General features: G+C 62.2%; 49 protein-coding genes (2 of these 49 running past the window's edge). 28 read left to right on the top strand and 21 right to left on the bottom strand.

The annotated features are described in order from the left end of the window. Positions 1-585 carry the 3' portion of a peptidoglycan DD-metalloendopeptidase family protein gene (locus ACF8E5_RS02940; protein WP_392474885.1) on the top strand. Its footprint begins 243 nt before the window's first position, so only the last 585 of its 828 coding nucleotides appear in the window; its start codon lies beyond the left edge, outside the window; the stop codon is at positions 583-585. Positions 586-989: 404 nt separating this feature from the next. Next, entirely contained in the window at positions 990-2,663 is a 1,674-nt protein-coding gene (leuA, locus tag ACF8E5_RS02935; RefSeq protein ID WP_058638595.1) for a 2-isopropylmalate synthase, read from the top strand. A 194-nt stretch (positions 2,664-2,857) separates the two neighbouring features. Here leuA and ACF8E5_RS02930 read toward each other — a convergent pair whose 3' ends face one another. From ACF8E5_RS02930 to zwf, 3 genes are read right to left on the bottom strand one after another with little or no spacing between them, the layout of a single operon-like run. Further along, positions 2,858-3,538, bottom strand: a complete 681-nt coding sequence (locus ACF8E5_RS02930; RefSeq protein ID WP_058637547.1) for a bifunctional 4-hydroxy-2-oxoglutarate aldolase/2-dehydro-3-deoxy-phosphogluconate aldolase — start codon at positions 3,536-3,538, stop codon at positions 2,858-2,860. A gap of 17 nt (positions 3,539-3,555) precedes the next feature. Further along, positions 3,556-4,296 (bottom strand): 6-phosphogluconolactonase, encoded by a 741-nt coding sequence (gene pgl / locus ACF8E5_RS02925; RefSeq protein ID WP_058637546.1) that lies wholly within the window; start codon positions 4,294-4,296, stop codon positions 3,556-3,558. Further along, positions 4,268-5,737 carry a glucose-6-phosphate dehydrogenase gene (gene zwf / locus ACF8E5_RS02920; protein ID WP_058637545.1) on the bottom strand — a complete coding sequence of 490 codons (1,470 nt, stop codon included), beginning with the start codon at positions 5,735-5,737 and terminating at the stop codon, positions 4,268-4,270. Before zwf ends, pgl begins: the two co-directional genes overlap by 29 nt. A 211-nt stretch (positions 5,738-5,948) precedes the next feature. Here zwf and hexR point away from each other — a divergent pair, with 211 nt between their 5' ends. Further along, positions 5,949-6,812, top strand: a complete 864-nt coding sequence (gene hexR / locus ACF8E5_RS02915; RefSeq protein ID WP_178091267.1) for a DNA-binding transcriptional regulator HexR — start codon at positions 5,949-5,951, stop codon at positions 6,810-6,812. Here the strand turns inward: hexR and ACF8E5_RS02910 are convergent. From ACF8E5_RS02910 to edd, 11 genes are all read right to left on the bottom strand, one after another. Beyond that, complete coding sequence (locus ACF8E5_RS02910; RefSeq protein WP_058637544.1) at positions 6,805-7,659, bottom strand: D-hexose-6-phosphate mutarotase; 855 nt, start codon at positions 7,657-7,659, stop codon at positions 6,805-6,807. The genes hexR and ACF8E5_RS02910 overlap by 8 nt on opposite strands. A 116-nt stretch (positions 7,660-7,775) precedes the next feature. Further along, on the bottom strand, positions 7,776-9,068 hold the full coding sequence (locus tag ACF8E5_RS02905; RefSeq protein WP_230375235.1) for a carbohydrate porin: 1,293 nt from the start codon (positions 9,066-9,068) through the stop codon (positions 7,776-7,778). Between the two features lie 100 nt (positions 9,069-9,168). Then, the gene (locus ACF8E5_RS02900) at positions 9,169-10,323 is read right to left on the bottom strand and encodes an ABC transporter ATP-binding protein (RefSeq protein ID WP_058604455.1); all 1,155 of its coding nucleotides are present in this window, start codon (positions 10,321-10,323) and stop codon (positions 9,169-9,171) included. Positions 10,324-10,326: 3 nt separating this feature from the next. Then, positions 10,327-11,172, bottom strand: coding sequence for a carbohydrate ABC transporter permease (locus tag ACF8E5_RS02895; protein ID WP_197843994.1), 846 nt, complete (start codon positions 11,170-11,172; stop codon positions 10,327-10,329). Continuing rightward, positions 11,165-12,073, bottom strand: coding sequence for a carbohydrate ABC transporter permease (locus ACF8E5_RS02890; protein ID WP_058637542.1), 909 nt, complete (start codon positions 12,071-12,073; stop codon positions 11,165-11,167). The genes ACF8E5_RS02895 and ACF8E5_RS02890 overlap by 8 nt, the downstream gene beginning before the upstream one ends. Positions 12,074-12,293: 220 nt before the next feature. Then, on the bottom strand, positions 12,294-13,580 hold the full coding sequence (locus tag ACF8E5_RS02885; protein ID WP_058637541.1) for an ABC transporter substrate-binding protein: 1,287 nt from the start codon (positions 13,578-13,580) through the stop codon (positions 12,294-12,296). Between the two features lie 103 nt (positions 13,581-13,683). Beyond that, entirely contained in the window at positions 13,684-14,934 is a 1,251-nt protein-coding gene (locus ACF8E5_RS02880; RefSeq protein WP_196127363.1) for an AGE family epimerase/isomerase, read from the bottom strand. A gap of 141 nt (positions 14,935-15,075) precedes the next feature. Next, positions 15,076-16,530: an ATP-binding protein gene (locus ACF8E5_RS02875; RefSeq protein WP_058637539.1), complete on the bottom strand. Its 1,455-nt coding sequence runs from the start codon at positions 16,528-16,530 to the stop codon at positions 15,076-15,078. After that, complete coding sequence (gltR, locus tag ACF8E5_RS02870; RefSeq protein WP_058604449.1) at positions 16,511-17,236, bottom strand: two-component system response regulator GltR; 726 nt, start codon at positions 17,234-17,236, stop codon at positions 16,511-16,513. Before gltR ends, ACF8E5_RS02875 begins: the two co-directional genes overlap by 20 nt. A 71-nt stretch (positions 17,237-17,307) precedes the next feature. Beyond that, positions 17,308-18,270, bottom strand: a complete 963-nt coding sequence (locus ACF8E5_RS02865; protein WP_058637538.1) for a glucokinase — start codon at positions 18,268-18,270, stop codon at positions 17,308-17,310. Then, positions 18,267-20,093: a phosphogluconate dehydratase gene (gene edd, locus ACF8E5_RS02860; protein ID WP_078479032.1), complete on the bottom strand. Its 1,827-nt coding sequence runs from the start codon at positions 20,091-20,093 to the stop codon at positions 18,267-18,269. Before edd ends, ACF8E5_RS02865 begins: the two co-directional genes overlap by 4 nt. Positions 20,094-20,356: 263 nt before the next feature. On the opposite strand from edd, the gene gap reads away from it, so the two are divergent. The 6 genes from gap (at position 20,357) to ACF8E5_RS02830 (ending at position 27,079) form a co-directional block, all read left to right on the top strand. Next, on the top strand, positions 20,357-21,358 hold the full coding sequence (gene gap, locus ACF8E5_RS02855; RefSeq protein WP_027913781.1) for a type I glyceraldehyde-3-phosphate dehydrogenase: 1,002 nt from the start codon (positions 20,357-20,359) through the stop codon (positions 21,356-21,358). 203 nt (positions 21,359-21,561) lie between these two features. Beyond that, the gene (locus ACF8E5_RS02850) at positions 21,562-22,077 is read left to right on the top strand and encodes an RNA polymerase sigma factor (RefSeq protein ID WP_058637535.1); all 516 of its coding nucleotides are present in this window, start codon (positions 21,562-21,564) and stop codon (positions 22,075-22,077) included. A gap of 79 nt (positions 22,078-22,156) precedes the next feature. Beyond that, positions 22,157-23,119 (top strand): FecR family protein, encoded by a 963-nt coding sequence (locus tag ACF8E5_RS02845; protein ID WP_392474883.1) that lies wholly within the window; start codon positions 22,157-22,159, stop codon positions 23,117-23,119. 168 nt (positions 23,120-23,287) lie between these two features. Beyond that, on the top strand, positions 23,288-25,876 hold the full coding sequence (locus tag ACF8E5_RS02840) for a TonB-dependent receptor (protein WP_392474882.1): 2,589 nt from the start codon (positions 23,288-23,290) through the stop codon (positions 25,874-25,876). Between the two features lie 144 nt (positions 25,877-26,020). After that, entirely contained in the window at positions 26,021-26,614 is a 594-nt protein-coding gene (locus ACF8E5_RS02835; RefSeq protein WP_058604442.1) for a biliverdin-producing heme oxygenase, read from the top strand. A 51-nt stretch (positions 26,615-26,665) separates the two neighbouring features. Continuing rightward, positions 26,666-27,079: a YbaN family protein gene (locus ACF8E5_RS02830; protein WP_058637531.1), complete on the top strand. Its 414-nt coding sequence runs from the start codon at positions 26,666-26,668 to the stop codon at positions 27,077-27,079. Here the strand turns inward: ACF8E5_RS02830 and arcD (ACF8E5_RS02825) are convergent. Beyond that, positions 27,059-28,486: an arginine-ornithine antiporter gene (gene arcD / locus ACF8E5_RS02825; RefSeq protein WP_058637530.1), complete on the bottom strand. Its 1,428-nt coding sequence runs from the start codon at positions 28,484-28,486 to the stop codon at positions 27,059-27,061. The two genes, ACF8E5_RS02830 and arcD (ACF8E5_RS02825), sit on opposite strands and share 21 nt — an antisense overlap. A 426-nt stretch (positions 28,487-28,912) precedes the next feature. Between arcD (ACF8E5_RS02825) and arcD (ACF8E5_RS02820) the strand changes: the two genes are divergently transcribed. From arcD (ACF8E5_RS02820) to gltS, 7 genes are all read left to right on the top strand, one after another. Beyond that, a complete protein-coding gene (arcD, locus tag ACF8E5_RS02820) occupies positions 28,913-30,340 on the top strand; it encodes an arginine-ornithine antiporter (protein WP_058637529.1) in 1,428 nt (475 codons plus the stop codon). Positions 30,341-30,371: 31 nt separating this feature from the next. Further along, positions 30,372-31,625 carry an arginine deiminase gene (gene arcA / locus ACF8E5_RS02815; RefSeq protein WP_058604438.1) on the top strand — a complete coding sequence of 418 codons (1,254 nt, stop codon included), beginning with the start codon at positions 30,372-30,374 and terminating at the stop codon, positions 31,623-31,625. Positions 31,626-31,691: 66 nt separating this feature from the next. Continuing rightward, on the top strand, positions 31,692-32,702 hold the full coding sequence (locus tag ACF8E5_RS02810) for an ornithine carbamoyltransferase (RefSeq protein ID WP_058604437.1): 1,011 nt from the start codon (positions 31,692-31,694) through the stop codon (positions 32,700-32,702). A gap of 88 nt (positions 32,703-32,790) precedes the next feature. Continuing rightward, on the top strand, positions 32,791-33,720 hold the full coding sequence (gene arcC / locus ACF8E5_RS02805) for a carbamate kinase (protein WP_078479035.1): 930 nt from the start codon (positions 32,791-32,793) through the stop codon (positions 33,718-33,720). A gap of 48 nt (positions 33,721-33,768) precedes the next feature. Continuing rightward, entirely contained in the window at positions 33,769-34,137 is a 369-nt protein-coding gene (locus ACF8E5_RS02800; RefSeq protein ID WP_078479036.1) for a DUF5064 family protein, read from the top strand. A gap of 71 nt (positions 34,138-34,208) precedes the next feature. After that, on the top strand, positions 34,209-35,717 hold the full coding sequence (locus tag ACF8E5_RS02795) for a sigma-54-dependent transcriptional regulator (RefSeq protein ID WP_058637527.1): 1,509 nt from the start codon (positions 34,209-34,211) through the stop codon (positions 35,715-35,717). Positions 35,718-35,881: 164 nt separating this feature from the next. Continuing rightward, positions 35,882-37,081: a sodium/glutamate symporter gene (gltS, locus tag ACF8E5_RS02790; RefSeq protein WP_078479037.1), complete on the top strand. Its 1,200-nt coding sequence runs from the start codon at positions 35,882-35,884 to the stop codon at positions 37,079-37,081. A gap of 79 nt (positions 37,082-37,160) precedes the next feature. Here the strand turns inward: gltS and ACF8E5_RS02785 are convergent, their stop codons facing one another. Together ACF8E5_RS02785 and ACF8E5_RS02780 are read right to left on the bottom strand one after the other, a co-directional pair. Beyond that, positions 37,161-37,427 (bottom strand): bacteriocin immunity protein, encoded by a 267-nt coding sequence (locus tag ACF8E5_RS02785; RefSeq protein ID WP_196126953.1) that lies wholly within the window; start codon positions 37,425-37,427, stop codon positions 37,161-37,163. A 5-nt stretch (positions 37,428-37,432) separates the two neighbouring features. After that, positions 37,433-39,172 carry an S-type pyocin domain-containing protein gene (locus ACF8E5_RS02780; protein WP_392474881.1) on the bottom strand — a complete coding sequence of 580 codons (1,740 nt, stop codon included), beginning with the start codon at positions 39,170-39,172 and terminating at the stop codon, positions 37,433-37,435. Between the two features lie 786 nt (positions 39,173-39,958). Here ACF8E5_RS02780 and gcvH point away from each other — a divergent pair. From gcvH to ACF8E5_RS02755, 5 genes are all read left to right on the top strand, one after another. Then, on the top strand, positions 39,959-40,342 hold the full coding sequence (gene gcvH / locus ACF8E5_RS02775; protein WP_058637524.1) for a glycine cleavage system protein GcvH: 384 nt from the start codon (positions 39,959-39,961) through the stop codon (positions 40,340-40,342). Positions 40,343-40,353: 11 nt separating this feature from the next. Further along, positions 40,354-43,209: an aminomethyl-transferring glycine dehydrogenase gene (gcvP, locus tag ACF8E5_RS02770; protein WP_196124868.1), complete on the top strand. Its 2,856-nt coding sequence runs from the start codon at positions 40,354-40,356 to the stop codon at positions 43,207-43,209. 81 nt (positions 43,210-43,290) lie between these two features. Beyond that, positions 43,291-44,412, top strand: a complete 1,122-nt coding sequence (gcvT, locus tag ACF8E5_RS02765) for a glycine cleavage system aminomethyltransferase GcvT (protein ID WP_392474880.1) — start codon at positions 43,291-43,293, stop codon at positions 44,410-44,412. A 358-nt stretch (positions 44,413-44,770) separates the two neighbouring features. Further along, positions 44,771-44,983 (top strand): cold-shock protein, encoded by a 213-nt coding sequence (locus ACF8E5_RS02760; protein ID WP_058637521.1) that lies wholly within the window; start codon positions 44,771-44,773, stop codon positions 44,981-44,983. Positions 44,984-45,072: 89 nt separating this feature from the next. Continuing rightward, complete coding sequence (locus ACF8E5_RS02755) at positions 45,073-45,561, top strand: RDD family protein (protein WP_058637520.1); 489 nt, start codon at positions 45,073-45,075, stop codon at positions 45,559-45,561. Between the two features lie 94 nt (positions 45,562-45,655). Here ACF8E5_RS02755 and lptG read toward each other — a convergent pair whose 3' ends face one another. Both lptG and lptF read right to left on the bottom strand, forming a co-directional pair. Beyond that, on the bottom strand, positions 45,656-46,717 hold the full coding sequence (gene lptG / locus ACF8E5_RS02750; RefSeq protein WP_023533306.1) for an LPS export ABC transporter permease LptG: 1,062 nt from the start codon (positions 46,715-46,717) through the stop codon (positions 45,656-45,658). Continuing rightward, positions 46,710-47,825 carry an LPS export ABC transporter permease LptF gene (gene lptF / locus ACF8E5_RS02745; RefSeq protein ID WP_058604428.1) on the bottom strand — a complete coding sequence of 372 codons (1,116 nt, stop codon included), beginning with the start codon at positions 47,823-47,825 and terminating at the stop codon, positions 46,710-46,712. The genes lptG and lptF overlap by 8 nt, the downstream gene beginning before the upstream one ends. Positions 47,826-48,126: 301 nt before the next feature. Between lptF and ACF8E5_RS02740 the strand changes: the two genes are divergently transcribed. The 5 genes from ACF8E5_RS02740 to rlmF all read left to right on the top strand — a co-directional run bounded on the left by ACF8E5_RS02740 (position 48,127) and on the right by rlmF (position 54,715). Further along, positions 48,127-49,620 (top strand): leucyl aminopeptidase, encoded by a 1,494-nt coding sequence (locus ACF8E5_RS02740; RefSeq protein WP_078479044.1) that lies wholly within the window; start codon positions 48,127-48,129, stop codon positions 49,618-49,620. Positions 49,621-49,668: 48 nt separating this feature from the next. Continuing rightward, positions 49,669-50,097 carry a DNA polymerase III subunit chi gene (locus ACF8E5_RS02735; RefSeq protein WP_058604426.1) on the top strand — a complete coding sequence of 143 codons (429 nt, stop codon included), beginning with the start codon at positions 49,669-49,671 and terminating at the stop codon, positions 50,095-50,097. 5 nt (positions 50,098-50,102) lie between these two features. Then, on the top strand, positions 50,103-50,450 hold the full coding sequence (locus ACF8E5_RS02730; RefSeq protein WP_078479045.1) for a DNA polymerase III subunit chi: 348 nt from the start codon (positions 50,103-50,105) through the stop codon (positions 50,448-50,450). A gap of 289 nt (positions 50,451-50,739) precedes the next feature. After that, complete coding sequence (locus ACF8E5_RS02725; RefSeq protein ID WP_078479046.1) at positions 50,740-53,586, top strand: valine--tRNA ligase; 2,847 nt, start codon at positions 50,740-50,742, stop codon at positions 53,584-53,586. Between the two features lie 175 nt (positions 53,587-53,761). After that, positions 53,762-54,715: a 23S rRNA (adenine(1618)-N(6))-methyltransferase RlmF gene (rlmF, locus tag ACF8E5_RS02720; protein WP_058637514.1), complete on the top strand. Its 954-nt coding sequence runs from the start codon at positions 53,762-53,764 to the stop codon at positions 54,713-54,715. A gap of 50 nt (positions 54,716-54,765) precedes the next feature. Here the strand turns inward: rlmF and ACF8E5_RS02715 are convergent, their stop codons facing one another. Next, positions 54,766-55,047 (bottom strand): HU family DNA-binding protein, encoded by a 282-nt coding sequence (locus ACF8E5_RS02715; RefSeq protein WP_003255106.1) that lies wholly within the window; start codon positions 55,045-55,047, stop codon positions 54,766-54,768. Positions 55,048-55,418: 371 nt separating this feature from the next. Here ACF8E5_RS02715 and yejK point away from each other — a divergent pair, with 371 nt between their 5' ends. Continuing rightward, complete coding sequence (gene yejK / locus ACF8E5_RS02710; RefSeq protein ID WP_023533422.1) at positions 55,419-56,426, top strand: nucleoid-associated protein YejK; 1,008 nt, start codon at positions 55,419-55,421, stop codon at positions 56,424-56,426. Here the strand turns inward: yejK and ACF8E5_RS02705 are convergent. Continuing rightward, positions 56,407-56,742, bottom strand: coding sequence for a GIY-YIG nuclease family protein (locus ACF8E5_RS02705; protein WP_230375190.1), 336 nt, complete (start codon positions 56,740-56,742; stop codon positions 56,407-56,409). The genes yejK and ACF8E5_RS02705 overlap by 20 nt on opposite strands. Positions 56,743-56,778: 36 nt before the next feature. Between ACF8E5_RS02705 and ACF8E5_RS02700 the strand changes: the two genes are divergently transcribed. Further along, positions 56,779-57,393 carry the 5' portion of a hypothetical protein gene (locus ACF8E5_RS02700; protein WP_392474879.1) on the top strand. Its footprint extends 258 nt past the window's final position, so the window shows 615 of its 873 coding nt (coding positions 1-615); its start codon is at positions 56,779-56,781; the stop codon falls past the right edge of the window.

Genomic DNA, 57,393 nt, shown 5'->3' with positions numbered 1-57,393 from the left:
GCGGTGGTGCAACAAGGCAGCCGAAGCCTGCCTTTCACCGTGGGGCACAAGCAGTACCCCGAACAGCGCATCACCTTGAAGAACACCCGCCAGGTCAACCCCAATCCGGCCGACCTCAAGCGCATCGATCGCGAACTGGCCGAGCAGATCAAGGCCTACCGCAGCTTCAGCCCGGCATTGCCGAGCAACCTGATCCTCGACAAGCCGGTCAACGGGCCGCTGTCGAGCAAGTTCGGCGTGCGCCGGTTCTTCAATGGCGAGGAACGCAACCCCCATGCGGGGCTGGATTTTGCCGTACCGGCGGGGACGCCGATCAAGACGCCTGCCAACGGCAAGGTGATTCTGGTGGGCGATTACTTCTTCAATGGCCGCACGGTGTTCGTTGATCACGGGCAGGGCTTTATCAGCATGTTCTGCCATATGTCCCGTATCGACGTGCAGAACGGGCAGTCGCTGCGCCGTGGTGAAGTGGTCGGGCGCGTGGGCTCAACGGGGCGCGCTACCGGGCCGCACATGCACTGGAACGTCAGCTTGAACGATGCGCGTGTTGACCCGGCGATCTTCATCGGTGCCTTTCAGCCCTGAGGCAGGGTTGACACTTCGTTGAGTGACGTTTGAGCCGCCCCGCAATACGGGCGGCGCTTGCCACAACGCAGGGCCCAGGAGGTCCTCACGCGACTGACACACCATTGCGCCAAAGAAAAATACCGCGCAACAAAACCTAAGTATTTTACTGGTATCAACAAGCAGATCTCGCCATATCACTTTTTTTAAGCATTCCTCTCAATTTTTTTTCAACGCTTGCCAACCCACAGTCCACTGGTTAGGGTTGAGGCCATGAAAACCTTCAGCACCCTCATCTTGCTCCGACAACATCGCAGCCTCTGCCTGGTCAGCGCTCGACTACCAGGCTGAATCGCGTCGCCTCGCCCCTACCTCGTTACTGCTCGGCAGGCCCGATCTCGGCCGCACATAAAAGGATTGCTTCCATGACCATGCTCAAAGACCCGTCGAAGAAATACCGCGCCTTCCCTACCATCGATCTGCCTGACCGTACCTGGCCGTCCAAGACCATTACCGAGGCGCCGATCTGGTGCAGCTCGGACCTGCGTGACGGCAACCAGTCGCTGATTGAGCCGATGGATGCGCAGAAGAAGCTGCGGTTCTGGAAGACCTTGGTGCAAGTGGGCGTGAAGGAAATCGAAGCCTCCTTCCCTTCGGCCTCGCAAACCGACTTCGACTTTGTCCGCACCTTGATCGAAGACGGTCATATTCCAGAGGACACCACCATCCAGGTGCTGACCCAGGCGCGTGAAGACCTGATCGCCCGGACCTTCGAGTCCCTGCGCGGGGCCAAGAAGGCCATCGTTCACCTGTACAACGCCACCTGCCCGGCCTTCCGCCGCATCGTCTTCAACCAGGACAAGCAGGGCGTCAAGGACATCGCGGTCAATGCAGCCAAGCTGTTCGTCAAATACGCCGCACAGCAGCCCGATACGCACTGGACATTCCAGTACTCGCCCGAAACCTTCAGCGCTACCGAGATGGAATTCGCCAAGGAAGTGTGCGATGCGGTGATCGAGGTGTGGAACCCAACGCCCGAACACAAGATCATCCTCAACCTGCCGGCCACCGTCGAGGTCGCCACGCCCAACGTGTACGCCGACCAGATCGAATGGTTCTGCCGTAACATCAATCGCCGTGACAGCGTGATCATCAGCCTGCACTGCCACAACGACCGGGGAACCGGCATCGCCGCGACCGAGCTGGGCCTGATGGCCGGCGCCGACCGTGCAGAGGGCTGCCTGTTCGGCAATGGTGAGCGCACCGGCAACGTCGACCTGGTGACCCTGGCGCTGAACCTGTACACCCAGGGCATCGACCCGGGCCTGGATTTCTCCGACATAGACGGTGTGCGCAAGGTCGTCGAAGAATGCAATCAGCTGCCGGTGCACCCGCGCCACCCGTACGTAGGTGACTTGGTACACACAGCCTTCTCCGGCTCGCACCAGGATGCCATTCGTAAGGGCCTGGCCAAGCAGCAGGAAGGCGAGTTGTGGGAAGTGCCGTACCTGCCGATCGACCCGGCCGACATCGGCCGCAGCTACGAGGCCGTGATTCGCGTCAACAGCCAGTCCGGCAAAGGCGGCATCACCTACCTGCTCGAGCAGGAATACGGCATCAGCCTGCCGCGCCGCATGCAAATCGAATTCAGCCAGGTCGTACAGGGCGAAACCGACCGCCTGGGCCTGGAAATGACTGCCCAGCAGATCTACAGCTTGCTGCACAAGGAATACCTGCAAGCCAACGCACCGTACGCGCTGGTCAGCCATCGCCTGCAGGAAGAAAACGGTCACAGTGCCGTAGAAGTGGAAGTAGCCGGCGAAGGCGAGACCACGCTGCACTGGCGCGGCAAGGGCAATGGCGCCCTGGAAGCCCTGGTGGCCGGCCTGCCGATTGCCGTCGAAATCATGGACTACAACGAACACGCCATCGGCGCGGGCACCAACGCCAAGGCAGCGGCCTATATCGAACTGCGTGTAGCCGGCGGGCGTCCTGTGCATGGTGTGGGCATCGATGAAAACATCACCACAGCCAGCTTCAAGGCCCTGTTCAGTGCGCTGAACCGTTCGCTGAGCCAGCAAGAGGCCAAGGCGGCCTGAGTACCGTTAGGGAGAAAGCGGCCTCTTTAGCTGATGCTGTTGACTTGAGATTGTTGGGGCCGCCTTGCGGCCCCAACGACCTAAGGGCGCGCTTACCCTTCGTATACGCGCACATAACCCGCAAACGCCAATCACCAGGCAAAAAAATGGGCGCCGACCAAGCGCCCAAAAAGCCGTAAAGCACACAACGAAATTCAGTGACCGTCCACCAGCGCCATGGCCTCGGCACTGCAGGCCTCGATGCGGGCCCAGTCGCCATTCTTGATCCAGCTGCTGTCGAGCATCCAGGTGCCCCCTACACACATCACATTGGCCAGTGCCATGTAGTTGCGCACGTTGGCCGGGTTGACGCCGCCGGTTGGGCAGAAACGGATGTCGCCGAACGGGCCAGCAAACGCTTTGATCGCCGCCACGCCTCCGCTGATTTCGGCGGGGAACAGCTTGAAACGGCGGTAACCCAGCGCGTAGCCCATCATGATTTCGGATGGGGTGCTGATACCCGGCAGCAAGGGGATCTCGCTCTCCACGCCCGCTTGCAGCACATCCTGGGTAATGCCGGGTGTGACGACGAACTGGGCGCCTGCGGCCTCGACGGCTGCGAACATGGTGCGGTCGAGCACTGTCCCGGCGCCTACGCACAGCTCGGGGCGCTGCTCACGCAGCACTTCAATGGCCTTCAGGCCATGCTGTGAACGCAGGGTCACTTCCAGCGTGCGGATGCCGCCGGCCGCCAGGGCGTCGGCCAGGGGCAGGATGTCCTGTTCGCGGGCGATGGTGATCACCGGCAGGATGCGCGCCGCTTCGCAGATGGCGTCGACCCGGGCGGCCTTGTCGGCCATCGAGAGCTTGGGCTGTGGACGTTCGAGGGTGATCATTGCTGTGGATCCTTGGCTCATGGGCACCAGTAGATGTCCAGGGGTGCGTGAAGAAAAGCGCGAATGGGCATTTCGGCGAGGTCGTCATCCGCCAGCGCGGCGCGCAGAGTAGCGAGTTTGCCTGGCCCTTGCACGGACAATGCGGTGAACCCTGCGGTGGCCAGCAGCGCTCGGGTCATGGAAAGGCGCTGATGGGGAACGGTTGGCGCCATTAGCGGTAGGCAACGGCGAGGCGTGTTCGGATCCAGGCCCTCGGCCAGGTTAGGACTGGCTGGGAACAGTGAGGCCGTGTGGCCATCGTCACCCATGCCCAGTACCAGCACGTCGATGGGCGGCAGATCGGCCAGGGCGCGGTCAGCTTCTTCGGCGGCCTCTTTCAGCGAAGGCGCCTGCTGGTACAACCCGATGAAACGCGCCTTGGCGGCCTGCCCTTTGAGCAGATGCTGAGCCAACAGACCGGCATTGCTGTCGGCGTGCTCCACCGGCACCCAGCGCTCATCGGCAAGACTGACCGTCACCTTGCTCCAGTCCAGGTCCTGCTTGGCCAGTTGCTCGAGAAAAGGCACCGGGCTGCGCCCACCGGACAGCACGACGCAGGCCTGGCCTTTATCGTCGATGGCTGCACGCAGGCGCTCACTCACATCCTTGGCCAATGTGCCAGCCAACGTGCTGGCATCGGGCAGTTGATGCACCTCGGTGCTCGCCGGAAACTGCAATTCGGACAATGCTTCAGATGTCGCCATACCAGGCCCTCCCATCGCGGGTGATCAATGCAATCGAGCTCATTGGCCCCCAGCTGCCCGCAGCATAGGGCTTGGGGGCGTCGCCCGTGTTGCGCCAACCGGCAATCAGCTGGTCACACCACTTCCAGGCGTACTCGATTTCGTCCTTGCGCACGAACAGGTTCTGGTTGCCCCGCATCACTTCGAGCAGCAAGCGTTCATAGGCATCCGGAATCCGCGCGCTACGCCAGGCGTCGGAAAAATTCAGTTGCAGCGGGCCACTGCGCAGTTGCATGCCCTTGTCCAGGCCTTGCTCCTTGGTCATCACGCGCAAGGAGATACCTTCGTCCGGCTGCAGGCGAATGATCAGCTTGTTGCCCACTTGCAGACGCTGTTCCGGGGCAAAGATGTAATGCGGCGTTTCCTTGAAGTGAATGACGATCTGCGACAGCTTTTGCGGCATGCGCTTGCCGGTGCGCAAGTAGAAAGGCACACCCGACCAGCGCCAGTTGCGGATGTCGGCGCGCAGGGCGACGAAGGTCTCGGTGTCGCTCTGGCTATTGGCATTGTCTTCTTCAAGGTAACCCGGAACCGGCTTGCCATCGCTGTAGCCGGCAATGTACTGCCCGCGCACCACCCGCGTGCTCAGCCCGTCTCCGGTGATCGGGGCCAGCGCCTTGAGTACCTTGACCTTCTCGTCGCGGATGGCGTCGGCCGACAGCTCGCTCGGCGGGTCCATGGCAATCAGGCACAGCAACTGCAACAGGTGGTTCTGGATCATGTCGCGCAACTGACCGGCCTTGTCGAAGTAGCCCCAGCGACCCTCGATACCCACCTTCTCCGCCACCGTGATTTCCACGTGGGAGATGGAGTTCTGGTTCCATTGGGTTTCGAACAGGCTGTTGGCAAAGCGCAGGGCGATCAGGTTCTGCACCGTCTCCTTGCCCAGGTAGTGGTCGATGCGATAGACGCGGCTTTCGGGAAAGAATCGCGCCACGGCATCGTTGACCCGGCGTGAAGACTCAAGGTCATGACCGATCGGCTTTTCCAGCACTACACGGGTGCGCTCGCTCAGGCCCACCTTGTCGAGGTTTTCGCTGATGGCACCATACACGGCGGCGGCCGTGGCGAAATAGGCGATCAGGGGGTGCCCGTCGGGCACTTGCGCGGCCAGTGCCTGGTAGCCTTCTGGCTGCAGAAAATCCAAGTGCTGGTAATCGAGCCTTGCCAGGAAGCGCTCGAGGGCCGCAGCCTCGATGTCAGCCTCGGGCACATGCTTGCGCAAGTGGGCCTCGATGCTATTCAGGTGCTCCTGGGCACTGCCGGCCTCCCGCGCCAGCGCCAGCAGGCGCGTCTGTGCGTGCAATAGCCCGGCGCGGTCGAGCTGGTAGAGCGCAGGGAACAGCTTGCGCAAGGCCAAGTCGCCCAGGGCGCCAAACAGGGCAAATGTGCAAGGTTCGACACTGATTGCAGCCATGATGTTGGTTCTTTCCTAAAGTTGATTTAGAAATACCGTTTTCAGTTAGGGTTTTCAAGGACAAATGTAGTAAAAACCATAACATTAGTCGGATGTATGACAGACAAGTGGTGCGCAACCGGCGCCGCCAGTACGATAGACGACCCTGTAAACAGGCCTGCTGCTCCCTCAGCCGGCTGCCTTCCCGACCCAAGGACACCCCATGGACCGCGTGAGAAACCTCCTGGAACAAATCCAGGGACGCCTCGACGAGCTGAACAAGGCCGAACGCAAAGTCGCCGAAGTCATCCTGCTCAACCCGCAACAAGCCACACGCTTCAGCATCGCGGCGCTGGCCCAGGCGGCCAAGGTCAGCGAACCGACCGTCAACCGCTTCTGCCGCTCCTTCGGCGTGAGCGGTTACCCAGAGCTGAAACTGCAACTGGCGCAGAGCCTGGCCAGCGGCGCGGCCTACGTGAGCCGCGCGGTGGAGGCCGACGACGATCCGGCGGCCTACACCCAGAAGATCTTCGCCAGCGCCATCGCCTCGCTCGACAGTGCCTGCCAGCAGCTCGACCCCCAGCAGGTCAGCCGCGCGGTCGACATGATGATCCAGGCCCGCCAGATTCATTTCTTTGGCCTGGGCGCCTCTGCACCGGTAGCGCTGGATGCCCAGCACAAGTTCTTCCGCTTCAACCTGGCCGTGTCAGCGCACGCCGACGTACTGATGCAACGCATGCTGGCGTCGGTGGCCCATACCGGCGACCTGTTCGTGATCATTTCCTACACCGGGCGTACACGCGAGCTGGTGGAAGTGGCTCGCCTGGCCAGGGAAAACGGCGCCTCGGTGCTGGGTCTGACAGCGGCCGGGTCGCCGCTGGCCAACGCCTGCAGCCTTAGCCTGCACATTCCTCTGCCCGAAGACACCGATATCTACATGCCGATGACCTCGCGCATCATCCAGCTGACCGTGCTCGATGTGCTGGCGACCGGCATGACCCTGCGCCGGGGTGTGGATTTCCAGCCACACCTGCGCAAGATCAAGGAAAGCCTCAACGCCAGTCGCTACCCCATCGAGGACGACGAACTCAGCTGAGCCGGTGCGCCTGCAGACTCAGATGCGCGCGCTGCCCCGGTGCCAGGCTCAGGCCGTCGTCGCTGCCGCTGGCGGCCTCCACACACACGAAACGCTGGCATTCGCGCCCGGTAACCCCCAGTAGCGGTCGGCTGCCGGGGTGCCACACGACCGTGTCGTCGCTGTCGCCGGTGTCGATACATAGTTGGCGCTGCCAGGCCGGATCATGCAGTTGCACACCGGGAATGCCTGAATAGACCCGCTGACAGCCGCCCTTGGGCTTGAGCGCTCCTTCCTGGCGGCATGCCTGACGGTTGAGGTGGTCGTACCCCTCGATGTCTTCAAGGCCAGACAGCGCTACCTCCGAGACGTCACTGATGCGCCAGTAGGCCAACAAGGCGTGACTCAACTGGCACGGTTCGCTGTCCTGGTGCTCGGTGCTCAGGCTCAACTCCATGCGGCTGCCGAGCCGCGCCTCCAGGTCGACCTGCCAGTCGCACAGTTCCAGGCGCCACTTGAGCACCACGCCCTGCGCGTCTTCATGGCTGTCCATCAGCTTCCAGTCCAGCAGGCGGGCCCAACCATGGGCAGGCCACAGGTCTTCGCTGGGATGGCGCCCGTACCAGGGCCAGCAGACCGGCACGCCGCCGCGAATGGCGCCCACCTGTGGCCATTGTTCGGCGCACCACAGCCAGGGCCGCTCACCTGTGGGTTGGAAATGCAGCAACTGCGCGCCCTGGCGACTGAACGCCGCCTGGCACAGAGGGTGATCGATGATCAGCACATCGCGCTGCTGGTAGCGCTCCCATTCGAACGTCGGCCGGGGCCGCCGTGCGGCGAAGAAGCGATGGAGCGGATGCTCAGGCATGGTGCAGGGCTCTTGTTGTTTGAGATAGCGCTGTCTTGGCCTGTCCACGGCAACCACTGCAGGTCAGTGGTTGCCGGGCGCCAAACGGGATTGGCGTAAATTTACAACAAATGGGCTTAGAAAGACGACTGAATCTTCAAGCCCGCCACCAGGGCATTGTCCACTTCATCCACGCCGCCGGGGCTCTTGATGTACTGAAGGTTCGGCCGCACGGTCAGCCAATTGGTGACGTGGAAACCATAGTACAGCTCGGCGTTGTACTCAGTACGTTGCAGCGGGACGAAGCCTGGGTTGTCGTAGTCGTTGATCCCGCTCATGTCGTTGAGTTGGCGCGCACGCTTGCGCACATCGTCATTGACATGGATGCGGGCGATGCCGAAACCGATGTCATCCTTTGGCCGGGCGTCGAAGGCACCTTTGTAGACCATGCCCACCTGCTGGTAGTTGTCCACTACGTTGGTGGCCTTGTCGTGCACCGTGAAGTTGGCGAACAGGCTCAGCCCGCGGTTGACGTCGCCTGCCTGGGCCGTGACCTGCTGTTGCGCCACCACCCACCAGCCATGCTTGCTGGAGTGGGATTTGAAGCCCGAACCACTGAGCCCCTGGGCGTTGCCGTTGACGTCCTTGTATACATCCTCGGCATCGGCGGTGCTGTAGTAGTAGCCCAGGCGGTATTCGCCCGGCAGGCCATTGAGCTTCGGCGTCCAGACCATTTCCACCGGCAGGATCGCGCCCTTGGTGCCGCTGCCGCTCAGCTTGAAGCCATTGCCGGTTTCCAGGTTGGACGGGTTCTGCTCATAGGCACCGACTTGTACATAGAATTCGGGGGTGACGTTGTACTTGACCCGCGTTGCCCACTGGCTGACGGGCCAGTTGTACCAGATGCCACCCACCCAGTTACCTACTTGCGAGCCGCAGAACGCCAGGTTCTGGAAGTCACAGGGGAAACTGTTGAAGTCCTCGCCTGGCCCGAAGCGGCCGAATTTCACGTCCAGCGCGCCGTCGAAATACTTCTGCTTGAACCACATCTGGGTCAGGCGCCAGGTCTGGCCACGCCCCCACACTTCTTGCACCGAACTGAACTGCCCGGCGCGTGGGTCGCTGATGCGGTCGTTGGACAGGTTGCGACCGCTTCGCTCGGTGATGGCCAGCTTGAATTCGGCATCGTGCCAGCCGAAGATCTTCTGCAGGTCCAGGTGCGCGCCCAGGGCGAACTGGTCGCTGTAGCGGGCGGTCTTGTCGTGGTTATAGCCACCCTTAAGGTTGCCGGCCACTTCGCCGACATAATCGACGGTGAAGTCGTAGCCTTTTTCCAGCAGCTCGGTGCGGGTACCGCCCCAGTCACCGGTCATCCATTTCGACTCGCTGGAGAAAGCTTCGGCAGCCTGCAGGCCACTGCTGGCGGCCATCGCCAGCGGTGCAAGCAACGCCAGTGAGCCCCAGGTGGTAGTACGATTGCGCTGTTCCATTGCGTTGCGTCCTCTTTTTCTTATTGATGGTGTAGACGGTTCATCGGCCACCGAGGGCGGCCATGTTGTCCTTGACGGTAGAGGCAGTAGGGTTTGCATGCAGGCGCTCGCCGCTCTGGGCGTCGAACAGCAGCACCCGCGCCGGGTCCAATTGCAGGGCCAGGGTGTCACCCACCTGGCAGGCCACGTCAGGGGCCAGTCGGCAGCACACTTTGGTCTGGTTGAGGGTCACGAACACCAGCATGTCCGGACCAGTGGGCTCGGTGACCTGTACCTGGGCGCGAATGCTTGGCCCGCCGTTGCCGCCCTCAGCGCCCAGGGCAATCTGCTCGGGACGAATGCCCAGGACGATTTCGCGCCCTTCCAGGCCCAGGTCGGCGCCGGGCAGGGGGAGCTCGCAGCGTGCCTGGCCACTGTCGAGCACGGCATGCAGCTGACCGCCCTGGGCAACCAGCCGCGCCGGCACGAAGTTCATGGGCGGCGAGCCGATGAAGCTTGCGACGAACTGGTTGGCCGGGTCGTTGTAGATCTGCTGTGGCGTACCGAACTGCTGGATGATGCCGTCCTTCATGACCGCCACCTTGTCACCCAGGGTCATGGCCTCGATCTGGTCATGGGTGACGTAGACAGTGGTGGTTTTCAGGCGCTGGTGCATCAGTTTCATTTCGGTCCGCATCTCGACCCGCAGTTTGGCATCGAGGTTGGACAAGGGTTCATCGAACAGGTAGATCTTCGGCCGGCGCGCCAGCGCCCTGCCCATGGCCACGCGCTGCTGCTGACCGCCAGACAGCTGCGCCGGCTTGCGCGCCAGCAGGTGCTCGATCTGCAGCAGCTTGGCCACCCGCGCCACCTCCTCGTCGATGGCGGCCTGGGGCATCTTGCGGATTTTCAGGCCAAATTCGATGTTCTCGCGCACGGTCATGGTCGGGTACAACGCATAGGACTGGAACACCATGGCGATGTCACGGTCCTTGGGGCTCATGCCGCTGACGTCCTGCTGGTCGATCAGAATAGCGCCGCCGGTGATCTGCTCGAGGCCAGCGATGCAGTTCATCAATGTCGACTTGCCGCAGCCCGAAGGGCCGACCAGGATCAGGAACTCACCGTCCTTGATCGACAGCTGGATGTCCTTGAGGGTATCCGGCAGCCCGGCACCGTAGGTTTTGTTCACGTTGCGAAGTTCGAGCGTTGCCATGAGTTACCCCTTTACCGCGCCGGCCGTGAGCCCGCGCACGAAATATTTGCCTGCCACTACGTACACCAGCAGGGTCGGCAGGCCAGCGATCATCGCAGCGGCCATGTCGACGTTGTATTCCTTGGCCCCGGTGCTGGTATTGACCAGGTTGTTCAAGGCCACCGTGATCGGTTGCGAGTCGCCACTGGAGAACACCACGCCAAATAGGAAGTCGTTCCAGATCTGGGTGAACTGCCAGATCAGGCAGACCATGATGATCGGCGTGGACATCGGCAGGATGATGCGCCGGAAGATGGTGAAGAACCCTGCCCCGTCAAGCCGTGCAGCCTTGACCAGGGCATCGGGGATGCTGACGTAGAAGTTGCGAAAGAAAAGTGTGGTGAAGGCCAGGCCGTAGACCACATGCACCAGCACAAGGCCAGTGGTGGTACTGGCCAGCCCCAGCTTGCCCAGGGTGAACGAGGCCGGCAGCAGCACCGTCTGGAACGGCAGGAAGCAGCCGAACAACAGCAGACCGAAGAACAGCTGCGAGCCACGAAAGCGCCACATCGACAGCACGTAGCCATTGAGCGCGCCAATGGCCGTGGAAATCAGCACCGCAGGCACGGTGATCAGAATCGAGTTCCAGAAGTAGCCGCTGACGGTGCCCCAGGCCTTGACCCAGCCAATGGCGGTGATCGTTGTCGGCCAGCTGAGCAGGTTGCCGGTACTGATGTCCTCGGGGGTCTTGAAGCTGGTCAGCAGCATGACCACCAGTGGCACCAGGTACAGCACCACGGCGATCAGCAGCACGGCATGAATGGCAAGCCGGCTGGGGCTGAGCGCGGGTTTGTTGACAGGGCTATGCATGGCGTTTGCTCCGCAGCTCCGAATACAGGTAAGGCACCAGGATGGCCAGGATCGCCCCCAGCATGAGGATGGCACTGGCCGAGCCCATGCCCATTTGCCCTCGGCTGAAGGTAAAGGCATACATGAACATCGCCGGCAGGTCGGACGAGTAGCCAGGCCCGCCTGCCGTCATCGCGGCGACCAGGTCGAAGCTCTTGATGGCAATGTGCGAAAGGATCATCACCGAGCTGAAGAACACCGGGCGCAAGCTGGGCAGCACCACGCGCCAGTAGATGCGCGGCAGGCTGGCACCGTCGATCTGGGCGGCGCGGATGATCGATGGATCGACGCCCCGCAGGCCGGCGAGGAACATCGCCATGATGAACCCCGATGCTTGCCACACCGCCGCGATCACCAGGCAGTACACCACCCGGTCCGGGTCCAGCAGCCAGTCCAGGCGAAAGCCCTCCCAGCCCCAGTCACGCAGCAGTTTGTCCAGCCCCATGCCTGGGTTGAGCAGCCACTTCCAGGCCGTGCCGGTCACGATCATCGACAGGGCCATGGGATACAGATAGATGGTGCGGATGAACCCCTCGCGACGAATGCGCTGGTCCAGCAGCACCGCCAGCAACACGCCGATCGCCAGGCTGATGGCGATGAACAGCCCGCCGAACACCAGCAGGTTCTTGCTCGCCACCCACCAGCGGTCGTTGTCGAACAAACGCATGTACTGCGCCAGCCCCGCCCATTTGTAGGTGGGCAGGAATGTGGACGTGGTGAAGGACAGCACGAAGGTCCAGAGGATGTAGCCGTAGAAGCCCACCAGCACGATGAACATGCTCGGCGCCAGCACCAGCTTGGGCAGCCAGCGCTGTAGCGCATCCATGGGAGAGGCCCGCAGACGGGCGGTGGTAGTGGTCATGGTTCACCTCGAAGGCGCTGCTGCGCATGGCGCGGCAGCGACTGTCTTGCTCAGGTTTGAAGGTCGCCTCGGGCGCTGCGTGGTGCCGTGTCGCGTGGCTGCGCGAGTTTGACGCAGCCACAATTCGAAGGCCCCCGAAGCCTGCGTTTCACGCAGGGCCCGATGGCGCAGCGCCCCGTCAGGCACGCCCGGCACCGGGCCGCATTAGCCCGCCCGTGGGCTATTTGGCTGCTCGGATGGCGGCTGCCAGCTTCTTCGCAGCGTCAGCCGGATCGGCCTTGGGGTCATTGATGTAGTTGGTCACCACATCAAAGAAAGCGCCCTGCACGGCCAGCGTCGTGGCCATGTTGTGCGCCATGCTCGGTTGCAGCCCGCCGGTCTTGGCGTCGGCGAGGAAGTCCTTGGCCGAGGTCTGGGCACACGCATCGAACCCATACTTGCCCATGTCGGCGAGCATGTCGTTGCGCACCGGGATCGAGCCCTTGTTGGTGCTGAACACCTTTTGGAACTCCTCACCCAGCACCTTGCGGGCGATATCCTGCTGGCCGGCAGCAGTGCCCTCATTGCTCTGCTTGAACACCACCAGCGAATCGATGTTGTACAGGAAGGCCTTCTCGGTGCCGGGGAACGGCACGCACTGGTAGTCCTTGCCGGCGGTTTTCTTGGCCAAGGTCCATTCGCTCTTGGCCCAGTCGCCCATGATCTGCATGCCGGCCTTGCCGTTGATGACCTTGGCAGCTTCCAGGTTCCAGTCCTGGCCTTTGCCATCAGGGTCCATGTACGTGGCGACTCGCTTGAGTTCGGTCAGGGCCCTGATCATGTCGGGGCCGGTCAGGGCGTCGTTGTCCAGGTCGACCAGGGCTTTCTTGTAACCGTCGACACCCATCACCGACAGCACGACGCTTTCAAAGACCGTGCTGTCCTGCCACGGCTGGCCACCGTGGGCGAGCGGGATGATGCCTGCGGCCTTGAGCTTGTCGGCAGCGGCATAGAACTCATCGAGGGTGGCGGGCGCCTTGTCGATCCCGGCCTTCTTGAAGGCTTCCGGGTTGATCCACAGCCAGTTGGTACGGTGGATGTTGACGGGAACGGCTACATAGTCGCCGTCGTACTTCACGGTGTCGGCGACTTTCTTGTCCAGCAGTGCATCCCACTTTTCCTGCTTGGCCACCTCCTTGAGCACGTCGCTGTCGAGCAGGCCGGTCGCGGCCCAGTCCTGGATATCGGGGCCTTTGATCTGTGCGACGCCTGGCGGATTGCCAGCCACCGCTCGGCTTTTGAGCACGGTCATGGCGGTAGCGCCGCCACCGCCGGCCACGGCCCCGTCCTTCCAGGTGAAACCGTCTTTCTCGACCTGGGCCTTGAGCACATCGACGGCCGCTTTTTCACCACCGGACGTCCACCAGTGCACCACTTCGACGGTGCCCTTGGCATCGGCAGCGTGCGCAGTCAGGGGGAACAGGGAAGCCAGGGAGATCGCGGCAGCGAGACGAAGGTAGGAAGTCATTTCTACACCTTATTGTTGTTATGCCGTGCAAGTCGTGCGCTTGCGTTGCATGGAGTCTAAACAGCGTGCGCGCACCGCCAGGTAACGAAGCGATGCGCGAATGTCATCGTTTGGTTACATTCAAGGCCACACCGGTCGCCAGGCTGCGTGCCAAGGGCAGGCCGGGTAGCACCAGGGCCTGGTAGGCATGGTACAGGTCGGGCTTGCCGGGCCAGATCGTGCCGGCTGGACGGTTGTCGACATCGAGTTCGTGGTGCCAGCTGCCGCCTGCAAGGTCGATGAAATGCTCGGATATGAAGTCCCAGCAGCGCCGGTACCACTGCTCGAAGCGCGCCTGCCCCGTGCGCTGCAACAGGGCCGCTGCGCATGCGCAGGCTTCAGCGTGAACCCAGTGCAGCCGCGCGCGAACCCGCGGCCGGTCATCCCAGCCAAGGGTGTAGACGAGGCCAGGCTGGCCATCAACGCCCCACGCCTGTTCGCAGGCGGTGTCGAACAGGGTGCGGGCACTGTCGACCAGCCAGGGCGGGGGCGCGTGCCCGCAGTGGGCCAGGCTGGCCTCCAGGTGAAGCAAAAGCCTCGCCCACTCGAAAGCATGCCCTGGCGTCGTGCCATAGGGGCGAAAGTGGTCGGCCGGGTGTGCTTGGTTGTAATCCTTGAGCGGCTGCCAGGCAACGTCGAAGTGTTCCACCACTCGATAGCCGTTGGCAGCGGCGTGGGTATGGATGATGCGCTCGGCAATGCGCAGGGCGCGTTGCAGCCACACAGGGTTGCCGGTTACATCGGCCAGGGCCAGGAACGCCTCGGTCGCGTGCATGTTGCTGTTGGCGCCGCGGTAGGGCTCAGGCGTCTGCCAGACGCGATCATAGGCTTCGCGAAGCGCACCTTCCTCTTCGCTCCAGAAATGCCGCTCGATGACGCCGATGGCGTCGGTCAGCAATGCCTCGGCGCCCTCGACGCCCGCCACGACGGCGGAGCTGGCCGCCAAGGCGACGAAAGCATGCAGATACGCTGCCTTGCCGCTTCCCTCGCAGCCGCCCGCCTTGGCAAACCAGCCGCCGTAGCGCGCATCCCTCAGGGGGCCACGCAGGGCAGTCACACCGTGGGCAGCCAGCCCCAGACAGCCCGGTATGCCCTGAAGGTGAGCCAGGGCGAAACAGTGGGTCATCCGGGCAGTGGTCAGGGTCTGGGCGCTTGCATCATCGGCAAGCCTGCCTGCCGCATCCAGGTCACCAAACCCTTCTGCCAGCTTTGCAGCCCTGGCGAAGGCCAGTAACCGCTGCCCCTCGGCCAGGCGCCATGCAGTGTGCCCAGGCGCTTGGAGCCAGGACACCTGTGAAGAAAGATCATTGTTCATCGCCAGCGAGGTCCTTGCCAGTCGTGTGGCGATTCTAGCCAGCCAGGCCACGGGGGATGTCACGAACGCGGGTATGATTGTCACGTGCCTGTGACGTTCGACCATCTGCGCGCAGTTGCACGTTCAACGCGTGCAGGTGCGTCAATCCACGCCCCGTGGCAGGTACAAGGTCACCCGCAAGCCGCCTTCGCGCAGGTTGAGCAGGCTGACCTCGCCGCCGTGGCTGTGGGCGATATTGCGGGCAATGCCCAACCCCAGCCCGTAGCCTTGCTGATGACCAGCCAGCCGCACATGGGGCTCGAACACCTGCTCCATCTGCTGTTGCGGCACCCCCGGCCCTTGATCATCGACCTGCAGCACGAAGCCTGCCGCACCGTCGATGATGCGCAGCCGCGCCCGCTCGCCGTACTTGATGGCGTTGTCGATCAGGTTGCCGATGCAGCGCCGCAATGCCAGCGGCTTGCCTGGATACGGCGCCAGGGCATGCCCTTCGAGGGTGATTCGACCGTCTCGCAGGTACGGCTCAGCCAGCAGTTCGAGGACCTGATTGAGGTCCACCGGCTCGATGTTCTCGTGAATGTCGGTGTCCTTCACGCATTGCAGCGCGCCCTTTACCAACAGCTCCAGTTCGTCCAGGTCCTGGCTGAACTTGGCTTGCAGGTGTTCGTCTTCAAGCAGCTCGACACGCAGGCGAAGCCGGGTGATGGGTGTGCGCAGATCATGGGAGATGGCGCTGAACAGTTGGCTACGCTCGGTGAGGTAACGGCTGATGCGTTCGCGCATGCTGTTGAAGGCCCGGCCCACCTCCACCACCTCGCTGCCGCCGCCTTCGGCCACTGGCGCTACATCGGCGCCCAGTGACAGCTCGCGCGCTGCACGGGCCAGGCGCTTGAGCGGCCAGCTCTGCCAATGCACCAGCAGCCCGATGAACAGCAACAACAATGCCGTGGTCAGGACGATGAAGCCGATCTGCTGACGCGGCAGACGCTCGGCTTCCAAGCTGGTGTAGGGCTCGGGCAACAACGAGGCGATGTACAGCCATTCGCCTTCGGCCAGACGAATCTGGGTGACCAGCACCGGCGGGTTGAGCGGTTCGAGGGTGAGTGAGTAATGCGCCCATGACCTTGGCAGCTCGTCGAGCTTGAGCCCACTGTTGAAGATGCGCAGTTCATCGGGGTCGACGAATTCGACGGAGATGTCCATCTGCGGCCCGAGACGCTCATGCAGCACCTGCTGGAACACCTCCACCACGGCCTGCTTGCGCGGCGTGACAGGCAGTACCTGCATATCCAACGGCTTGGCGTTCAGCGAAACAAAAAACCGCGTGCCCCCCATGCTGCGCAACTGGTCGAGCACCATCGGCCGGTAAGCCACGGGCAGTGAACGAAAGTAACTGACGCTGGCGCTCATGGAGTGGGCCAGGCTGCTGGCACTGGCACGCAGCCCTTGCAACTGGCTGGCGCGCAGCTGGGCCACCCAGATGATGCTCGACAATCCTTGCGCCAGCAGAACCACCAGCAAGGTCAGCAGCAGCATGCGCCCCAGCAGCGAGCGTGGCAGCAGGCGCCAGCGCCGCTCAGGGTGCAGTGCAGACATGGGTCGCCAGCAGGTAGCCGCTGCCGCGCACGGTGCGGATCAGCCGGGGTGGCTTTTCGGTGTCGCGCAAGCGCTGGCGCAGACGGCTGACGGCCATGTCCACGATGCGGTCCAGTGGCATCGGCTCTCGCCCTCGGGTGGCGTTGCCGATGGTATCGCGGTCGAGAATCTGCTGGGGGTGGTCCAAGAATAGCTTGAGCAGCGCAAAGTCCGCACCCGAAAGAATCACCTCCTCTCCATCGCGGTGGAACAGGCGATGGCTGACCGTGTCGAGCCGCCAGTCGTCGAATGCCAGCACCGCCCCGCCCGGCGCTGCCTGCCCGAACTCGGCGCGGCGTAGCAAGGCTTTGATGCGGGCCTGCAGCTCGCGCGGGCTGAACGGCTTGCCCAGGTAGTCATCGGCGCCAAGCTCAAGCCCGATGACCCGATCGGTCTCGTCCGAGCTTGCCGTCAACATGATGATGGGTACCCTCGCCTGGCGCGGGTGCTGGCGTACCCAGCGGCACAGGCTGAAACCGTCCTCGTCCGGCAGCATGACGTCCAGGATCACCAGGTCACACGCTGTGGTGTCAAGGGCATGACGAAACCCGGCACCATCGGCCTGGGCATTGACCTGAAAGCCCGAACGGCTGAGGTAGGTTTGCAACAATTCGCGAATTTCCTGATCGTCGTCAACCATCAGGATGGATTTGCCGGCAGTGCTCAAGGGTATGTCCTTTTGTGCTGGCGGGTCTTGTTGCCCGCTGACCTGTGTCGCCTTGCAGGGTGCCCAGGCGGTTAACCTTGATCCAGGGCTTGCTGCAAGGCCACACCAGCGCCCAGCAGCCCGGAAAACTCGGCCGTCACCAGCCACACGGGCACGCCTTCGAAGTAACCGCTCATGCAGCCTTTGTCGCCGAAGCTGGCGGTGAAACCGCTGCGCAGGAACAGCTCGGCAAAACGCGGGATCACGCCGCCGACGATATATACCCCACCGCGCGCGCCCAGGGTAAGCACGTTGTTGCCCGCCACCCGCCCCAGGAACCGGCAGAACTGCTCGATAACCGCTCGCGCCCGCGGCTCGCCGCCCAGGGCTGCATCGGTGATCTGCGCCGGTGAGGTGTGCCGCGGGGTCTCGCCATCCAGGGCGCAGATGGCCTGATACAGGCGCACCAGCCCGCCGCCGCTGAGCACCGTCTCGGCACTGACATGGCCGATCTGGCCATGGATGTACTGATGGATCGCCGCCTCCCGGGCATTGCCCACGGGCAGATCGACGTGCCCGCCCTCGCCTGGCAAGGCATGCCAGTGCTTGCCCCCCAGGCGCAACAGCGAGCCGACACCCAGGCCTGTACCCGGGCCGATGACCAGCGCCGGGCGCAGCGGATCGGCCTGCCCTGGGCATACTTCCCGAAACTCACCTTCGCGCAGGCGGGTCATGCCAAGGGCCATTGCGGTGAAGTCATTGATCAGCAACAGGTGCCCGATCTGTAACCGCTGGCAAAAGGCGGTCCGGCTCAGGCGCCAGTGGTTGTTGGTGAAGCGAAACTCATCGCCATCGACCGGGCCGGCTACGGCCAGGCAAGCGGCGGCTATACCACCACGGGGGATGGCCAGGGCTTCTAGATACGCCTCGATGGCCTGTTCGGGGCTTGTGTAGTCCTCGGTGGCGAAAACCTTCACCTCGTGCAGCTGGTTGTCACGCCATAACGCAAAACGGGCATTGGTGCCGCCGATGTCGCCAACCAGCAGGTCATTCATTTCAGGTTCTCCAGGGCAGAGGTAAAGGCGCTGGCGCCCTGCTCTGCCGGGCTGAACGCCATGCGCATGAAACCGAACAGCTCGCGCCCGCAACCCAGGTCATTGCCCTGGGGCGCGGTCGCCAGGTCACGCTGGGCCAGCTCGTCGGCCGGTACCATCACCCGCAACGTACCTTCAGCGCCATCGACCCGCACGATATCACCATCGCGCAGCCGTGCCAGCGGGCCGCCATCATAGGCTTCGGGGCACACATGAATGGCGGCGGGTATCTTGCCCGATGCACCGGACATGCGCCCATCGGTCACCAGGGCTACCTTGTAACCGCGATCCTGCAACACGCCAAGGAATGGGGTGAGTTTGTGCAGTTCAGGCATGCCGTTGCAGCGCGGGCCCTGGAAGCGCACCACCGCGACGAAGTCCCGCTCCAGCTCGCCTGCCTTGAAGGCATCGGCCAATGACTGCTGATCGTGGAAGATGCGCGCCGGCGCCTCGACCACACGGTGCTCCGGTGCCACGGCGGAGACTTTCATCACGCCACGCCCCAGGTTGCCTTCCATCACCCGCAATCCACCTTCGGCGGAGAATGGCCGCGCCACGGGCCGCAGGATGCTTTCGTCCAGGCTCTGCTGCGGCCCTTCGCGCCAGACCAGCTTGCCGTCCTCCAGGAACGGCTCCTGGGTATAACGACGCAGGCCGCGGCCGGCGACGGTGTTGACGTCCTCGTGCAGCAAGCCGGCATCGAGCAGCTCGCGGATCAGGAAGGCCATGCCGCCGGCGGCCTGGAAGTGGTTGATGTCGGCCTTGCCGTTGGGGTAGACGTGGGACAGGGTCGGCACCACGTCGGACAGATCGGCCATGTCCTGCCAGGTCAGTTGGATACCGGCGGCCTGGGCGATGGCCGGAATGTGCAGGGTATGGTTGGTGGAGCCGCCTGTGGCATGCAGGGCCACGATCGAGTTGACCAGCGCCTTCTCGTCGACGATCTCGCCCAGGGGCATGAAGGTGCCGCTGGCCTTCGTCATGCGCGTGACCTGTTGTGCAGCCTCGGCGGTCAGTGCGTCGCGCAGCGGCGTGTAGGGGTTGACGAAGGAGGCACCCGGCAGGTGCAGCCCCATCACTTCCATCACCAGCTGGTTGGTGTTGGCCGTGCCGTAGAAGGTGCAGGTGCCAGGGCCGTGGTAGGACTGCATTTCCGATTCCAGCAGTTCCTCCCGGCTGGCCTTGCCTTCGGCATAACGCTGGCGCACATCGGCTTTCTGCTTGTTGGAAATACCCGAGACCATCGGCCCGCCCGGTACGAACACCGTGGGCAAGTGGCCAAAGCGCAAGGCCCCCATCATCAGGCCTGGCACGATCTTGTCGCAAATGCCCAGCATCAGGGCCGCATCGAACATGTTGTGGGACAACGCCACGGCAGTGGACATGGCGATCACTTCACGGCTGGCGATGGCCAGTTCCATGCCCGGCTCGCCCTGGGTGACGCCATCGCACATGGCCGGCACACCGCCAGCGAACTGGCCCACCGAGCCGACTTCGCGCAAGGCACGCTTGATCTGTTCGGGAAAATGCAGGTAGGGCTGATGGGCCGACAGCATGTCGTTGTAGGCCGAGACGATGGCCACGTTGGCCGCGTTCATCAGGCGCAAGGTCTGTTTGTCCTCGCTGCCGCAACCGGCCACGCCATGGGCGAAGTTGGCGCATTGCAGGCTGGCACGCATCGGGCCCTCGCTGGCGGCCCCGCGGATCAGCTGCAGGTAGCGTTCGCGGGTGGCGCGACTACGCTCGACCAGCCGTTGGGTGACCTCAAGGATGCGCGGGTGCATGTACTGGACTCCAGGCTAATTGTAAGGGCGGTTTACCAAGTGACCGTGCCCTGCCGATTGCCGCCTAGGCTCAAAGGGACAGGCGCGCACTGCTTCGGAAGGCTCACGATCGAACCGCTCGTTGTAGGTTTAAACAAAATACTGCCACTAAAAAGGCTTGTTTTCTATCTGCAACTGAATAATCTTGTAATTCCAACAACAAAACCGTTTCAGTGAAGCACCTTTGTGCCACAGGTTTGACTCGGACTGCCAGAGGTATCGCCATGACCCTTCGCATCGCCATCAACGGATTCGGCCGCATCGGGCGCAATGTCCTGCGCGCACTCTATACCCAGGGCTACCGCCAGGACATGCAGGTCGTCGCCATCAACGACCTGGGCGACAGCACCATGAACGCCCACCTGCTCAAGTACGACAGCGTGCACGGCACCTTCGAGGCCAGCGTCGAAGCCGACCACGAAAGCCTCACCGTCAACGGCGACCGCATCGCGGTCAGCGCCATTCGCAACCCGGCTGAACTGCCCTGGAAAGCCCTGGCGATCGATGTGGTCTTCGAATGTACGGGGCTGTTCACCGAGCGCGACAAGGCTGCTGCGCACATCGCCGCCGGCGCAGGCAAGGTGATCGTCTCGGCGCCAGCCAAGGGCGCTGATGCCACCGTGGTGTATGGCGTCAACCACGACGTGCTGCGCGCCTCGCACCAGGTCATCTCCAACGCTTCCTGCACCACCAACTGCCTGGCGCCCATTGCCCAGGTGCTGCACCGCGAGTTCGGTATCGAGCAAGGCCTGATGACCACCATCCACGCCTACACCAACGACCAGGTGCTGACCGACGTGTACCACAGCGACCCTTATCGCGCCCGTTCGGCCACCCAGTCGATGATCCCGAGCAAGACCGGCGCCGCCGAAGCCGTGGGCCTGGTATTGCCGGAACTGGCTGGCAAGCTCACCGGCATGGCCGTGCGGGTACCGGTGATCAACGTGTCGCTGGTGGACCTCACCGTCAACCTCAAGCGCGAAGCCACGGCCGAACAGGTCAACCAGCTGTTCCTGGAGGCCAGCAAGCATTCGCGGGTACTGGGCTACAACGCCCTGCCCCTGGTCTCGTGCGACTTCAACCACAACCCGCTGTCGTCGATCTTCGATGCCAATCACACGCGGGCCAATGGGCGCATGCTCAAGGTGCTGGCCTGGTACGACAACGAGTGGGGCTTCTCCAACCGCATGCTGGACAACTGCCTGGCGCTCTGCCGCGCGCAGTAACGGCTGTGCCAGCACGCGCTGGCCACTGGAATGGGCCACACGGCTGGCACTCAATGCTGGGGTATATAGCCCGTATCGTCGTAGCCGCTTCGCGGCTTCGGCGAGACCCGCGGCGCCGTTACGATTTGCCTACATAGTGCAGCTTGACCTCAAGCAGGGATGATAAGCATTATCATTGGCCGCTTGTCAGGTCAGGTCGCTCCGTGAGTCAGTCCCGGTTCAATTCCGTATTCCTCAGCCAGAGGCCCATCTTGCTGCGCACGCTCCAGCGCATGGTCGGCAACCGTTGTACCGCCGAAGACCTGCTCCAGGAAACCTACCTGCGCGTCTCACGCGCACTGGGCGAGCGTTCGGTCCAGCACATCGAACCTTTCGTCTTTCAGACCGCGCGCAATCTTGCGCTCGACCATTTGCGTGCCCGCCGCGTACAGGCCCGAACCCTGGTCGAAGACGTCTCTGACGAGGTGGTAAACAATGTCGCCGTGCCCGCCAGCAGCAACGAAGAGGCTGCGCATGCCGAGCACCTGCTCCGTCACCTGAGCGAAAGCCTGAAGCAACTGACCCAGCGCCAGCAAAGGATCTTCACGCTAAGCCGGCTGCACGGCGCCACCTATCTTGAAATCGCCCAGCAGCTGGGGGTTTCTGCGAGCACGGTGCAAAAGGAACTGAAGTTGATCATGGGTATCTGCCTGGGTGTTGCCCAGCGCCTGGACGATTGACGGGCCGCCGCGATGAGGCCTGCTTGCCACATCACGCCAGCGCCCTGATCATCTGCGCACGCCCGCTCAAGGATTCACCGTGACCGACAGCCCCGAACATCCTCCATCACCTGCCACGCCCGATGCGCGTCGTCGCGCCACGGACGAGGCCTTGGCGTGGCTGGTGCGTCTTGAAACCGCCGAGCCTGCCGACCACCTTGCCTTCGAAACCTGGCTGCACGCCAATCCTGAGAATGCTGAAGCGTTCGTGCAGGCCGAGGCCTTGTGGAACGGCGCAGCGCTCAAGCAGGCCGCTGCACAGCTGCAGGGCCATACACCGCGCCCTCGCGCCGGTCGTCTGCGTCGCCATTGGAAACCACTGGCCACCGCCGCCGCGCTGCTGGTAGGCCTGTTCATGTTCGGCAACGTGCCAGTGCGCCTACAAGCTGATCACCTGACGGTCGTGGGTGAACGTCACCGGGTGGAACTGCAGGGCGATGCCCGGGTGCTGCTCAATACCCAATCAGCGTTTGCCAGCGAGCGCAGCGACGGGCAACAGGTCGCCCGCCTGCTGCAAGGCGAGGCATACTTCCAGGTCCCCAAGGGCGCGCCGGCCCCGCTTGAGGTGCAAGCCGGGCCTCTGCGCGCCCAGGCACGCGACACTGATTTTGCCGTCCGCCTGCTCGATGGCCAAGCTTGGGTCAAGGTGCAGCGCGGCGACGTCGACGTACAAGGAGGTCGCGATCAGCGTATCCGTTTGCAGGCCGGCGAGAGTATTCGCGTCGGGCCCGACGGGTTCGGTGCACGCAGGCAACTGGACATGCGCAAGGACCTGGCCTGGGTCGATGGGCGCCTGGTCTTCGAAAACTGCCCCTTGAGCCAGGTGCTGGCCGAGCTGCGCCGCTATTACCCCGGCTGGATCATCAATCGCAATGAGCGGCTGGAGAAGATCGCCGTCACCGGCAACTACCGCCTTGACCAGCCGCTTGAGGCGCTACGTGCGTTGGCCCACATCACCTCGGCACAACTGCATGAGTATCCGGCGCTGGTCATCCTGAACTAAGGCGCCTGTCCACACACGGCAGCGCGCCACACGCCCAGCTGGGCGCAGGCGATTTATTTTTACGCGATAGCGCCCCCCTGTCCGTCTCGTCATAGCCAATGCAATTGATTCTTGTTCAATCAAGAACGCACACCCTATGAACAGTTCGCGCGTCAGGGAGCGCTTTCGATGCCCACCAGTCCTATCCGTTCGACCCTACGTCCCCGCCTGAAGGGGCAACTGTCCCTGTTATCACTCGCCTTGCTCACCACAGGCGCCTACTCCCTCCCCACGCTGGCGGCCGAGCCAGCGTCGGTGAGCACCTCGCGCGTGGGCGCTTACCACTTCGGCATCGCCCAACAGCCGCTGGTATCGGCCATCAATGCGTTCAGCCAGGTCACGGGCTGGCAGGTGGGCTTCGACGCCCGCCTGGCCGAAGGGGTCGCCTCCCCCGGCATACAAGGTGCACTGCCCCCGGAGCAGGCACTCAAACGCCTGCTACAGGGTACTGGCCTGGTCCCGCGCACCATCAGCCGCGGCAACGTGGTGCTCGAGCGCCAGTCAGGTCGCGGGGCCATAGCCCTGCAACAGGTGACCGTCAGCGCTACCCGCAGCGCCCAGGACGTGAGCCAGGTCCCCAGTACGGTCAGCGTGCAGACCCGAGAACAACTCGACCGGCAGAACGTCAACACCCTCCAGGACCTGGTGCGCTACGAGCCGGGCGTCTCGGTGGCGGGGACCGGGCAGCGTAGCGGCCTGAACGGCTACAACATTCGCGGCATCGACGGCGAACGGATACTCACCCAAATCGACGGTGTGGCCATCCCGGACAGCTTCTTCTACGGGCCCTACGCCCAGACCCAGCGCAATTACGTCGACCCGGAAATCATCAAGCGTGTGGAAATCCTGCGCGGCCCAGCCTCGGTGCTCTACGGCAGCAATGCCATCGGCGGTGCGGTGAGCTATTTCACCCTTGATCCTGAAGACATCATCAAGCCCGGCCGAGACGCTGGTGCACGACTGAAAACCGGCTACAGCTCAGCCGATGACAGTTGGCTGACGTCCGCCACCGTAGCTGGTCGTGAGGGCAGCCTGGACGGCCTGCTGCACCTGAGCCAGCGCAACGGTCACGAAACCCAGAGCCATGCCGATCACGGCGGCGTAGGCCTTGCACGCACCCGCGCCAACCCGGTGGATGCGCGCACCACCAACGTGCTGGCCAAGCTGGGCTGGGACTACGCCGACGACGCCCGGCTGGGCGTGACCTACGAACGCTTCAAGGACGACCGCGACCAGAACCTGCTCAGCGCAGTAGGCGGGCCGTTCATCCCGGGTTTTGGTGCCAGGAATTCGTACCGCATGCGCCAGGGCAACGACACCATCACCCGCGAGCGCTTCGGCCTGAACCACCGTTTCGGCCTGGACAGCCTTTTCGCGGACGAGGTCAAGTGGAGCCTGAACTACCAGATCGCCAAGACCGATCAGCGCACCGACGAGCTGTACGTCGCGTCGGGGCGTCAGGTACTGCGCGACCGCCAGACCACCTACAAGGATCGCCAGTGGATCTTCGATGCCCAGCTGGAGAAGGCCTTCAGCCTTGGCCAGACCGATCACTCGCTGACCTATGGCACCACCCTCAAGCACCAGAACGTCACCGGGGCGCGCAGCGGTACTGGCACGTGCGTGAACATCGGCGGCACTTGCCGGGGTATCGGCCAGGACAGCCCGCGCGACGGCCAGGCGCTGGTCAGCGACTTCCCGGACCCGACCGTCAATACCTACAGTTTGTTCGTTCAGGACGAGGTTCGCTGGGGCAACTGGACGTTCCTGCCAGGTGCGCGCTACGACTACACACGCATGGCGCCTCACTTTACCGACGCCTTCCTGCGCGGGCTTGACGCCAGCGGTACGGCCCCGGCTTTCCAGGATGATTCGGACAAAAAGTGGCACCGCGTGTCGCCCAAGCTGGGGGTGACCTATGCCTTCAACGACCACTACACCGGATACGCGCAATACGCCCAGGGCTTCCGCACGCCCACGGCCAAGTCCATGTACGGCAAGTTCGTGAACCTGGAGCAAGGCTACCGCGTGGAGGGTAACCCTGGCCTGCAGCCTGAGCGCAGCAAGGGCCTGGAAACCGGCCTGCGCGGCCGCTTCGACGCGGGCAGCTTCGATGTGGCGGTCTACTACAACAAGTACCGCGACTTCATTGACGAAGACGCCGTGCAAGGCGCCAACCTCGAGCAGACATTCCAGGCCAACAACATCAAGCGCGCGACCATCAAAGGTGCCGAGGTAAGAGGCCAGCTGGAACTCGACCGGTTTGGCGCGCCAGCGGGGCTGTATGCACAAGGCTCCCTGGCGTACACCTACGGGCGCAACGACGACAGCGGCCAGCCGCTCAACACCGTCAACCCGCTCAAGGGCGTCGTGGGCCTGGGCTACACGCAGGGCGACATGGGTGGGCTGCTGAGCTGGACGCTGGTCAAGCGCAAGACGCGGGTCGACGACAGCACCTTCTATTCGCCCGATGGCTCGGCGTCGAAGTTCCGCACGCCCGGCTATGGCGTACTGGACCTGACCGGCTTCTACAACGTCACCGATGACATCACGGTGAACGCTGGCCTGTACAACCTCACCGACAAGAAATACTGGCAGTGGGACTCGGTGCGCAGCTACGACGGCCAGGGGGAGGCCGCGGTGACCCAGCCGGCCAACATCGACCGCCTGAGCATGCCGGGCCGTAACTTCGCCATCAACGTGGTGTGGGATATCTGAGGCGCTGGCGCAGCTGGGGCCGGCCGGGCCGCTGTGCACCCGGCTTGGCTCCCAGCACCCACGCCTGCTCCTGCAGGCTTTTTACGCCCCCGCTCCTGTTGATTCGTCTTGTATTGAAACGCTTTGCTTTCCAAGGACTGCATCATGAACAACCGCGCTTCTTCGCTTACCCAACGCCTGAACCTGGTGACCCAGGCGCCCCATGCCGCACTCGACGCCTTGGTCAAATCCCATGCGCCATTCGATAGCCGCGAAAGTTTTGCCCGCTTCGTGGTTGCCCAGTACCTGTTCCAGGCCGAACTGCAGCCGCTTTACAACGACCCGCAATTGATCGCCCTCCTACCCGACCTTGCCGAGCGCTGTCGAGCCCGTCAGGCGCGTCAGGACCTGGCGGACCTGGACATGCAGGCGCCTGCCGAGCTACCGGGGGCGGTGCAACGTCCAAGCATGGCAGAGGCACTAGGCTGGATCTTCGTGTCCGAAGGCTCCAAACTGGGCGCCGCGTTTCTGATCAAGCGGGCCGCGGCGCTGGGCTTGTCGGAGACCTTCGGCGCCCGTCACCTGGGCGAGCCCGCCGGTGGGCGCGCCGAAGGCTGGAAGCAGTTCACGCGAACACTCGATGGCCTGATACTGTCAGCTGAAGAAGAGGCGGCTGCCGAACACGGCGCCGTCGCAGCGTTCGAGCGCTTCACCGTCTTGCTCAAACAGGCCTATGCCATGAATGCCGAGCAGGCTTGAAACACTTTCAAGGCCCTCTGACCGGGGGCCGTTCGTTCTAGCAGTGAGCCCATGACCCAACCTGCCCGCTCCAAAATTGCCCGTCTGCTGTATGCGATCCTGGCTTACGCAAGCCTGGGGGTAGGCCTGGTCGCCATTGTCGTTCCGGGCTTGCCGACCACCGAATTCATCCTGTTGTCGGCGTGGGCGGCCACGCGAAGCTCGCCTCGCCTGTCCGCCTGGCTCGAAAGCCACCGGTTGTTTGGCCCTATCCTGTACAACTGGCGCAACGGCAAGGTGATCCAGCGGCGGGCCAAGGTCAGTGCGACGGTCAGCATGTTGCTCTGCGCGGTTTTGATGCTGGTGTTTCTTGAGCATCACTGGCCGGTATTCCTGGCCATTGCCGGTATGAGCCTGGGCAACCTGTGGATCTGGTCGCGACCGGAACGGCCGTTCACAGCCGGCTCACAGGCTCAGCAACCCTGACCAGAGGGCATAGCCTGCCAGCGCCGCACCCGATAGCACGGCGGCGAAGATCAGCTTCTCTGTCAGCGTGAAAAGCTTAAGCCCTTGCTCATGTTTGGCTCGGGCAAACAGGATCACCCCCGGCGCGTACAACAGTGCCGAGAGCAGCAGATACTTCAGGCCACCGGCATACAGCAGCCAGACGGCGTACCCAACCGCGAGCGCGGCCACGAGCAGGTCCTTGCGCCGCTGGGCCGGTTGGCCTTCGTAAGTCTCTCCCCGCACGGCCAGCGACATGGCGTAGGCGGCGGACCACAGGTACGGCGCCAGAATCATGGACGAGGCCAGGTAGATCAGGCTGGTATAGGTACCGGCGGACACCAGCGTGATCAGTAAAAAACCCTGGATCATGCCGTTGGTCAGCCACAGTGCATTGGCAGGTACCTGGTTGGCGTTCTCCTGGGCAAGGAAACGGGGCATGGTCTGGTCGCGCGCCGTGGCGTAGAGAATCTCGGCACACAGCAGCGCCCACGACAGTAACGCCCCCAGCAACGAAACCGCCAGCCCCAGGCTGATCAGCAACGCGCCCCAAGGGCCGACGATGTGGGCCAGGACCGCCGCCAGCGAAGGGTTCTGCAAACCGGCCAGCTCCGGTTGCGTCATGACCCCTAGGGAGAGGACGTTGACCAGTACCAGCAGTGCCAGCACACCCACGAAGCCGATGACCGTGGCCCTGCCCACGTCGGCCCGCCGCCGAGCCCTGCCTGAGTACACACTGGCGCCTTCGATACCGATGAAGACGAACACCGTTACCAGCATCATGTTGCGCACTTGCTCGAGCACGCTGCCGAACGCCGGATTGTCCAGCCCCCAGATGTCCTGGGTGAAGATATCCAGGCGAAAAGCGCAGGCCGCGATGACGACGAACAGCACCAGGGGCACCACTTTGGCCACTGTGGTCACCAGGTTGATGAACGCCGCCTCGCGAATCCCGCGCAATACCAGAAAATGCACCGCCCACAGCAACACCGAGGCACACCCGATGGCCACTGGGGTATTGCCTTCACCGAACACCGGGAAATAGAACCCAAGGGTGCTGAACAACAGCACGAAATAACCGACATTCCCCAGCCAGGCACTGATCCAGTAGCCCCACGCCGAGGAAAAGCCCATGTAGTCGCCGAACCCAGCCTTGGCATAGGCATACACGCCTGAATCCAGTTCAGGCTTGCGGTTGGCCAGCGTCTGGAAGACGAAGGCCAGGGCCAGCATGCCCACGGCAGTGATCCCCCAGCCAATCAGCACCGCCCCGGCCTGGGCACGGGCCGCCATGTTCTGGGGCAAGGAGAAAATGCCGCCTCCGATCATCGAACCCACGACCAGCGCCACCAATGCCCCTAGACGCAGTTTCTGTCCTTGTTCGCCCATAGGTCTCCAAATATTTCCTGACAGTGTTGCAGTTGTAACAAGACGCTGTTTATTAATAGAGGCTGACCTCAATTACAGCCGTACTCTCATTTAGCCACTAAGCCATTAACGTCTAAGCGTGCGGTTGTTAAGAACTCCAGAGTGCCAACCGGTTCACACTATTTCGATAAAAGCATAAATACCGGTAAAAAATTTGCGCTCTGCCCAGAAGCGACTAGTTTCAACCTTCGCAGGCTAGAGGGATGAAGCGTAGCAAGACATGGAGGTGCCAGCGTACAAGGCCTGCAGCCATGGCAGTCGGCAATCTCCAGGAGTTCGGTAAGGTAATTCAACGGCCTTACCTTGCAATGCACTGATCCATATCAGCGTATGGCCACGGCATCAGATTTAATCTGTGGCCAACTTCCTCCTGGCAGGAGTTGTTAAATGTCTGATTCTCCCGCAAAACTAAAACTCGGTGCGTTAGTTGCGCTGGTCGTCGGCTCGATGATCGGTGGCGGCATCTTTTCCCTTCCGCAGAACATGGCCGCCAGCGCCGGCGTAGGCGCAGTGTTGATTGGCTGGGCTATCACCGCCGTGGGCATGCTGACCCTGGCTTTCGTATTCCAGACGCTGGCCAACCGCAAGCCTGACCTTGACGGCGGAGTCTATGCGTATGCCAAGGCCGGTTTCGGCGATTACATGGGCTTTTCTTCGGCCTGGGGCTACTGGATCAGTGCCTGGCTGGGGAACGTCGGCTATTTCGTGCTGTTGTTCAGTACCCTGGGCTACTTCTTCCCGGTATTTGGCGAGGGCAACACGCCGGCCGCGATCATCGGCGCCTCGATCCTGCTGTGGGCAGTGCATTTTCTGGTGCTGCGAGGCATCCGTGAAGCGGCGTTCATCAACCTGGTTACCACGGTGGCCAAGGTGGTGCCGTTGGTGCTGTTCGCGCTGATCTGCCTGTTCGCCTTCCGGCTGGACGTCTTCACCGCCGATATATGGGGCACCGGTACACCTGAACTGGGCGGCGTGATGAATCAGGTGCGCAACATGATGCTGGTGACGGTGTGGGTGTTCATCGGCATCGAAGGCGCGAGCATCTTCTCATCCCGTGCGGAAAAACGCTCCGATGTGGGCAAGGCCACCGTCATCGGCTTCATCACCGTGCTGTTGTTCCTGGTGCTGGTCAATGTGCTGTCGCTGGGCATCATGACCCAGCCTGAACTGGCAGGGTTGCAGAACCCCTCGATGGCGGCCGTGCTCGAGCACGTGGTCGGCCACTGGGGCGCCGTGCTGATCAGTGTCGGCCTGATCATCTCGCTGCTCGGTGCGCTGCTGTCCTGGGTGCTGTTGTGCGCCGAGATCATGTTCGCCGCTGCCAAGGACCACACCATGCCGGCCTTCCTGCGCCGCGAGAACGCCAACCAAGTGCCTGCCAACGCCTTGTGGCTGACCAACGCCATGGTGCAGATCTTCCTGGTGATCACGCTGTTCTCCAACAGTACCTACCTGTCGCTGATCTACCTGGCCACTTCGATGATCCTGGTGCCCTACCTGTGGTCGGCGGCCTACGCCGTGTTGCTGGCGGTGCGCAGTGAAACCTACCAACAAGCGCTGGCCGAACGCCGCAAGGACCTGTTCATCGGCAGCGTCGCCCTGCTCTATGCCATCTGGCTGCTGTATGCCGGCGGAGTGAAATACCTGCTGCTCTCGGCGCTGCTTTATGCCCCTGGCGCCATCCTGTTTGCAAAGGCCAAGCGTGAAGTCGGCCAACCCGTCTTCACCCCCGTGGAAAAACTGATTTTCGCAGCCGTGGTCGTCGGTGCCCTGGTGGCAGCCTTCGGCCTGTACGACGGCTTCCTGACGCTGTGATCCCTCTTCGACTCAATGGAGGATTGAAACCATGTCCGCTGAAAAACAGAAATACGGTGTGCATTCCGAAGCCGGCAAGCTGCGCAAGGTCATGGTGTGCGCGCCGGGCCTCGCGCACAAGCGCCTGACCCCGACCAACTGCGACGAGCTGTTGTTTGACGATGTGATCTGGGTGGATCAGGCCAAGCGTGACCACTTCGATTTCGTCACCAAGATGCGCGAGCGGGGTGTCGATGTGCTGGAAATGCATAACCTGCTGACCGACATCGTGCAGCAACCCGAAGCGCTCAAATGGATACTGGACCGCAAGATCACCCCTGACACCGTCGGGGTAGGCCTGACCAATGAGGTGCGCAGTTGGCTCGAAGGCATGGAGCCGCGTCACCTGGCTGAATTTTTGATTGGCGGTGTGGCTGGCCAGGATCTGCCGCAAAGCGAAGGTGCCGAAGTGGTCAAGATGTACAACGACTACCTGGGCCATTCCAGTTTCATCCTGCCACCGTTGCCCAATACCCAATTCACCCGCGACACCACCTGCTGGATCTACGGGGGCGTCACGCTCAACCCCATGTACTGGCCGGCACGGCGCCAGGAAACGCTGCTCACCACCGCCATCTACACGTTCCACCCGCAGTTCACAGGCGCCGACTTCCAGGTCTGGTACGGTGACCCGGACAAGGACCATGGTCAGTCCACCCTCGAAGGCGGTGATGTCATGCCCATCGGCAACGGCATCGTGCTGATCGGCATGGGCGAGCGCACCTCTCGCCAGGCCATCGGCCAGTTGGCGCAGAGCCTGTTCGCCAAGGGCGCCGTGCACAAGGTCATCGTCGCCGGCTTGCCCAAGTCCCGCGCCGCCATGCACCTGGACACCGTGTTCAGCTTCTGCGACCGCGACCTGGTCACGGTCTTCCCCGAGGTGGTCAGCGAGATCGTACCGTTCATCATCCAGCCCGACGAAAGCCGGCCCTATGGCATGGACGTGCGCCGCGAGCACAAGTCGTTCATCGAGGTTGTGGGCGAACAGCTGGGTGTGCGCCTGCGGGTGGTCGAAACCGGCGGCAACAGCTTTGCCGCCGAACGCGAGCAATGGGATGACGGCAACAACGTGGTGGCGCTGGAGCCAGGCGTGGTCATTGGTTACGACCGCAACACCTACACCAATACCTTGCTGCGCAAGGCCGGGGTCGAAGTGATCACCATCAGTGCTGGCGAACTGGGCCGCGGCCGCGGCGGAGGCCACTGCATGACCTGCCCTATCGTTCGCGACCCCATCGATTACTGACGTCCATCAACCAGGCCGCCCCTACCCGGTAGCGGCCCGGCGTTCACCACACCCAGGAGAAAAGTCATGGCGTTCAACATCCACAACCGCAACCTGCTCAGCCTGGAACACCACAGCACCCGTGAGCTGCGTTACCTGCTGGACCTGTCCCGCGACCTCAAGCGGGCCAAGTACACCGGCACCGAACAGCAGCACCTCAAGGGCAACAACATTGCGCTGATTTTTGAAAAAACCTCCACGCGTACCCGTTGTGCTTTCGAAGTGGCCGCTTACGACCAAGGCGCCAACGTCACCTACATCGACCCGAACTCCTCGCAGATCGGCCACAAGGAAAGCATGAAGGACACCGCTCGCGTGCTCGGGCGCATGTACGACGCAATCGAATACCGCGGCTTCAAGCAGGAAATCGTCGAAGAACTGGCCAAGTATGCCGGCGTGCCAGTATTCAATGGCCTGACGGATGAATATCACCCTACCCAGATGATTGCCGACGTGTTGACCATGCGCGAACACAGCGACAAGCCGCTGCATGACATCAGCTACGCCTACCTGGGCGATGCGCGCAACAACATGGGCAACTCGCTGCTGTTGATCGGCGCCAAGCTGGGCATGGACGTGCGCATCGCTGCGCCCAAGGACCTCTGGCCCCACGATGACCTGGTGCAACGTTGCAAGCAGTACGCCGAGCAAAGCGGTGCCCGCATCACCCTCACCGAAGATGCCAAGGCCGCCGTCAAGGGCGTGGACTTCATTCATACCGACGTGTGGGTATCGATGGGCGAACCCATCGAAGCCTGGGGCGAACGCATCAAGCTGCTCAAGCCCTACCAGGTCAACGCCGAGCTGATGAAGGCCAGCGGCAACCCCAGGACCAAGTTCATGCACTGCCTGCCGGCGTTTCACAACTGCGAGACCAAGGTGGGCAAGCAGATCGCCGAGCAGTACCCGGACCTCACTAACGGCATCGAAGTGACCGATGACGTGTTCGAGTCCCCGGCCTGCATTGCGTTCGAGCAAGCGGAAAACCGCATGCACACGATCAAGGCGATTCTGGTGTCGACACTGGCCGATCTGTAGATCGCCGCCTGCTTTGGCATTGCGGCTGTTAGCGGGCCGCATTAGCCGTCCTGCAGCCGCTCACGACTTTCGATAAAGGACATTCTCCATGCGTATCGTTGTTGCACTAGGCGGCAATGCCCTGCTGCGCCGTGGCGAGCCCATGACCGCGCAAAACCAGCGCGCCAACATTCGTACCGCTGCCGAGCAGATTGCCAAGATCCACCCCGGTAACGAGCTGGTAATCGCCCATGGCAATGGCCCGCAAGTGGGCCTGCTGGCCTTGCAAGGGCTGTCGTACAAGCCCGACGAGGCCTATCCGCTGGACGTGTTGGGCGCCGAAACCGAGGGCATGATCGGCTACATGATCGAGCAGGAACTGGGCAACCTGCTGGACGTCGGCGTGCCGTTTGCCACCCTGCTGACCCAGGTCGAAGTGGACGCCGAGGACCCTGCGTTCAAGGACCCGAGCAAGTTCATCGGCCCGGTCTACAGCAAGGATGAAGCCCAGCGCCTGGCCGCTGAAAAGGGCTGGGTGGTCAAGCCTGACGGGGACAAATACCGCCGGGTGGTGGCAAGCCCCAGGCCCAAACGCATCTTCGAAATCCGCCCTATCAAATGGCTGCTCGAAAAGGGCAGCATCGTGATCTGTGCCGGCGGCGGCGGCATCCCGACCCTCTACGATGAACACCGTAAGCTCAAGGGTATCGAGGCGGTGATCGACAAGGACCTGTGCTCTGCACTGCTGGCCGAACAGCTCGAGGCCGACCTGCTGATCATTGCCACCGATGTGGAGGCGGCGTACATCGATTTTGGCAAGCCGACCCAACGCGCCATCGCCCAGGCCCACCCTGACGAGCTGGACACGCTAGGTTTCGCGGCAGGTTCGATGGGGCCCAAGGTGCAGGCGGCCAGCGACTTTGCCCGGCACACGGGCAAGGTGGCGGTGATCAGCTCGCTGGCCAATATCGAGCGCATCGTGACCGGTACCGCCGGCACGCGGGTTTCGACCGCTGCCCCTGGGATCAGCTACCGTTGAATACCGTCGGCGGGCCATGTGCCCGCTCAATCTCATACAGGAGAGCCCATGGCCAAATATGAACCCGGTCACGTCCACATCGAGCGCACTGCGCTCAACAGCAGTGACCACAGCTATGACCTCAAGGTGGACTACGAGGCCTTTACCGACCCCCGTGAGGGCAGGGGTATTCAATTCCACATGAAGGGCAGTATCGAGGGCAAGCCTGTCGACGAGGCTTTCTTTCTGCCCAAGGATCAGGTGCTGCCCAGTTTTCTGATGCAACTGAGTCGCCGCGCCCAGGCTTACCTGGCCCCACCGAAGAAATTCGAAAGCCTGGCTTCACCCCACAGGATCTACGACTGGATGTTCGAGGACATCCGCGCCAAGCTGGACGTGAAGTCCGGTGACCCCATCAAGCCTGAGCATCTGGAGTAGGACGCGACCCGTCACGAGCAGGATCCGCTTGAGGCATACTAGCGCCCTACCCGGCCATTTCGTATTGCCCCATGCGTATCCATGTCAGCTTCATCGACCGCGTCGGCATCACTCAGGAAGTCCTGGCGCTGCTCGGTGCGCGCAACCTCAACCTCGATGCCGTGGAGATGGTGCCGCCGAACGTCTACATCGACGCACCGACCCTCAGCCCCGCCGTGCTGGAAGAGCTGCATGACGCCTTGTTCGACGTACAGGGTGTGAAGGCAGTGGAGGTGGTCGACATCCTGCCGGGGCAACGTCGTCACCTGCAGCTCGATGCACTGCTGGCCGCCATGAGCGACCCAGTGCTGGCGGTGGACAGGGCCGGCAAGGTGTTGCTGGCCAACCCTGCGCTGGTGGCGTTGTGTGGTCGGGAGTCGGCCGGGCGCTGCGTAGGCGAGTTGTTTGGCGACCCGGGCCTGCTGCAAGCGTTGCTCGACAGCAACTTTCACCTGCCCATGCGCGAAATGCAGCTCAATGGCCAGAGCCTGCTGCTCGACGCCATGCCAATCACCCACACCGGCGGCCTGCTGACACTTTACCCGCCCACGCGATTGGGTGAGCGGCTATCAGCCCTGCGCCACGATCATGCCGAGGGTTTCGACGCCCTGTTGGGCGAATCACCCGCCATCCGTACCCTGAAGGCTCGGGGCTTGCGCGTGGCCACCCTGGATGCACCGCTGTTGGTGCATGGCGAGACCGGCACCGGCAAGGAACTGGTGGCCCGCGCCTGCCACGCGATCAGCAGCCGTCACGCGGCCCCCTTTCTGGCCCTGAACTGCGCTGCCTTGCCTGAAAGCCTGGCCGAGAGCGAACTGTTCGGTTATGCACCAGGCGCCTTCACTGGCGCTCAGCGCGGCGGCAAGCCAGGGCTGATGGAGCTGGCCAACCAGGGCACGGTGTTTCTCGATGAGATCGGCGAGATGTCCCCCTACCTGCAAGCCAAGCTGCTGCGTTTTCTCAGTGACGGCAGTTTCCGCCGCGTGGGGGGCGACCGGGAAGTGAAGGTCAACGTGCGTATCATCAGCGCGACCCACCGTAACCTGGAGCAGATGGTGGCCGAGGGCACGTTCCGCGAGGACCTGTTTTACCGCCTCAATGTGTTGAACCTGCAAGTCCCTCCCCTGCGTGACCGCGGCCAGGACATCCTGATGCTCGCGCACTTCTTCATGCAGCAGGCCTGCACACAGATCCAGCGGCCTGCCTGCAGGCTCACCCCCGCCACCCACAGCGCCATGCTGGCTAACCCTTGGCCGGGCAATGTGCGGCAATTGCAGAACGTGATCTTTCGCGCCGCCGCTATCTGCGAAAGCAACCTGGTGGACATCGGCGATTTGGACATCGCTGGCACGTCTGTCAGTCGCACCCATGAGGGCGACGTGGCCAGCCTGGAACAGGCCGTGGGTGATTTCGAGCGTGAGCTGTTGCAACGGCTGTATACCAGCTACCCCTCGACCCGATTGCTGGCGGCCCGGCTGCAGACCTCACATACCGCCATTGCCCAACGCCTGCGCAAATACGGAATTCCTGGAAAAACCTGAGGTTGACGACAATTCCCTCTGTTTTAGCAGACTTGTCCTAGGCGTTCCCCGGATACGTCTTTCGTCACGCCTCGTAGAATGGTGCCAGTGCAATCCTGCCTGTCACCCCGCCAGACCGCCCCAGAGCGGTCAGCGGTCCGTTATGGATTCAACGAGAGTACCTGATGTTCGAACTCGATTTTTACGGCACGCTGGTGGCCGCTTCCCTGGTGCTGCTGCTAGGTCGCGGTCTGGTCGCACGCATAGGTTTTCTGCGTGCCTACAACATCCCTGAACCGGTCGCCGGTGGCCTGGTGGTCGCGATTGCCCTGCTGGTGCTGCGCACCTTCGATGTGCAAGTTCACTTCGACACCTCCCTGCAGACACCTTTGATGCTGGCATTCTTCGCCACCATCGGCCTGAACGCCGATTTTGCCAGCCTGAAAAAAGGTGGGCGTGCGGTGGTCCTGTTCCTGGCGGTGGTGACCGGCCTGCTGGTGGTGCAGAACGCCTTGGGCATCGGTCTGGCCACGGCGCTGGGGTTGGACCCGTTGATGGGTCTGCTGGCCGGCTCGATCACCCTGTCGGGAGGCCATGGCACCGGTGCTGCGTGGGGCGCCACCTTCACTGAAAAGTTCGGCCTGGCCTCGGCCTCGGAGCTGGCATTGGCCTCCGCCACGTTCGGGCTGGTCTTGGGCGGCTTGATTGGCGGCCCCGTGGCCCGCCTACTGATCAAGCGGGTCGCGACCCCTGGCTTGGCTAACAACACGCCTCAGTTGCCCTCAGGCTTCGAGCAGCCGGAGAAAGAACGCCTGATCACCTCGTTTTCCGTGATCGAGACGCTTGCCCTGATTGCAGTGAGCCTGTTGACCGGTACCGTGCTAAATGAGCTGCTCAAGGGCACTGCCTTCGAGTTGCCAAACTTCGTCTGCGTATTGTTCGTGGGCGTACTGCTGCGCAATGGCCTGTCAGCCTTCGGCTTTTATCAGGTGTTCGAGCGGGAAGTGTCGGTACTGGGCAATGTGAGCCTGTCGTTGTTTCTGGCCATTGCGTTGATGTCGTTGAAACTGTGGGACCTGGCTGCACTGGCACTGCCTTTCTTTGTGCTGCTGGCGGCGCAGACCCTGCTGATGGCGCTGTTTGCCATCTTCATCACCTTCCGGGTCATGGGCCGCACCTACGACGCGGCTGTCCTGTCCGCCGGCCATTGCGGCTTCGGACTGGGTGCAACGCCTACCGCAATCGCGAACATGCAAGCGGTGACCCAGCGGTTCGGGCCTTCGCACGTGGCATTTCTGGTGGTGCCGATGGTGGGGGCGTTCTTCATTGACTTGATCAATGTGGTGGTGATCAAGGTGTATCTGGCGCTGCCGTTTTTTCAATAATGAACCTGTGATGGCGTTGCCGAACCGGTAAGCTGAAAGACTCCCGCACGATGAGCTGCGGGAGTCGTCTGTTTTGGATTCAGGATGGCTTGAAACCTGGAAGCCCCTGCTCAGCGCGCCACCGTTTCACTTCGTCAACTACCGCTTGAGGGGAGCTTGCAATTCCGACTCTATGGGGTCGATATATTAAGTTCCACTTTGCAGGATGCTGCGCCAAACGATCAAATTCGAGTACGCCGCGCGTATGCTCTTTATCATTCGGAAAGTATTTCGGGTCACCGTGATACAAGGCATACACCAATTGAAAAAACTCTTGCTCGGTATAATCAGTTATTTCTTTAGGCATTAGTCTCATTTCCGCTTATGCAAGGCTCGATGGAATTTTGGAGATATTATTCTTAGGTTATCAACGTCATACACATCTCCACCATCAGCAATACGTATCACGTGATGAATTTCATACTTGATATTTTTACCGACAACCTCATCAAGCTCTGCAAAGGGTGCAAGGCCCCTGCGCATGATCTGTAGTTCAGCTGGCGTAAATTCATTTTCGAACAACGGGCTTCGGCCAATAGTCTGCCACAGGCGACGCCTGAACGCCGCCCAACTGCTAAACTTCTTACCCCTCAATTTACTGGCAACTTGCTGCGGAATCGGCACCCCCTCGCGGCTCCCCGCCGTCAAAAAGGTGCCTGTGATCAGCTGTCCTTTACCTTTCACCACCCCCGGCATGTTCCGACGGCTCTTGAACATCACGTAGAGCGGTGGCAGCCCGGAGTCGCTTGGGAATATGATGACAACGTCATCGAACCCGAAGTCCGGCAAGTCCGGATACGTGTCCAACCGCCCTTGAAGGGGTTCGAGGATGGGGCCAATGAGGTGGGTAGGAGACGGCGGTGCAGGTGGCAGGCTTGTCGAACTGTCTGTCGGTTCGATCGCCGGTGTCCAGGTCAGGGTTCTGGGCGGCACATCGTCGGTGACGACCGTGTACTGACCGCTCTGGGCGTCGTAAGCGGCCTTCAATACGGGCACTGCAGAAGGGATCACCTGGCCATCGGTATTGGCCACGAACAGTTCGGTTGGCTCGCCCAGCGTCTGCACCTCGCCCATGCGCAACGGCAGGTCGATCACTGCCCGCTCGACCGCCTGCGTTTGAGCGGCTGAATCAAGCTCGATCGACAATTCGGTCAGGGGCACACTCAGCAGATAGTTGCCAAGCGGCAACACCTTTGCCTTGCGCTCCCCGTTACCCAGCTTGGGCGCATGCAACAGTGCGGCAATGCCGATCAGGAACGGGGTGGCAACCGCTTCCAACGAGGCGGCGTTCAACGCGCAGATGGCACCGCGTACAGCGGCTCCAAGCGAAACGCCAGCAGCGAGGCTAACCGGCGTAGCGCCAGCGGACAGGCTGAGATGCGCCTGTGCCTTTGCGATGGCCAGCGGCACTGGGTAGGTATTGGCCTGTTTGAGGGTTTGCTCGGCCAGGGCTTTTTCAGCGGCGGCTTTGGCGGCTTCACGCGCAATAGCCTCGGCCTCGGCTTTTGCTTTTGCCAGGGCCTGTGCTTGTTTGAGGGCCTGCTCCTGAGCGCGTGCCTGGGCTTGGGCCTCAGCACGTGCCCGTGCTTGAGCCTCGGCACGTGCCTGTGCCTCAGCCTGGGCGCGTGCCTGAGCCTCGGCTATCCGCTGCGCCTGCGCGTCAGCGAGCGCCTGCGCCTCGGCTTGTGCAAGCGCGTGCTGCAATGCGCCGATTTGACCCTGGAGCATTTGAATTTCGGCATCGCGCAGTTGCGTTTGATAGGCAGCCGTGAACGATTCCTGGATCAGCGTGCGCAAATCGTCCTTTCGCACGACACCTTTTTCAAACCATCTGTAGGTGGCGTCGATATAGTCTTTTCGCGTCTTGCCCAGTGGCGTCGATCCAAAATATCGGTCTGCTACTTCAGTCTGAACATGACGGTCTTCAACTTTACGCGCGATCAACAGGTTACGCGCGGCAATGTCGTGTGCGAGCATGCCGGCGGTAGACGCGGGTGGCGGCCCTAGCGTCTGTTTTACCAAAGCGACATCATGCTCGAGGGTCTGAGCCACACGTCCCAGCGCTTGGGTAAATACTGTACTGGCATGGTCATTTACAGCTTCCAGAATCTGCGGTCCACTGTTTATCACACACCGGAAATGTTCAAGTATTGTACTGCCTGGGTGATACTGGTCGGCGGGAAACAATGGCCCTGAATAGCCGGGAGGAAGAAGATTGGGCCCTGAGGGTGTACCTCCCACTTAGGTAGGAGGTAATTCAACTTGCCTGCGCTTGCGTGTCATACATCATCCTTAATCAAGCTTACAAACAAGCCAGGCATCATGAATATGCCTGACGGTCGTCATGAGCGATCCGCCTGATTTGTCACTCAGGCATGTAGAGGAACACGCGTGAACCGCACAGGCGATCGATGCGGACAATGAGAGGGTCAAAGTTCCCGACAACCAAAGTTATACAGAAAGTAGATGCTGCTAAAACGTTGCCGACCCCGTCAGGGAACTCTGATTATTGTTTGCCAGCTTTAATGTTTGACTATTGCTGTGCAGCGTCATGCATTTCTCAAGTTAGAATAGGAAATCAGCCGTATCAAATTCAATACACCGTATCGAAAACGGTACACCGCCCATCCCACGCCGCGCTGAGAGATGAACGGCGCCCAAAGGGATAACCAAGACTTGAGCGTATCGATTTCGTTACAGAAGCCTATTCGGTAATCAGCGAGCCAGCACTCCCTCCCCCGCTTTCATGGGTCCATGCACAGTTGGCCACCTTATTGCTTACTGAAAACCCACCAGAGCGCGAACCTAATCGTGCCACCCGGTCCACGAGGATTTTTCATGAGCGAGTTGCGTTTCACCGACGACCACGAATGGCTGCGCGTAGAAGCCGATGGCAGCGTCACCGTAGGGATCACCGCCTATGCCCAGAATGCACTGGGCGATGTGGTGTTCGTGCAGCTGCCGGAGCTGCGTCACTATGAAAAAGGCAGCGAAGCGTCCACCGTCGAGTCGGTCAAGGCTGCCAGCGGCGTGTACATGCCGCTGGCCGGCGAAGTGATTGAGGTCAACGCCCAGCTTGAAGATAGCCCCGAGCTGGTCAACGAGGACCCGCTGGGCGAAGGCTGGTTCTTCCGCTTCAAGCCTGCCGACGCCAGCGCTGTGAGCGCCCTGCTCGACCAGGGTGCCTACGACCGCCTGCTCAACGCCAACGACGACGCCTGAGGAACCACGCCATGACGATCAACCTCGGCACTGCCAATGAGTTCATTGCCCGTCACATCGGGCCACGCAGCGAAGACGAGCAGGCCATGCTCGCCACTCTGGGCTTCGATTCACTGGAGGCCATGACCGACGCCGTCATCCCCGCCAGCATCAAGGGTACCAGCGTGCTGGGCACGGACGATGGGCACAGCGAAGCGGATGCGCTCGCCGCCCTGAAGGCCATCGCCGGCAAGAACCAGCTTTTCAAAAGTTACATAGGCCAGGGTTACTACAACACCCACACGCCCGCGCCCATCCTGCGCAATCTGCTGGAAAACCCGGCCTGGTACACCGCGTACACGCCCTACCAGCCAGAAATTTCCCAGGGCCGGCTGGAAGCCTTGCTCAATTTCCAGACCCTGATCAGCGACCTCACAGGGTTACCGATCGCCAATGCTTCGCTGCTCGATGAAGCCACGGCGGCTGCCGAAGCCATGACGTTCTGCAAGCGCCTGTCGAAGAACAAGGCCAGCAACCGCTTCTTTGCCTCGATGCATTGCCACCCGCAGACCCTCGATGTACTGCGTACCCGCGCAGAGCCCTTGGGCATCGAGGTGCTGGTGGGCGACGAGCAGGCGCTCGATGATGCCAGCCCATTCTTCGGCGCTTTGCTGCAGTACCCCGCCAGCACCGGTGGTATCTTCGATTACCGGGAGGTGGTGCAGCGGTTCCATCACGCCAATGCGTTGGTGGCCGTGGCGGCAGACCTGCTGGCCTTGACTCTGTTGACCCCACCTGGCGAGTTCGAGGCCGACGTGGCCATCGGCAGCGCCCAGCGCTTTGGTGTGCCCCTGGGCTTCGGCGGGCCGCATGCGGCCTACTTCGCGACCCGCGATGCCTTCAAGCGCGACATGCCAGGGCGCCTGGTCGGCGTGTCGATAGACCGCTTCGGCAAGACGGCCCTGCGCTTGGCCATGCAGACACGTGAGCAGCACATTCGCCGCGAAAAGGCCACCAGCAACATCTGCACCGCCCAGGTGCTGCTTGCCAATATTGCCAGCATGTTCGCCGTCTATCACGGCCCTGAAGGCCTCAAGCGCATTGCCCAACGTACCCACAGCCTGACCGCCATCCTGGCACAGGGCCTGCGGGCAATGGCTGTGCCGGTCGTGAGCGACACGGCATTCGATACCCTGACCCTGGCTACCGGCGATGCCACCCTCAGCCTGCACGAGAAAGCGCGCGCCCAAGGCATCAACCTGCGCCAGGTCGATGCCGGCCATGTAGGTGTATCGCTGGACGAAACCACCACTCCGGCCGATGTGCAGGCGCTGTGGCAGCTGTTCGGCGCTGGTCAAACGCAGCCTGACTTCCAGGCGCTGGCCGCCAGCAGCGGTACACTACTGCCCGAGGCCTTGCTGCGTCGTTCGACGTTCCTCGAACACCCCGTGTTCAACCGCTACCACAGCGAAACGGAGTTGATGCGCTACCTGCGCAAGCTGGCCGACAAGGACCTGGCCCTGGACCGCAGCATGATCCCGCTGGGCTCGTGCACCATGAAGCTCAACGCGGCCAGCGAAATGATCCCGGTCACCTGGGCAGAATTCGGCAACCTGCACCCCTTCGCCCCAGCGCAGCAGAGCCAGGGCTACTTGCAATTGACGTCGGAGTTGGAGGCCATGCTCTGCGCAGCCACGGGCTACGATGCCGTATCGCTGCAACCCAACGCCGGTTCTCAGGGCGAGTACGCGGGCCTATTGGCGATCCGCGCCTATCATCGCAGCCGTAACGAAGGGCATCGCGATATCTGCCTGATCCCTTCTTCAGCCCATGGCACCAACCCGGCAACGGCCAACATGGCCGGCATGCAGGTGGTGGTCACGGCCTGCGACGCGCGCGGCAACGTTGACGTCGCCGACCTGCGTGCCAAGGCCATCGAGCACCGCGAACGCCTGGCGGCGCTGATGATCACCTACCCGTCCACCCATGGGGTGTTCGAGGAAGCGATCGGCGAGATTTGCGCCATCGTCCACGACAACGGCGGCCAGGTTTACATCGACGGCGCCAACATGAACGCCATGGTCGGCCTGTGCGCGCCGGGCAAGTTCGGGGGCGATGTGTCGCACCTGAACCTGCACAAGACCTTCTGCATTCCCCATGGCGGCGGTGGGCCGGGCGTAGGGCCGATCGGCGTGAAATCGCACCTGGCGCCCTTCCTGCCGGGCCATGCCGCCCTGGGCACTGCCGAAGGCGCGGTATGCGCCGCACCCTTCGGCAGCGCCAGCATCCTGCCGATCACCTGGATGTACATTCGCATGATGGGGGGCGCGGGGCTCAAGCGGGCTTCGCAGATGGCCATCCTCAATGCCAACTACATCGCTCGCCGCCTGGAGGAGCACTACCCGGTGCTGTACACCGGCAGCAATGGCCTGGTCGCCCATGAGTGCATCCTGGACCTGCGCCCGCTCAAGGACAGCAGTGGCATCAGCGTCGACGACGTGGCCAAGCGCCTGATCGACTACGGCTTCCATGCCCCGACCATGTCGTTCCCGGTGGCAGGCACACTGATGATCGAGCCGACCGAAAGCGAATCACGGGAAGAGCTGGACAGGTTCTGCGAAGCCATGATCCAGATCCGCGAGGAAATCCGCGCGGTAGAGGACGGCACGCTGGACAAGGACGACAACCCGCTCAAGAACGCGCCGCACACCGCAGCGGAACTGGTGGGCGAATGGGCCCATGGCTACTCCCGCGAGCAAGCGGTCTACCCGCTGCCTGGCCTGGTGCAAAGCAAGTACTGGCCGCCTGTGAGCCGGGTCGACAACGTCTTTGGCGACCGCAACCTGGTCTGTGCCTGCCCGTCGATCGAAAGCTACCAGGACGTCTGACAGCGCCGGATCCTGAGTGTGTCATTCGCCTGGCGGTCAATGTCCCCGGACATTGACCGAAACCCATGCAAGGAGTCATCGATGTCCGAAACACTGCTCAAAACCCCACTGCATGCCCTGCACCTGGAACTGGGTGCGCGCATGGTGCCCTTCGCGGGCTACGACATGCCGGTGCAGTACCCTCTGGGCGTGCTCAAAGAGCACCTGCACACCCGTGAACAAGCCGGGTTGTTCGACGTCTCGCACATGGGGCAAGTTCTGCTCAAAGGTCGCGACGCTGCCAGTGCCCTGGAAACGCTGGTGCCGGTCGACATCATCGACCTGCCCGTTGGCATGCAGCGCTATGCCATGTTCACCAACGAACACGGGGGCATCCTCGACGACCTGATGGTCGCCAATCTGGGTGACGAAACACTGCTGCTGGTGGTGAACGCCGCCTGCAAGGATCAGGACCTGGCGCATCTGCAGCGGCATATCGGCCAACGTTGCGAGGTCCAGCCGCTGTTCGACCAGCGTGCCCTGCTCGCCTTGCAAGGGCCGGCAGCGGTCAAGGTTCTGCAGCGTCTGGCGCATGAAGTGGCTGACATGACGTTCATGCAGGTGCGTCCTGTCACGTTACTGGGCCATCCGTGCTGGGTCAGTCGGTCGGGTTACACCGGGGAGGATGGTTATGAGATCTCCGTGCCGGTGGCGGGCGCAGAGACGCTCGCCAGGGAGCTGCTCAAGCAGCCAGAGGTCCAGCCGATCGGGCTAGGGGCCCGTGACTCGTTGCGCCTGGAAGCTGGCCTGTGCCTGTATGGCCATGACATGAGCGGCGACACCTCGCCCGTGCAAGCCAACCTGGTGTGGGCAATGTCCAAGCCACGCCGGGCCGATGGTGCCCGTGCCGGCGGCTTTCCGGGCGCGCAGGCCATCTTCGGCCAGCAACGTGAGGGTGTAAAACGCAAGCGGGTCGGTTTGCTGCCCCAGGAACGTACACCTGTGCGCGAAGGCGCCGAGATTGTCGATGCAGAAGGTACCCTGGTCGGCACCATCTGCAGTGGCGGCTTTGGGCCCACACTCAGCGCCCCTGTGGCGATGGGGTATGTCGACACCGAACATGCCGCCCTGGACACGCTTTTATATGCCCTTGTGCGCGGTAAGAAGGTGGCCTTGAAAGTCAGTAAAACGCCGTTCGTAGCGCCCCGTTACTATCGCGGTTAAGGCAGTTTCATCGACGACGTGGCAGTGCTCGGTATCTTCGTTTACGAACGTGGCGCGCGCCACTGCGAACATGGCGCCAGGCCAGGCGCCATGCACTTTTCGGCGATTTGACCAAGGGTTGTAAAACAGTCACTTTTACACCCGCTGCAAGGCTTGTTTTTCGCTCGGTAGTTGGCGTAGAGTCAACGCACTGTGTTTGCATGGGTCGCAACAGTTCGTGACCTGGGCCAGTAGCCGCAATCTGCTACAACCCGTTCGACGTCTCTTACTTTCCTGCAACCCAGCCCAGTACTCTTTTGCTTGTTTGAAAGCGAAAGAAAACTGTCATCCAAACCTAAGTTTCATAGGAAATAAGACCATGTCTCAGCGTCAGAACGGTACCGTCAAGTGGTTCAATGACGAAAAAGGTTTCGGCTTCATCACCCCAGAAAGCGGTGCTGATCTTTTCGTGCACTTCCGCGCCATCGAAGGCAACGGCTTCAAGAGCCTGAAAGAAGGCCAGAAAGTTACTTTTGAAGCCGTACAAGGCCAGAAAGGTATGCAGGCTGACAAGGTACAGGTAGCTGAATAAGCCTTGTTACCCCCAAAAAAGCCCCTGCTCAGTGCAGGGGCTTTTTTTTGCCCGTAGAATGGCGGCTTTGCGTGATGGAGCTATTCTGCATGTCCAAGCCTGTGCTGCATCCCCAAGGTGATTTCCCTCCGGTCGGCCTCGGCAGGCGTCTGGCTGCGGTGTTCTATGATTTTTTGCTGTGCACGGCCTTGCTGATCGTCACCGCAGGCCTCTACAAGATGGTCCAGATGGCGATCATCGGCCAGCAGCGTATGCGCGAACTCACCGAAGCAGGCGCGCTGGACGGCGACCCTTTGCTGTCCACGGTGCTGCTGTTCGTGCTATTCGGTTTCTTCGCCAAGTTCTGGACCCATGGCGGGCAAACACTAGGCATGCAGGTCTGGGGCGTGCGTGTGCAGAACGCCGATGGCTCGCCCATCACGCTCTGGCAGGCGCTGTTGCGGTTTGTCGTTTCCATCGCCTCGTGGCTATGCCTGGGGCTGGGTTTCTTCTGGGCCCTGGTCGACAAGCGCAAACGCAGCTGGCACGACATCTACTCCGAGAGCCAACTGGTTCGAGTCCCCAAGCCGAAGAAATGAGCGCTCTACTCAAGCGGCAGCGGCCCTGAAACACGAGGGGCCGCTATAGCGGCCCCTAGGGTCAAGCACGCAGCCATGCGGCTGCGCAGCGGGTTTATCCAGCGCGGCGCAACAACCACAAGCCTGCCACAGCACAGATGCCGGCTGGCAGCACCACCGCAAGCAAAGGCGGGAAGCCGAACACCTGGCTGGATGGGCCCAGCAGGTCCTGGGCAATACGGAACACGAAGCCCACCAGCACGCCGGTGAAGACACGCTGGCCAAGCGTCACCGATCGCAGCGGCCCGAAAATGAACGAAATGGCCATGAGTACCAGGGCTGCCGTAATGGCCGGTTGCAGGACCTTGGTCCAGAAGGCCAGCCAGTAGCGGGCGTTGTTCAGCCCTTGGTCGGACAGGTAGTGGATGTAGTCCCACAGGCCGGTGATCGACAGCGATTCAGGCGCCAGCACCACCGTGTTGAGCAACTGCGGCGTGACCGACACATCCCATTGTTCTTCAGGGTTTTGCACGACTTCGGTACGGTCGCCATGGAACAGTGTGGTGCGCACATCGGTCAGCAGCCAGTGATCGTTTTCGTAACGCGCCCGGCGCGCAAAGCTGGAGCTGATGATCTTGCGCTGGTCGTCGAACCGGTAGCGGGTCACACCCAGCAGAAGGCCGTTGGGCTGCACGGAGTTGATGTGCACGAACTCCTCGCCCTGCCGGTGCCACATGCCACGCTTGGAGCTTTGCGCTTCACCGCCACCCTGGGCCAGGGAGCGATCGGCCTGGGCTTTGTTTTCGGTGACCGGTGCCACGTATTCGCCGATCAGCAGACCAACCAGCATCAGCACCAGCATCGGTTTCATCACCGCCCAGACGATACGACCGATCGACACCCCAGCGGCGCGCATGATGGTCAGCTCACTGCTGCTGGCCAGCGTACCCAGGCCGATCAGGCAGCCGATCAGCGCCGCCATCGGCAGCATGTCGTACAGCCGCCGCGGCGCGGTAAGTAGCACATACTTGCCTGCTTCGAGCACCGTGTAGGTATCGCTCAGGTCGCCCATTTCGTCGATGAAGGCAAACAGCGAGGCCAGCCCCAGGATGATGCCCAGCACAGCCAGGATAGCCACCAGCACGCTCTGGCCGATATAACGATCGAGCTTAGCCACGGGCCACCTCCGCACGACGGGCTGCGCGCTTGAGGCGAAGGGGTTCCCAGTACATCAGGCCCAAGCCGATGAGCAGGAACAGCCCATGCACCCACCACATGCCAAGGGCGATGGGCAACTTGCCCTTCTCGAGTGCACCGCGCACGGAAATCAGCATTGTCAGGTACGCCATGTACAGGAGGATGGCTGGCAGCAGCTTGAGGAACCGCCCCTGCCGGGGGTTGGCCCGCGACAGCGGCACGGCAAGCAGGGTCACGATGAACACCAGGATCGGCAGGGACAGGCGCCATTGCAGTTCGGCGCGCTCTCGCAAATCCTGGGCACCGAACAGATCGGTGGTGGGGATCGCCTCGCGCTCGGTGACCTCCTCGCTGACTTCAGGCTTGGGCAACAACACGCCATAGGTGTCGTACTTGATGGCGCGGTAGTCGGCCTGGCCTGGGTTGCCGTCGTACCGGTAGCCGTTTTCGAGCACCAGGTAACGGTTGCCGTCAGCCTGGATTTCCTGGTGCCCGCGCTCGGCCACCAGCACCGACGGGGCGCGGTCCTTGGTCTTGTCCTGGTTGAAGCGTTTTTCCGAGATGAACACGCCGCCCAGGTTTACCCGGTCATCGGAAAGCTGCTCGGTGTAGGTCACCCGCGAACCATCGCGCAGGGTCTGGAAGCGGCCCGGCACCAAAGTGTCGAATTCGGTCAGGGCATCCTGCTGGCTGATGATCTTCTGCACCTGGGCCACGCCCAGGGGTGCCAGGCTCAGGCTCAACCAGGCCACCAGCAGCGCCACCAGTGCCGCAGGCGCCATGGTCATGGCCAGCAGGCGCTGCTGGCTCATGCCGGTGGCCGACAGCACGGTCATTTCGCTTTCCAGGTACAGCCGGCCATAGGCCAGCAGAATACCCAGGAACAACCCCAGCGGCAGGATCAGTTGCAGGAAGCCCGGCAGGCGGAACCCCATGATCAGGAACAGGACGCCAGGGTCGAGCACCCCCTGTGCAGCCTGGGCCAGGTATTTGATGAAGCGCCCGCTCATGATGATCACCAGCAGCACGGCGCTGACGGCGCTCAAGGTCACCAGGACCTCGCGGGATAGATAACGAAAGACGATCAAACCAGACACTCCTGGGTTGTCAGCACGGACTGCCAATCGATGGCACCAGACGATGACTTAGTACATCCAAGGCCAATGCTGGTTCGCCCAAGGCGAACCTCCATATAAAGTGCGCGCATTATCCTGTGATTGACCGCGCCTGTCACTTGGCCGCGCATCGCACAGCACGCCGGGGTTGTCAGCACGCCGGCCGCAGGCTCAAACTGGCAGCTTTTCCACTGGCCTGCCACCGCGCAGCCAGTCGCGTTCAAAGCGCCGGCCAGCACGGCGCCACACGTATCGATCATTCGGGGACCCTGAGATGGAACTGGTTGTAAAAAGCGTAGCCGCTGCATCGGTCAAGACCGCAACGCTGGTCATCCCAGTCGGTGAAAAACGTGCCTTGGGCACCGTGGCCCAGGCCGTGGACCTGGCAAGCGAGGGCGCCATCAGCGCTGCGCTCAAGCGTGGCGACCTGGTCGGCAAGCCTGGCCAGACGCTGCTGCTGCACGCCGTTGCGGGCCTGAAGGCCGAGCGTGTGCTGCTGGTGGGTAGCGGCAAGGATGAGGCACTGGGTGATCGCACCTGGCGCAAGCTGGTGGCCAGCGTTGCCGGTGTGCTCAAGGGCCTCAATGGCGCCGACGCCGTTCTGGCACTCGATGACATTGCGCTGAGCAACCGCGATACAGGCTACGGCAAATATCGCCTGCTGGGCGAAACCCTACTCGATGGCGAGTACGTATTCGATCGTTTCAAAAGCCAGAAGGCCGAGCCTCGGGCGCTGAAGAAAGTCACCCTGCTCACCACCAAACTCAACCAGGCCGACGTGGAGCGCGCCGTGCGCCACGCCAGTGCCATTGCCACCGGCATGGCCTATACCCGTGACCTGGGCAACCTGCCTCCCAACCTGTGCCATCCAAGCTACCTGGCCGAGCAGGCCAAGGAGCTGGGCAAGGCGCACAAGGGCCTGAAAGTCGATGTGCTGGACGAGAAGAAGATCAAGGACCTGGGCATGGGCGCGTTCTACGCCGTCGGCCAGGGCAGCGATCAACCTCCGCGTCTGATCGTGCTCAACTACCAAGGCGGCAAGAAAGGTGACAAGCCCTACGTGCTGGTGGGCAAGGGCATCACCTTCGACACCGGCGGCATCAGCCTCAAGCCCGGTGCCGGCATGGACGAGATGAAATACGACATGTGCGGCGCAGCCAGCGTGTTCGGTACCCTGCGTGCGGTGCTGGAACTGCAGCTGCCCATCAACCTGGTGTGCCTGCTCGCCTGTGCCGAGAACATGCCCAGCGGCGGCGCCACTCGCCCTGGTGACATCGTCACCACCATGAGCGGCCAGACCGTGGAAATTCTCAACACCGACGCCGAAGGTCGCCTGGTGCTGTGCGATACCCTCACCTACGCCGAGCGTTTCAAGCCCCAGGCGGTGATCGATATCGCCACGCTCACCGGCGCCTGCATCGTCGCCCTGGGCAGCCACACCAGCGGCCTGATGGGCAACAACGACGAGCTGGTCAGCCAACTGCTCGAGGCGGGCAAGCGCGCCGATGACCGCGCCTGGCAATTGCCGCTGTTCGATGAGTACCAGGAACAACTGGACAGTCCGTTCGCCGACATGGGCAACATTGGCGGGCCGAAAGCCGGCACCATCACCGCCGGTTGCTTCCTGTCGCGATTCGCCAAGGCCTATGACTGGGCGCACCTGGATATCGCCGGTACCGCCTGGATCAGCGGCGGCAAGGACAAGGGTGCCTCCGGTCGGCCGGTGCCCCTGTTGACCCAGTACCTGCTGGACCGTGCCGGCGCCTGACGGCGAGCGCCGGCAGTGCCTCGGGCGCTGCCGGCCAACGGAACCCACATGAGCAAAGTCGACTTCTATATACTGCCCACCGATTCGCTGGAGGCGCGCCTGGATTTCGCCTGCAAGCTGTGCGACAAAGCCTGGCGGCTGGGCCATCGCGTCTACCTGCATTGCCAGGATGACGATCAGCGTGCCGCCTTGGACAAGCGTTTGTGGGCATTCAGGGGCGAAGCCTTCGTGCCCCATGACCTGGCCGAAGACCACGCCGATGCGCGCGTGGCGCTTGGTGTCGGGGATCATGCACAGGGGCACCAGGACTTGTTGATCAACCTGGGCGCCAATGTTCCCGGTTTTGTCAGCCAGTTCGAGCGGGTTGCCGAGATCGTGGTTGAAGAGGCCGCCATCCGCCAATCGGCGCGTGAGCGATTCCGTTTCTACCGTGAACAAGGCTATGCTCTGCAAGACCACCGCTTACAGCGATTTTGATAACGATGGACAAGCACGCTCCCCTGCCCGGCTCCACCCACCTGCTCGACGACCTCGAGTCGATTCGCCAACTGCTTGGCGATGCCGACCTGCAACCGCCTTTGCTCACCGACACGGTGGAACAGGCGCCCTCGCCCGTTGACAGCGCTGCCGCCCCGGCTGTCAGCGACAACCCCCTTGATGACCCGCAAGCACGTCGCCAGGACACCCTGCTGCACCTTGAAAGCGAACTGCGCGCTGCAGCGCAGATGATCATGCAGGATGTGATCAACGACTTTACCCCGCACATCGAAAACGAGATCAAGCGTCGCCTCGATGCGCGCATCGAGCGGTTGATCAAACGTTCGGAGTGAAAGGGCTGCTGAGCACCTGGCCTTTACAACCCCTGCAAGCTACGCCCCTCTGGTAGGAGCGGCCTCGTGCCGCGATGGGCCGCGCAGCGGCCCCATTTTATATGTTGTGATTCAAATACTGGGGCCGCTTCGCGGCCCATCGCGGCACGAGGCCGCTCCAACGCGCCAATCGCTAACGCCAACTGCGATGAAGACCGCTTGGCCACCCAGCAGCCGCTTGTCGCCTGCGCCCTTCGGCTTGGTTATACTTCCCGGCTTTCCCGAATAAATGCACAGGGTCCCGCCGCGCATGGATAAGACCTACCAGCCGCACGCCATCGAAACTTCCTGGTACAACACCTGGGAAGCCGAGAACTATTTCGCCCCACAAGGTGCAGGCGAGTCCTACACCATCATGATCCCGCCGCCAAACGTGACCGGCAGCCTGCACATGGGTCATGGCTTCAACAACGCGATCATGGACGCCCTGATCCGCTTCCGTCGCATGCAGGGTCGCGACACCCTCTGGCAGCCGGGTACCGACCACGCGGGCATCGCCACGCAGATGCTGGTCGAGCGCCAGCTCGAAGCCAAGGGCCTGAACCGTCATGACCTGGGCCGCGAACAGTTCCTGGAAAAAATCTGGGAGTGGAAGGACCAGTCGGGCGGCAACATCAGCCGGCAGATTCGTCGCCTTGGCTCCTCCGTAGACTGGAGCCGCGAGCGCTTCACCATGGACGATGGCCTGTCCGAAGCGGTCAAGGAAGCGTTCGTGCGCCTGCACGAAGACGGCCTGATCTACCGGGGCAAGCGCCTGGTCAACTGGGACACCAAGCTGCACACCGCCATTTCCGACCTGGAAGTGGAAAGCCACGACGAGAAAGGCCACCTGTGGAACCTGCGCTACCCGCTGGCCGACGGTGCCACCACCGCCGAGGGGCTGGATTACCTGGTGGTCGCCACCACGCGTCCGGAAACCCTGCTGGGTGACGCTGCCGTCGCGGTTAACCCCACCGACGAACGCTACCAGGCCCTGATCGGCAAGTTCGTCGAGTTGCCGCTGGTTGGCCGTCGCATCCCCATCGTCGCCGATGACTACTGCGACCCTGAGTTCGGCACCGGTTGCGTCAAGATCACCCCGGCCCACGACTTCAACGACTATGAAGTCGGCAAGCGTCACAACCTGCCGCTGCTGAACATTTTCGACAAGAATGCCGTGGTGCTGCCGGCGGCTCAGGCGTTCAACCTCGATGGTTCGCTCAATGACCAGGTAGACACCGCCCTGCCGTCCCAGTATGCCGGCCTTGATCGCTTCGTTGCACGCAAGCAGATCGTTGCCGACCTGCAAGCCCAGGGCCTGCTGGTCGGCATCGACGACCATGCCTTGAAAGTGCCCAAGGGTGACCGCTCGGGCACCATCATCGAACCGTGGCTGACCGACCAGTGGTACGTTTCCACCAAGCCACTGGCCGAGCCTGCCATTGCTGCGGTCGAAGATGGTCGTATCCAGTTCGTGCCCAAGCAGTACGAGAACATGTACTTCTCCTGGATGCGCGACATCCAGGACTGGTGCATCAGCCGTCAGCTGTGGTGGGGCCATCGTATCCCGGCCTGGTACGACGAGGCGGGCCGGGTCTACGTCGGGCGCAACGAAGAGGAAGTGCGCAGCAAGCACGGCCTCGGCGCGGACGTGAACCTGCGTCAGGATGACGACGTACTCGATACTTGGTTCAGCTCGGGCCTGTGGACCTTCTCGACCCTGGGCTGGCCGGAGCAAACCGAGTTCCTCAAGAAATTCCACTCCACCGATGTACTGGTGACCGGGTTCGACATCATCTTCTTCTGGGTTGCGCGCATGATCATGTTGACCATGCACCTGATCAAGAACGAGGACGGCACGCCCCAGGTTCCGTTCAAGACCGTGTACGTGCACGGCCTGGTGCGTGACGGCCAGGGCCAGAAGATGTCCAAGTCCAAGGGCAACGTGCTGGACCCGCTGGACATCGTCGACGGCATCACCCTCGATGCCCTGCTGGAAAAACGCACCAGCGGCATGATGCAGCCCAAGCTGGCCGAGAAGATCGCCAAGCAGACCAAGGCCGAGTTCCCCGAGGGCATTGCCAGCTACGGCACCGACGCCCTGCGCTTCACGTTCTGCTCCTTGGCCTCGACCGGTCGCGACATCAAGTTCGACATGGGCCGCGTCGAAGGCTACCGCAACTTCTGCAACAAGATCTGGAACGCTGCCCGCTACGTGCTGGACAAGGGTGAGGACTGCGGCCAGAACGGCGAAGCCTACGAGCTGTCGCTGGCCGACCGCTGGATCATCTCGCAGCTGCAGCGCACCGAAGCCGAAGTGACCCGTCAGCTTGAGCAGTTCCGCTTCGACCTGGCCAGCCAGGCGCTGTACGAATTCATCTGGAACCAGTACTGCGACTGGTACCTGGAGCTTTCCAAGCCGGTGTTGTGGGACGAGCAGGCCCCTGTGGAGCGCGCCCGTGGCACGCGCCGTACCTTGGTTCGCGTGCTGGAAGTGGCATTGCGCCTGGCCCACCCGTTCATGCCGTTCATCACCGAAGAGATCTGGCAGCGCATCGCGCCCCTGGCCGGCGTCGAAGGCAAGACCATCATGCTGCAGCCCTGGCCCCAGGCCAATGATGCACGCATCGACGTGGCTGCCGAAGGCGACATCGAGTGGCTCAAGGAGCTGATGGTCGGCTTGCGCAACATTCGCGCCGAAATGAACATCGGCCCCGGCAAGCCCCTGCCGCTGTACCTGAAGAACGCCAGCGCCGACGACCAGCGTCGCCTGCAGGAAAACGAAGCCTTGCTCAAGAAATTGGCCAAGGTCGAATCGTTCACCGTGCTGGGCGACAACGACGAGGCGCCATTGTCCGCCACGGCGTTGGTGGGCGACCTGCAGGTGCTGGTACCGATGGCCGGGCTGATCGACAAAAATGCCGAACTGGCCCGCCTGAACAAGGAAATCCAGCGCCTGCAAGGCGAAGTGGCGCGCGTGGGTGGCAAGCTGTCCAACGCCGCATTCGTCGACAAGGCACCGCCTGCCGTCATCGAGAAGGAACGTGCCAAGCTGGCCGAGTCCGAGCAGGCGTTGGCGAACTTCACCGAGCAGCATGCGCGGATTGCAGCGCTGTAACCTGACAATGCTGACCTGACCAGCGAGGGCTTCGCCCTCGTTTCGCGGCACAAGGCCGCTCCCACAGGAACGGCGCTGCCTTCAAGGAGCCCCACTATCCTGTGGGAGCGGCCTTGTGCCGCGAATGGGCCGCACAGCGGCCCCCTGGCCAGCACATGCAGCACCGGACCCGAGCATGACTCAAAATAAACCCACCCTGCACCCGCGCAACCGCCACCAGGGCCGCTACGACTTCCCGAGCCTGATCAAGGCCCACCCTGATCTGGCGCGCTTCACCCTCACCAATCCCCATGGCAAACCCAGCATCGATTTCGCCAACCCCGAAGCCGTGCGAGTGTTCAACCGTGCCCTGCTCAAAGCCCAGTACGGGATCCAGCACTGGGACATCCCGGCCAACTACCTGTGCCCGCCGATCCCCGGTCGCGCCGACTACATTCATGTGGCCGCCGACCTGCTGGCTGCCGACAACGCAGGCCAGCCCCCCAAAGGCGCCCAGGTGCGCGTGCTCGACATCGGCGTGGGTGCCAACTGCATCTACCCGCTGCTGGGCCATAGCGATTACCGCTGGCGCTTCCTGGGCTCGGACATCGATCCCATAGCATTGGCGTCGGCCAGGACGATCCTTCAGGCCAATGGCCTGGACAAGGTCATCAACCTGCGCCAGCAGAGCAACCCTGCGCATATCCTCAGCGGCCTGCTCAAGGACGATGAGCGCTTCGATCTGACCCTGTGCAATCCGCCCTTCCATGCCTCACGCGAGGAAGCCACCCGTGGCAGCCAGCGCAAATGGAAGAACCTGGGCAAGCAGGACCCCAAGCGCAAGCTGCCCGTGCTGAACTTCGGAGGCCAGAACAACGAGCTGTGGTGCGAAGGCGGTGAAATCCGCTTCGTCACCCAATTGATCCACGAGAGCGCGCCCTACGCCAGCCAGACACTGTGGTTCACCAGCCTGGTATCGAAGGCCAGTAACCTGCCGGCGCTGGAGGCCGTCTTGAAAAAGACCGGGGCCGCGGCGGTGCGCGTTGTCGAAATGGGCCAAGGGCAGAAACAAAGCCGCATGCTCGCCTGGAGCTTCCATGACGATGCTGCACGCAAGGCATGGCGCGCCAAGCACATTTCACAGGCATGAAAAAACCGCGCTCGGGCAACCCGAGCGCGGTTAGGTCACCGCATCGACAATTACTTGTTGATGGCGTCGGTCAGCACTTTGGCCGGTACGAACTTGACGACTTTCTTGGCAGCGATTTCGATGGCGGCGCCAGTCGAAGGATTGCGGCCGGTACGGGCAGGACGCTCGGAGACTTTCAGCTTGCCGATGCCTGGCAGGGTGATTTCAGCGCCGTTTTCCAGTTGGTCGGCAACGATCTGGCCCAGTTGCTCCAGAGCGTTCTTGGCGGTGGCTTTAGGCGCTGCGATCGATTCGGCGATGTCGGCAATCAGTTGGTCTTTGGTCAATGCCATGGTGGTGTTCCTTCCCTATCAAATTCGATGGTTATGCAGCGAACGACGACGTTATCGGGCCAGCCCCGACGAGATTGGAGGGCCGCGCCAATTGGGTATGTAGATACGCAAATCAGCGTTTGGTTCGACACGCCGAGCGCGTACTGCAGCAATGCGCCACAACAGGGGCGCAAGACCGCGCAAAACTACCACAGCAGCGGATAAATATCCGCTGCCGCCCCTGATTTAATGCAGGTTTTCAGGCCCTACTGATGAAAACGCCGCGAATCTGAGCAAAAAACCGCCAACCTTCATTTCTGCTACGATCCGGCCACTGAATCACCGAGCGTCTGAGGTAAACTTCAGCGTTTTTGCAGCTGGCCGAGAATCCCATGCCAATCCGACATTGCATCGTTCACCTGATCGACAAAAAGCCCGATGGCAGCCCTGCCGTGCTGCACGCCCGTGACGCCGAGCTGGCAGCCTCCGACGCCATCGAGAATCTGCTCGCTGACCTCAATGACAGCTACAACGCCAAGCAGGGCAAGGCCTGGGGGTTCTTTCACAGCGAGTCCGGTGCCTACCCGCTCAGTGGCTGGTTGAAGCAGTACCTGGACCAGGAGCAGGATTTCACCGCCTTCAGCCGGCTGGCCGTGGAGCACCTGCAAAAGCTGATGGAAGAATCCAACCTGTCCACCGGCGGGCACGTGCTCTTTGCGCACTATCAGCAAGGCATGACCGAGTACCTGGCCATCGCACTGCTGCACCACAGCGAAGGCGTTGCCGTGAACGCCGAACTCGATGTCATGCCTTCGCGGCACCTGGACCTGGGTCAGTTGCACCTGGCGGCGCGCATCAACCTTTCGGAATGGAAGAACAACCAGAACTCCAAGCAGTACATCTCGTTCATCAAGGGCAAGAATGGCAAGAAAGTCTCGGATTACTTCCGTGACTTCATCGGGTGTCAGGAAGGTGTGGACGGGCCGGGCGAGACGCGCACGTTGCTCAAGGCGTTCAGTGACTTCGTGGAAAGCGAGGACCTGCCCGAGGCCTCTGCCCGTGAAAAAACCCAGACGCTGGTGGACTACGCCACCACGCAGACCAAGCTGGGCGAGCCTGTGACGCTCGAAGAACTGTCCAGCCTCATCGATGAAGATCGGCCCAAAGCTTTTTACGACCATATCCGCAACAAGGACTACGGGCTGTCACCGGAGATTCCTGCCGATAAGCGCACCCTCAACCAATTCCGGCGCTTCACCGGCCGTGCCGAAGGGCTGTCGATCAGTTTCGAGGCCCATTTGCTGGGTGACAAGGTGGAGTACGACGAAGCGGCTGGCACCTTGATCATCAAGGGTCTGCCCACAACGCTCGTGGATCAGCTCAAGCGTCGCAAGGACTGACTGCACCGCAGGCAGGTTCGGCGTTGTAGGAGGACACCAGTGCCTCTTTCGCCGACTTGCGCAAGCGCTTGACCAGCCTTTCCTGGCGCAAGGCTTCGCCTTTGTCCGGCCACCGCTCCACGTAGACCAGGGCCTGGGCAGGGCTGGTCTTGAAAAAGCGTGCACCCTGGCCTTTGCAGTGCGCCTCGAAGCGCCGCCGCGGGTCATCGCTGATGCCACAGTAAAGCGCGCCATTGGCCGCCCTAACCAGGTACACATACCAAGGTTTTATTACCTGATCCGGCACGTTTTCACTCACCACAACGGCTGTATCCATCATTAACTTCATGAGCCCACTCGACGAGGGCTCACCATGCTCCATTCACAGATTCGTTCACTGCTGGCCACTGCGCTACTCGCTGCAACCGCCAGCGCACAGGCTTCGATTGGCGCCCAGACCGCCGCCCGCATGCAGGAAAACTATAACGCCATCCCCACCCAGTGCGAGGGCAATGCCGTGCCGGCCCATGCCTGCTCCGGCGTCTTGCTGAGATCCACGCTTCCATCCCCGCACTATCACACCTGGCATCATAGCCAGAACAGCAAGGACAAAGGTGGTGTTTCGTTTTCCTACCTGCGCAGTGACTTGCCGACCACTGGCCTGCCCGCCGATGGTCGCAGTGGCTTCACCTTGTATCCGCTGTTGCAGCGACCCGCCGGCTCCCTGCGCTATGAAATGCTCTGCGCATGGCCCACCGACGGCGACACATGGGAACGAGACAACCGGGGATGCGGTGACAATCGACAGACACCCGAACGTGAAGCGGCCTGCCATGAGCAAGGCGTGCATACGGCCGAAGACTGGATCGCACGCTTCAGGCTGACCGGCGACTATAAGCGTCAATGCGCCTTCGACATACGCCGGGCGCGCGTACCGGAACGTGCACAAGCCTTCCACCAGACCCTGCGCGCGCAACGCCTGTTTGCT

This window comes from Pseudomonas sp. WSY_20 (assembly GCF_043104335.1).
GTDB classification, from domain to species: domain Bacteria; phylum Pseudomonadota; class Gammaproteobacteria; order Pseudomonadales; family Pseudomonadaceae; genus Aquipseudomonas; species Aquipseudomonas parafulva_B.
This window is presented reverse-complemented; position numbering and strand designations above follow the sequence as displayed.

What these genes read in the sequence shown, in the direction of transcription:
- leuA (WP_058638595.1), top strand. Translation starts at nt 990, where the DNA reads ATGACCATGCTCAAAGACCCGTCGAAGAAATACCGCGCCTTCCCTACC.
- ACF8E5_RS02930 (WP_058637547.1), bottom strand. Translation starts at nt 3,538, where the DNA reads ATGATCACCCTCGAACGTCCACAGCCCAAGCTCTCGATGGCCGACAAG.
- pgl (WP_058637546.1), bottom strand. Translation starts at nt 4,296, where the DNA reads ATGGGAGGGCCTGGTATGGCGACATCTGAAGCATTGTCCGAATTGCAG.
- zwf (WP_058637545.1), bottom strand. Translation starts at nt 5,737, where the DNA reads ATGGCTGCAATCAGTGTCGAACCTTGCACATTTGCCCTGTTTGGCGCC.
- ACF8E5_RS02910 (WP_058637544.1), bottom strand. Translation starts at nt 7,659, where the DNA reads ATGCCTGAGCATCCGCTCCATCGCTTCTTCGCCGCACGGCGGCCCCGG.
- ACF8E5_RS02905 (WP_230375235.1), bottom strand. Translation starts at nt 9,068, where the DNA reads ATGGCCGCCAGCAGTGGCCTGCAGGCTGCCGAAGCTTTCTCCAGCGAG.
- ACF8E5_RS02900 (WP_058604455.1), bottom strand. Translation starts at nt 10,323, where the DNA reads ATGGCAACGCTCGAACTTCGCAACGTGAACAAAACCTACGGTGCCGGG.
- ACF8E5_RS02895 (WP_197843994.1), bottom strand. Translation starts at nt 11,172, where the DNA reads ATGCATAGCCCTGTCAACAAACCCGCGCTCAGCCCCAGCCGGCTTGCC.
- ACF8E5_RS02890 (WP_058637542.1), bottom strand. Translation starts at nt 12,073, where the DNA reads ATGACCACTACCACCGCCCGTCTGCGGGCCTCTCCCATGGATGCGCTA.
- ACF8E5_RS02885 (WP_058637541.1), bottom strand. Translation starts at nt 13,580, where the DNA reads ATGACTTCCTACCTTCGTCTCGCTGCCGCGATCTCCCTGGCTTCCCTG.
- ACF8E5_RS02880 (WP_196127363.1), bottom strand. Translation starts at nt 14,934, where the DNA reads ATGAACAATGATCTTTCTTCACAGGTGTCCTGGCTCCAAGCGCCTGGG.
- ACF8E5_RS02875 (WP_058637539.1), bottom strand. Translation starts at nt 16,530, where the DNA reads ATGTCTGCACTGCACCCTGAGCGGCGCTGGCGCCTGCTGCCACGCTCG.
- ACF8E5_RS02865 (WP_058637538.1), bottom strand. Translation starts at nt 18,270, where the DNA reads ATGAATGACCTGCTGGTTGGCGACATCGGCGGCACCAATGCCCGTTTT.
- edd (WP_078479032.1), bottom strand. Translation starts at nt 20,093, where the DNA reads ATGCACCCGCGCATCCTTGAGGTCACCCAACGGCTGGTCGAGCGTAGT.
- gap (WP_027913781.1), top strand. Translation starts at nt 20,357, where the DNA reads ATGACCCTTCGCATCGCCATCAACGGATTCGGCCGCATCGGGCGCAAT.
- ACF8E5_RS02840 (WP_392474882.1), top strand. Translation starts at nt 23,288, where the DNA reads ATGCCCACCAGTCCTATCCGTTCGACCCTACGTCCCCGCCTGAAGGGG.
- ACF8E5_RS02835 (WP_058604442.1), top strand. Translation starts at nt 26,021, where the DNA reads ATGAACAACCGCGCTTCTTCGCTTACCCAACGCCTGAACCTGGTGACC.
- ACF8E5_RS02830 (WP_058637531.1), top strand. Translation starts at nt 26,666, where the DNA reads ATGACCCAACCTGCCCGCTCCAAAATTGCCCGTCTGCTGTATGCGATC.
- arcD (WP_058637530.1), bottom strand. Translation starts at nt 28,486, where the DNA reads ATGGGCGAACAAGGACAGAAACTGCGTCTAGGGGCATTGGTGGCGCTG.
- arcD (WP_058637529.1), top strand. Translation starts at nt 28,913, where the DNA reads ATGTCTGATTCTCCCGCAAAACTAAAACTCGGTGCGTTAGTTGCGCTG.
- arcA (WP_058604438.1), top strand. Translation starts at nt 30,372, where the DNA reads ATGTCCGCTGAAAAACAGAAATACGGTGTGCATTCCGAAGCCGGCAAG.
- ACF8E5_RS02810 (WP_058604437.1), top strand. Translation starts at nt 31,692, where the DNA reads ATGGCGTTCAACATCCACAACCGCAACCTGCTCAGCCTGGAACACCAC.
- arcC (WP_078479035.1), top strand. Translation starts at nt 32,791, where the DNA reads ATGCGTATCGTTGTTGCACTAGGCGGCAATGCCCTGCTGCGCCGTGGC.
- ACF8E5_RS02800 (WP_078479036.1), top strand. Translation starts at nt 33,769, where the DNA reads ATGGCCAAATATGAACCCGGTCACGTCCACATCGAGCGCACTGCGCTC.
- ACF8E5_RS02795 (WP_058637527.1), top strand. Translation starts at nt 34,209, where the DNA reads ATGCGTATCCATGTCAGCTTCATCGACCGCGTCGGCATCACTCAGGAA.
- gltS (WP_078479037.1), top strand. Translation starts at nt 35,882, where the DNA reads ATGTTCGAACTCGATTTTTACGGCACGCTGGTGGCCGCTTCCCTGGTG.
- ACF8E5_RS02785 (WP_196126953.1), bottom strand. Translation starts at nt 37,427, where the DNA reads ATGCCTAAAGAAATAACTGATTATACCGAGCAAGAGTTTTTTCAATTG.
- gcvH (WP_058637524.1), top strand. Translation starts at nt 39,959, where the DNA reads ATGAGCGAGTTGCGTTTCACCGACGACCACGAATGGCTGCGCGTAGAA.
- gcvP (WP_196124868.1), top strand. Translation starts at nt 40,354, where the DNA reads ATGACGATCAACCTCGGCACTGCCAATGAGTTCATTGCCCGTCACATC.
- gcvT (WP_392474880.1), top strand. Translation starts at nt 43,291, where the DNA reads ATGTCCGAAACACTGCTCAAAACCCCACTGCATGCCCTGCACCTGGAA.
- ACF8E5_RS02760 (WP_058637521.1), top strand. Translation starts at nt 44,771, where the DNA reads ATGTCTCAGCGTCAGAACGGTACCGTCAAGTGGTTCAATGACGAAAAA.
- ACF8E5_RS02755 (WP_058637520.1), top strand. Translation starts at nt 45,073, where the DNA reads ATGTCCAAGCCTGTGCTGCATCCCCAAGGTGATTTCCCTCCGGTCGGC.
- ACF8E5_RS02740 (WP_078479044.1), top strand. Translation starts at nt 48,127, where the DNA reads ATGGAACTGGTTGTAAAAAGCGTAGCCGCTGCATCGGTCAAGACCGCA.
- ACF8E5_RS02735 (WP_058604426.1), top strand. Translation starts at nt 49,669, where the DNA reads ATGAGCAAAGTCGACTTCTATATACTGCCCACCGATTCGCTGGAGGCG.
- ACF8E5_RS02730 (WP_078479045.1), top strand. Translation starts at nt 50,103, where the DNA reads ATGGACAAGCACGCTCCCCTGCCCGGCTCCACCCACCTGCTCGACGAC.
- ACF8E5_RS02725 (WP_078479046.1), top strand. Translation starts at nt 50,740, where the DNA reads ATGGATAAGACCTACCAGCCGCACGCCATCGAAACTTCCTGGTACAAC.
- rlmF (WP_058637514.1), top strand. Translation starts at nt 53,762, where the DNA reads ATGACTCAAAATAAACCCACCCTGCACCCGCGCAACCGCCACCAGGGC.
- ACF8E5_RS02715 (WP_003255106.1), bottom strand. Translation starts at nt 55,047, where the DNA reads ATGGCATTGACCAAAGACCAACTGATTGCCGACATCGCCGAATCGATC.
- yejK (WP_023533422.1), top strand. Translation starts at nt 55,419, where the DNA reads ATGCCAATCCGACATTGCATCGTTCACCTGATCGACAAAAAGCCCGAT.
- ACF8E5_RS02705 (WP_230375190.1), bottom strand. Translation starts at nt 56,742, where the DNA reads ATGGATACAGCCGTTGTGGTGAGTGAAAACGTGCCGGATCAGGTAATA.